This window comes from Thermoanaerobacterium thermosaccharolyticum DSM 571, from assembly GCF_000145615.1.
Taxonomy (GTDB): domain Bacteria; phylum Bacillota; class Thermoanaerobacteria; order Thermoanaerobacterales; family Thermoanaerobacteraceae; genus Thermoanaerobacterium; species Thermoanaerobacterium thermosaccharolyticum.
The window spans coordinates 2229559-2287229 of the sequence record NC_014410.1; the positions used below are offsets into that span (position 1 = coordinate 2229559).

Consider the following 57671-nt stretch of genomic DNA (forward strand, 5'->3'; position numbering starts at 1 on the left):
TTTGAATTGACTTTTGAATTTTTAAGACTTTGATTCAAAGTATTAATAAGGTTTCTTACTACATCTCCTTGATTCTTGACATTGTCTTCTATCTCTCTTATTTTCTCTATAGCCTTATTCATATCATTCAATAAATTCTCGGAAGACCTTGATAACTCTTCATTTGCCTCAGAGACATTTGTTATCGACAAAGCAACTTCATTAGCATTTTCTGCAATCGTATTTATACTTTCTGTAAGCTGTTCGATGCCATCTCTTGACATCTTGATATTTCCTGTATTTTCCTCAGCCATTTTTCTCAGTTCAATTGATGAATCTAAAACTTTTTCAGAATGCTCCATTGATTTACTTACTTCGCTATTTATAATCCTTGAAAGTTTCCTCAGTTTTCTAACAGTTATAAGCGAGTATATTATGATTACGACAATGCAAATAACACTTATAATAACCGACACCTTGAATGTTCTGTCATTCTGAGCTATCATGTCATTAAACATAGGCAAAAAACCTTGAGAATACTTATTGCTAAAATCTGTCATGTTATTCTGAATCTGCGTCGCATAATAACTAATCTTCAAAGTCTTATCGCTGTCTTGATCAAGATTGTATGTGTCATTTAAACTATCTATTGCAGTACTAATATTTTTTATGCTATCATTTATGCCATCTACATCAGCTTTTAACTGTTTATACAAGCTTGTACCTTTAAAGTCTTCCAATGCATTACCTATGCTATTTATATTTTGTGTGATGTTATTTAAATCAGTCTTTAAGGCACTTTTAGTATTCTGCCCGACAGTGTAATTATTTACATCGTTCAGAAGAACGCTGCTGTACTGTGCCAGCTGCACCTGTGAGTTTGAAATGTAAAGTACCTGATTGATGACAAACTTTTTTAAATTGTTGATATTATTTTTTGTGTTTATCATCCCAAAATTAACAGTAAAAGATAATACCAAAAGCAAAATACCGATTACTACAAAAGCTCTTATGAGTTCGCCCCTTAATGTTTTTGTCATTTACACCCCTCCATAGATAAAACGTTTTGTTAACTATATCGGCTTTTATTTGAAAATGTTAAATGATTGCAAAAAAAAATTCCTCCAAGAGGAATTTTTGCATATATCATATATAATTTTTACATATATATCAATTGTGGCCTTTCGACGTATTCGTCTGTAATTATTATAAACTTTTTTATTTCATTTAAAGCCCATTCTAGCTTATCTCTATCATTTGCATATATTGTTGCTATAGGATCACCCTTCCTTACAATATCTCCGATTTTACCGCCTAACATTATACCTACTGATAAATCGATAGAGTCTTCTTTTGTAGACCTTCCAGCACCTAATTTCATAGCAATAAGTCCTAAATCTAAAGCATATAAATCTTTTATATACAAGTCTTCCTCAGCACACCATGATTCAACAAATTTAGCCTGAGGAAGCAGTGATATGTCATCTACTATCCTGGCATCTCCACCTTGCGCACTAATGAACTCTTTGAATTTATCCAGTGCTTTACCGCTTGTCAAAGCCTCTTTCAACATCTCTTTTGCTTCATCCGTATCTTTTGCAACCCCAGCGATTGTAAGCATATCAGCACCTAAGACCATACAAACATCCAGAAGATCCTTTGAACCATTTCCTTTTAATACGTCGATGGCTTCTACTACTTCCAATGAATTACCTATAGCAAGCCCCAGCGGCTCATCCATGTTTGTTACATGGGCAACTGTCTTCCGTCCTACAGAATTACCTATTTCAACCATGAGATTTGCAAGCTTTTTGGCGCTTTCAATATCTTTCATAAATGCACCACGTCCAACTTTTACATCCAAAACTATCCCGTCGGCACCTGATGCAATCTTTTTGCTCATTATCGAGCTTGCTATAAGTGGTATTGAATCAACTGTTGCAGTAACATCTCTCAATGCATACAGCTTCTTATCTGCAGGTGTCAAATTGCTTGACTGTCCTACAACAGCAATGCCGTGCTTATTTACATTGTCTATGAATTCTCTTTCACTTAGCTCTACTCTCATGCCTGGAATAGATTCAAGTTTGTCTATTGTACCACCTGTATGTCCCAGACCTCTTCCTGACATCTTTGCAACAGGCGCACCACAAGCTGCAACAAGAGGTGCTAATACTAACGTGGTGGTATCTGCAACACCTCCAGTGGAATGTTTATCAACCTTAATACCTTTTATTTCAGATAAATCCAATACATCTCCAGAATGTGCCATGGCCATTGTTAGATTTGCAGTCTCTTCATTTGTCATGCCATTAAAGTATATGGCCATCAAAAGAGCGCTCATCTGATAATCAGGTATATAATCTTTTGTATATGATGATATAATAAAATCTATCTCGTCTTTTGTAAAAGTGCCTCCATCTCTTTTCTTCATTATAAGATCGTACATTCGCATATCAAACCCTCCTAACTAAAATGGCAGTTCATCAAGGAATGATGTCCCATGACCTGTACCTTTAACGTTGAACACTTCAGCAATAGTAGCAGCAATATCAGAAAATGTTTGTCTCACTCCCAAGTTTGCGCCATGTTTAAATTTTGGACTGTACACTATAAGTGGTACATATTCTCTAGAATGATCTGTGCTGGCTGTAGTAGGATCATTGCCGTGATCCGCAGTTATAATCATCAAATCATCATCATCAAGTTTTGCCAATATTTCTGGAAGATGATTATCAAAATATTTTAAAGCATCAGCATAGCCTTCAGGATTGTTTCTGTGTCCATAAAGCATATCAAAATCCACTAAATTTGTAAAAATCAAACCACTTTTAATTTTGTCTAAAGCTTTCAAAGTCGCAATTATACCGTCTTTATTGTTTGTGGTATGATCCTTACCTGTTATGCCACACCCTGCAAATATGTCCTCTATCTTACCTATAGCGAATACTTCATAGCCAACCTCTTTAAGGTTATCCAATATAGTTGGGCTTAAAGGCTTTAATGAAAAATCTCTTCTATTTTCTGTCCTGACAAAATTGCCGGGCTTTCCTACGAATGGTCTTGCTATGACTCTTCCTACAGCAAACTCGCCATTTAACATTTCTCTTGCAATTTCACACATTCTATAAAGCTCGTTAAGCGGTATTACATCTTCATGAGCAGCAATTTGAAATACGCTGTCTGCCGACGTATAGACAATAGGACAACCTGTTTTCACATGTTCTTCTCCGAGCTCTTCAATTATCTCCGTTCCTGATGCAGGTTTATTCCCTATCACTTTTCTGCCTATTTTCTCTTCAAATGGCTTTATTACTTCGTCTGGAAATCCATTAGGAAATGTTGGAAAAGCTTTGTCTATCCAAAGTCCTGCTATTTCCCAATGTCCAGTCGTCGTATCCTTGCCAGCAGAATGTTCTTGCATTTTTCCATATGCACCTATAGCACTTTCATCAGCTTCCACGCTTTTAAGCGGCAGTATATTTCCCAGCCCTAATCTACCTAAATTCGGAAGCTTAACACCTGTCACATCGCATATGTGTCCAAGCGTATTTGAACCATTATCACCATATTTATATGCATCAGGAGCCTCACCTACACCAACGCTGTCTAAAACTATCAACAAAACTCTCTTAATCATTTAATCACCTCTATTAAAATATGTTTCACAAATTTAAATATTATTTTCATCGGATAAAGAAAATGCATATGGAAGCAGATCTTTAGCTTTTTTTACCACATAGTCGCCTTTCATATTTCCTAAAATGACCGTCAAATCTTCACCGCCTAATTCGTACATCACCTGTCTACATGAACCGCACGGTGATACAGGTCCATCAGTATCGGCTACTACAGCAATCGCTTTTATCTTTCTATCTCCATTGGAATATGCATTAAATAACGCTGTTCTCTCTGCACAATTCGTAAGTCCGTATGAAGAATTTTCTATGTTACATCCTTTATAAGTATTCCCATTACCTGTAATGACACATGCACCAACTTTAAAATGGGAGTAAGGCACATACGCCTTCTCCCTTGCCTCTTTTGCCATTTCCAATAATTTCTGATAATCCATCGGCTCAACCTCCTAATCAATCACGCTTTCTGATGATATAAAAATCAAACTTATCTGCATTGAAATAGTTAGAAGAAAAAAGTATTGGCATATTGTTTTCATCATAATGAATCTGTTCAAGCAAAAGCACAGAGCCATTCTTTCCTATATTAAGCTTCTTTTCTATCGTAAAATCATGTTTAACAACTTTAATACTTGAGACTGCATAGGTTATCTTTATATTGTATTCATTTTCTAAAAATGCAAACATAGATTCCTCAAAACCGCTGAACTTATCTCCTACTATTTTACGAGGTAGTCTATCAACACAGTACACAACAGGTATGTCATCTGCCGTTCTAACTCTTTCGACTTTATATATTTCATCACCGGGATTAAGTTTTAATTTTTCAGCTTCATTTTCCAGCGCCGGCAATTTATAAAATGTAAAGTCTTTTGTACCAGGCTTCATTCCCTGCAGTTTAATAAGCGCTGTAACGCTAAACAATTCCTCAAGCCCGCTTCGTATAATTGGTTTTCTGCGAACAAAAGTACCTACACCTTGCTGCTTAGCTATCAGACCCTCATCTTCCATTATTCTCATCGCTTCTCTAAGTGTAGCCCTGCTAATGCCAAATTCTTTTGAGAGAGAAGCCTCAGAAGGAAGTTTCATTCCTTCCTTCCATACCCCTGTCTTTATAAGCTCCTCCATCTTATTTAAAGCCAACTCATAAAGTGGCTTTTTATCAGGTACTAACATATTAAGCCTCACTTTTTAGGCGTATATGGCACACCATCTGCAGCAGGAGATACACTTTTGCCGCCAACCCCAACCAGAGCCAAAACGGTGAGAATATATGGAAGCATCATAATTATATTCTTTGATATTGCACTATTTTGTAGCTGCATGCTTAAAGCCGTCGCAAATCCAAAAAGCAGCGCTGCTCCAAAAGAACCAAATGGCGTCCATTTGCCGAATATCATAGCTGCCAATGCTATATATCCTCTTCCACTGGACATATCAGTGCTAAAACTGTTTAAAAGACCTATCGATAGATATGCACCACCTATTGCTGAAAACAAGCCACTTAAAGCGACACCAAGGTACCTTAACTTTATTACGTTAATTCCTGCAGTTTCGGCTGCCTCAGGATTTTCTCCAACAGCCCTTATTCTTAATCCTAGATTTGTATGAAACAAGAAATAATTTGATGCAAATATCAAAATTATCATAAGATATACTATAACGCTATTGCCACTTAAAATTTGTCCTATAAATGGTATATTTTTAATAACAGGAATATTTATATTGGGAAGCATTGGCGTATCTGTCGGCGTACCGCTGAAACCAAAGATTGTGTTTAAAAGATATGCAGTAAATCCTGATGCAAATATATTTATTGCCATACCAAGAATAACTTGATCAGCAGTAAGTGTCACAGCAGCCCATGCAAAAATAACAGCTACTATCATACCCACCACAATTGCACCTAATAGTCCCAGCCAAGCACTTCCTGTTAAATGTGCAAACAGTACGGCAAAAAAAGCAGCAATAAGCATTATACCCTCCATCGCAATATTGACAACACCTGATCTCTCAGAAAAAGTTCCTCCAAGTGCTGGCAGTGCTAGTGGTGTTGCCATAGCAAGCGTAGCCGACCACAACTGAGGATTTAATAAAATCTCTTTCATGACGCTAACTCCTCCTTTTTTTGCTTCTTAAACTTGCTTTTCAATACTTCAATAATTTTGTCAGCAGCGACAAAGAATATTATTAATCCTGTTATGACATCCGTAAGCTGACCAGGCACTTGCGCATTTAACTGCATATACTGTGACCCTGTTCCAAGTGCCGCAAACAGCAGCGCTGAAAATATGACTCCAATCGGATTATTCTTTGCCAGCAGCGCAACTACTATGGCTGTGTAACCATAACCGGATGTAAAACTATCGTAAAGCCTATGCTGCACACCTAAAATTTGAACAGCACCTGCAAGACCCGCAAATATACCACTCAAGCTTAACGAAAGTACAATATTAAATGGAACATTCATACCAGCATATTTCGATGCTCTTTGGTTGAATCCAACAGCTCTCATCTCGTATCCCCAAACTGTCTTATACATAAACCAATATACAAACAATGCTGCTGCTATCGCAATCAATATTCCATATGATAGCTGTGTACCTTTTAATATGGTAGGGATAACAGCAGAATCCTTAATAAGTGGAGACTGCGGAACAGATCCTTTTTCCATCATGGGACCAAATTCTAGAAGATAATGGCTGAAATATATTGCAACATAGCTCATCATCATAGTTGTAATGACTTCATGTGCACCTGTATATGCCTTTGCAAATCCTGGAACTATTCCACCCCAAAGTCCTCCGGCAATCATTGCTGCAATTAAAGCAAATGGTATGTGAATATACCATGGTAGTCCTTTGAAAGAATAGCCTATCCATGTAGCAACTATCGCACCAATCCAGTACTGTCCTTCTGCACCGATATTGAAAAGCCCTGCGTTAAATGCTATTGCAACGCCAAGACCGGTTATAATCAGAGGCACAGCATTAGCGAGTGTATTCGCTATATTGGGCAATGTGCCAAATGCACCCATAAACAACGATACATAAGCAGATACCGGATTAAAGCCCGTCACTAACATTATAATAGAACCTATAATAATAGCGATTATTACTGCAAATATAGGCATGTAAATGCTTTTTAATAATTTTTTCATAATCACACCTCAACTTCCTTAGTGTCTATTTGCGAACCTGCCATGAGCAATCCAATTTTCTCTCTCGTAGCAGACTTGCCATCAAGTATATCCATAATCACACCATTATGAATAACCCCAATCCTGTCTGATAGGGACATTATCTCCTCAAGCTCTAAAGAAACAAGAAGTATAGCAGAACCTTCATCTCTCAACTGAAGCAATCTCTTATGAATATACTCGATAGCTCCTACATCCATTCCCCTCGTCGGCTGGACAGCTATCAAAAGCTTTGGATTTGAGCCGACTTCTCTAGCAAGAATTATCTTCTGCTGGTTGCCACCTGAAAGATTACCTGCCAGAAGATTATAATCAGTTGGTCTTATATCAAATTCCTCAACTTTCTTAGAAGCATTTTCAAATACTCTTTTGTACTGAATAACACCATTTTTCGAATACTGACTGTTTTTATACTCCTTTAAAATTAAATTATCAGCCACGCTGAATTTCATAATAAGTCCTTCTTGTTGCCTGTCTTGCGGAATATATGATATACCAAGCTTATACCTTTCACGAGTTGGCAACTTTTCAATGTTATTATTATTATACTTAATAATACCTGATTTTATTGACCTTAACCCCATCAATGCCTCAATAAGCTCTGTTTGACCATTGCCATCTATACCAGCCAATCCAAAAATTTCTCCACTTCTTATATCAAAGCTAACATTTTTAACTCTTTCTATATTCTGTTCATCTGATACAGTTAAGTCTTTTACTGAAAGAACGACATCGCCAGGTTTGTATTCTGTTTTTTCTACTCTTAGTACAACCTCTCTTCCAACCATAAGATTCGCTAATTCCTGCTCAGATGTATCTTTTGTATTTAAAGTCCCTACTGTTTTGCCTCTTCTCATTACAGTCACTTTATCAGATATCTCTTTTACTTCGTCTAATTTATGGCTTATGAATATGATAGATATTCCTTGTTTTTTCAAGTTTCTCATTATTCCAAATAGCTCTTCTGTCTCCTGAGGTGTAAGCATAGCCGTAGGTTCGTCCAAAATGAGAAGTTTTGCATGCCTATAAAATGCTTTAAGAATTTCTACCCTCTGCTGCAGTCCCACAGATAAATCTTTAACTTTAGCGTCAGGATCGATTTCAAGATGATAATTTCTTGATATCTCTCTTATCAATTCGTTTGCTTTCTTTTTATTGTAAGAAATACCACCCGGTTCAGCACCAAGGACTATATTTTCTGCAACAGTAAGAACTGGAATCAGCATAAAATGCTGATGCACCATTCCAATACCTTTTTCTATTGCTTCATGTGGTCCATTAAGGTTTAAAACTTCTCCATTAAATTTTAATTCACCTGAATCTGGTCTATAAAGTCCATATATGACATTCATTAAAGTAGATTTTCCGGCACCGTTTTCACCAAGTATTGCATGAATTTCTCCTTTTTCAACTATGAGATTTACTCCGTCATTTGCCCTGACTTTCGGAAATATTTTTGTAATGTTATTCACTTCTAATAAAGCGCTCATCAATACACCTCCTAAAAAAGGGCTGATCACCGTCAGCCCCAAAGTTAGCCTTTATTTTTGTACTTGATCTGAAACTTTTATAGTGCCATCCTTAATCTGTTTTGCATAATCATTTACTTTGTCGATTATTGATTGTGGTACATCTTTTATAGGCTTTGCATATCCTACCCCGTTATTAGCCAAATCAAAGTACACTAGTCCACTTTTGAAATTATTATTAAGTGCGCTCTTTATAACATCAAATGTTGCAACATCAACTTTCTTAAGTGCTGATGTCATAACAGTATCAGGAGCCATATAATTCTGATCTGCGTCAACACCGATAGCATATATATTCTTTTCCTTTGCAGCATTTATAACGCCATCACCAGTCTGACCAGCATCACCAAATACTATATCAGCACCTTGGCTTATTTGTGTCAAAGCCATCTGTTTTCCAGATGCTGGGTCGTTAAAGTTTCCTGTATAGCTTACAAGGACTTTTGCATCAGGATTTACAGCTTTAACACCTTGCTGGAAACCTGCAATGTAGCTATCAACAGGTGGTATCTGCATTCCACCAACAACGCCGACGACGTTTTGGTCATTTAACTTTGCGTTCTTTTCTTTTTCCATAAGGCCAGCCATTACACCAACTAAATATCCGCACTGCTCTGTTTTAAATGTAGCAGATGCAACATTTGGCCTATCTGTTATATCTGAGTCGATTATTAAAAACTTTGTGTCTGGGAATTCCTTCGATACCTGCTCAACAGCATCTTTCATAAGAAATCCAACTGCAATTACTACGTTGTATTTCTGTTGAGCAAATTGTGTAAGATTTGTCACATAGTCTGTTTGCTGTTTTGACTGAATAAAGTTAACTGTAACACCAAGCTCATTCTTCGCTCTCTCTAAGCCTTGATAAGCCAGTTGGTTGAAGCTGTGGTCATTTATACCACCAACATCTGTGACAAGGCCTACTTTAAAGTTTTTGTTTTTCGCTGCTTGGCCTGTGCTATTCGGCTGTGATGATTGCTGTTTTGTCTTTGAAGTACAACCTGATAAAAGTGATAAAGTCAGCACAAATGCTAACATCAACGAAAGAACTACACGTAATTTTTTCATTACTTCATCCTCCTATTTTTATTATCGTTTTCAACTATTTAGCCTTCTGAAATTTTAGTCGTTGTCTGACATCTAACAACATTATAGTTCTAATAAGCGATGTTGTACAACTTTTTCTATGGCTGGTATTTGCAGTTTATATCATATTTACTATGTATTTCTTTATTTTTCTCGCTTTTAAATATACTTATACTCTAGTAAAAATATCATAGATCTTTCATAGATATATTCAAAATCTCATCTCTTATAGGTCCATATCTTTTTATTAAATCATCACATTCGCTAAGGACACTATCAACAAAAGATTTGTCTTTTATGTATTTCGCATTTACTTTCACATTTATCATGGCACTTTGAAGCCCAGCATAGAGAAGCAAAGCTCCAACTGCAGCATCAGAGACTGCATTTGGGTTTCCATACTGTGCTATAAGCAAAGTCGGAGCAAATCCTTCACTGCATAGACGTGCTAACTTAAGTGGTACATTTATAGCTTTCATATAGGCTTTCTCAAGTTTTTCACTTCTTATGGCTTTATTTTCATCAGTATCTTTAGGCATTTTAATTGCACTTATGACTTCTTCATATGCGTTTTTATCCTCATCCACCAATTCCATAAACTCAGAAAGAAGCCTTCTGCAAATTTTGAGTCCACTTTCTATCTCGTCTTTGATGTCATCATCATACTCATTGTAAAATTGCCTGCCAATTGTAAGATTGTACACCATTGATGATAAAGCTATACCAAGACTTGCTACCAAAGAAGAAACGCTGCCACCGCCCGGAGCAGGCTTTGACGATGCAACTTCATTTACATAATCATTCAATGTACGGTTTATAAGCATGAAATCATCTCCTTTTATTACTATTTATTTAATTATATCTTATTTCCACTTTATTGAGCAATTACTCGTACAATCTATATTCTATAACTTTATCGTAACTGAAATTTTCCATCATAAGATAATACTCTGCTGTATCATACAATGCTTTAGCAGGAATCAATCCTATAAGCTCACTGCCAACAACATTTACACCATATCTAGCTGCTTCTCTTTTAATCACCTCGAATACCCTGAATACAGGCGTTTTTTCGTAATTTGTAAAATTCATTGAAACTTGTACAATATTTCTCTGTTTTAAATCTACTCCCATCGCTTTTAAATATCTAAACCCACCACTGGAAAATCTCACAGCCTTCGCTATCTTGTTTGCAATGTCTATATTGTTTGTCCCTAAATTCACGTTATAAGCAATAAGATAGTGTCTTGCTCCAATAACAGTAACGCCACTTTTTTCATTCATCTCATGAGGTCCAAAGTCAGGAACCCATTCAGGCATTTTAATCTTTTCAAAAAAATGTTCATACTCACCCCTCCTTATGTCTTCAAGATTTTTTCTCTTTGGATTTGGTTGAGCTTCCTCGTATAGATACACCGGTATATTAAGTTCATCTCCGATTCGCTTTCCTACTTCTCTTGCTATTTCTATACATTCCTCCATAGTAGCGTTTTTAACAGGCACAAAAGGCATAACATCCAAAGCTCCAATCCTTGGATGCTGACCTTTATGATAGCGCATGTCGATAATTTCTGAAGCCTTTCTAGCAATATTAAAGGCAGCCTCTTTTATTCCCTCCACGTCACCGCAAAATGTTATTACAGACCTGTTATGGTCACTATCCATAGAGTAATCCAAAAGCTTTACACCTTTTACTGATACTACCTCAGATACAAGCTCAGCTATTTTATTTGCGTCTTTACCTTCACTAAAATTCGGTACACATTCTATTATCTTATTCATAAGTATCCCTCCACTTTAGTTTCATCAGCGATTTATAATAAAAATACGGACCTTTAAGATCCGTATTTATAAGAGATTTATATAATCGTCAAGCGTTCCGTCATCAAGGCAGCACTCTATTATCTTCTTTCCAAGCTGTGACAGATCTGGTGTAAGATATTTTTTAAGCTCCTGTTTGAAGAAATCAGTTAATATCTTTGCACCTCTCTGGAATGCCTCTTCACCTACCTCAGGCTGTAAATAAACCTGCAGGAAGTGCTTTGGCATAAATTCTCCATCTATCTTCAATGATTCTAATGAATATCCCAAAAGAGGGCATTTAGACTTTGTCAATTGATCCGGTCTGAATTTCGCACCGCCGCGCCTCGATAAATATTCTCTAGCAATCCACTGTGGCATAAATCCAACTTTATACGCTCCAATATGCTGATTTGGTATTAACACATATCTTGTAGCAGGTGTATTTTGAATCTGATCTAATATTAGATTGGCATGCCGAACCATCTTTCCAGTAGCAAATGGCCAATATGAGCCAACACCTTCACTGCTTAAGCCTTCTGTATCTATTATGCTTGGATTTGCATACCCTCTTGGCGCTACAAGTCTCCAAAGCCAAGCAATAGATGGTGGAAGTACGTGCAGTAATCCCAATATGCCATATGATGGATTTTCCTTAGTACATGGCGGTGTTCTCACCCCAAAACTCCTTATATCAACTTCAACAGCTTCATCAACAGTATTTGATATGAATCCTCTTGGCATTATAACTCTCGGATTTGTACATGGCTTTCCCGGACTATCTTCTATGTGCTCCCAAATAAGGCATGTAGAGTTAGGAACACCATCGATATTTAAAAATAGCAATGGCTCTTTAGGATGTATACATAATTTCTCAAGATCTGGGCTTGACCCGTACTCTGTAACATGATCCAGTCGTATAAACCAACCATTTTCTGCATCTTTAACCACCAATTTCTTGTTTGTATCTTGATAAATTGGATGGCAAAGGGCCATATCGTCTGTAACAGGCTGTAATTCGCTGTTCTCCTTTAGCTCCATGTAAAATTTCTCTTTCGTTACGATATTAGTACCAAAATGAATCCTTCCATCTAATTCCCTTGGAAGTTGCTCAGTCATCTCACTCTTTCCACCGCCACTGGCACCTTCATGCATAATAGTCATTATATTGTCATATGGTGTTATTACTCTTACCGTAGAAGCATGTGCTGTTATCCATCCTTCCCTTTCGCCTATATCTAAGAGAACACTGTAAACACCTTTTTTTGCACTTGGACCTGGGTACAAATTATATGAGAAAAGTTCTTGCATATTTTCAAGTCTGTTGTGAACAACAACCTGCTTGCCACCAAAGTGTGTATGTCTAAAAGGAGGTGCCACAAATATTATAGAAAGAGGTTTAAATTCTTTATTTATTTTGTCCTTCGGTATAAATCCCTGTATATCCGCAAGCGCAAGGACAAAAAAACCAGCATTTTTTGGTGCAATAACCAATGAAGCATATCCCAAGCTTTCATCGCCAGCCATAAATGGCATCACAATTAAGTCTTGCTCTTTCAGCCATTGAAATGTCTTTACCCTTAAAGGCTCAAAATCTTCACCAAATCTGTCTTTATATCTAACCTTATCAGTGTCTTTATCATCGGCTATCACCATGCAGTTTGGTTCCCGGCGCCTCATATAAGGTTCAGGATAATTTATAGCAAAACCATTTTTGCATCTTGCTACAGTCGCTTCAACAACTTTTCCTCGTCCAGGCACATCGTATGATACCTCAAATGTATCGTTCTCGCCGCCACCCATAGTCAAGTTTAACAGTTCTTCTCTGCTTTCAGGAATAATTATCTCTTTCCCACTTTTTAAAATTTCTAGGACATCATCAGGCAATATGAAATAATCTAAAATATCATTTTCCATCTCTTATATTCTCATTCCTTTCACTATGCATCCCGCAGAATTTTTTGAAATATTAGATATGATATAATGCAAAATTTAATATTTTTAATATTTTATAAAAGCCACTATCTATCTATTGCTCTAGATAAATACTGGCTAAACAACGATGATATTTAGTAGATATTCATAGAAACCCCCTATTTGATTTCCTTCAATATAGAAAAAATTCATGTAATTTATTCTATCATTTTCAAGCATTAAAGTCAATCCTAATTTAACAAAATACACAATCAGCCGATATTTTTGGTGATAATAAATATTATTTTAATAATATTATAGCACATAATATGACCTGATCATAATGCTTTTTATAATTTTTTTGCTGAAAATGAATAAATTTTTGACAAAAAATATTTTTATATTTTGATTATCTGTGATATAATTATCATGGAACTGTTATATAAAGTCTAAAGGTATATATATAAGCATTTTCAAAAAACTGTTATATAATCGCTTAACTGCTGTTGTATAACAGTACATGTTTGTTCACGCTGTATTATAATAGTTTGCTTATATATCCTTAGATTTAATATAAATTATAAAAGAGAGGGGAAATACGATGTCGAAGGTTATGAAAACCATGGATGGCAATACAGCCGCTGCACATGTGGCATATGCTTTCACAGAAGTAGCTGCCATCTATCCGATAACTCCATCATCACCTATGGCAGAACATGTTGATGAGTGGAGTGCCCATGGTAGAAAGAATTTATTTGGGCAAGAAGTAAAAGTTATAGAGATGCAGTCAGAAGCAGGTGCTGCTGGTGCAGTTCATGGATCTCTTGCTGCTGGTGCATTAACAACAACATTCACAGCATCGCAAGGCTTATTATTAATGATTCCTAATATGTATAAAATTGCTGGTGAGCTTTTGCCAGGCGTATTCCATGTTAGTGCTCGTGCACTTGCATCACACGCACTGTCTATTTTTGGAGACCATCAGGATGTTATGGCTTGTAGGCAAACAGGATTTGCTCTACTTGCATCTGGCAGTGTTCAAGAAGTAATGGATTTAGGCTCCATTGCACATTTATCAGCTATAAAAGGTAGAGTGCCATTTTTGCATTTCTTTGACGGATTTAGGACATCCCATGAGTATCAGAAAATTGAAGTAATGGATTATGAGGATTTAAGAAAGCTTCTAGATATGGATGCTGTAAGAGCATTCAAAAAAAGAGCATTAAATCCAGAGCATCCCGTAACGAGAGGAACAGCTCAAAACCCTGATATCTACTTCCAAGAAAGAGAAGCATCAAATAGGTACTATAATGCTATTCCTGAAATAGTAGAATACTACATGAATGAAATAAGCAAGATAACTGGCAGAGAGTACAAATTGTTCAACTACTATGGCGCACCAGATGCTGAACGCATTATAGTAGCGATGGGATCCGTAACAGAGACAATTGAAGAGACAATCGATTATTTGATGAAGAAGGGCGAAAAAGTAGGTGTTGTAAAAGTACATCTGTACAGGCCATTCTCATTCAAGCATTTCTTAAATGCAATACCAAAGACAGTAAAGAAAATTGCTGTATTGGATAGGACAAAAGAAGCAGGTGCTTTTGGCGAACCTCTTTACGAAGACGTAAGAGCAGCTTTCTACGATAGTGAGTTAAGACCTGTAATTGTAGGCGGACGTTATGGACTTGGTTCAAAAGACACGACACCAGCTCAGATATTGGCTGTATTTGACAACTTAAAATCTGACGCACCGAAAAACAACTTCACAATAGGTATAGTTGACGATGTTACACATACATCACTTCCTGTCGGTGAAGAAATTGAAACAACACCAGAAGGTACGATAAGCTGCAAATTCTGGGGATTTGGCTCAGACGGAACAGTCGGTGCAAACAAGAGCGCTATACAGATTATCGGCGACAACACTGATATGTATGCGCAAGCTTATTTTGCATATGACTCAAAGAAATCAGGCGGTGTAACAATATCACACCTGCGTTTTGGTAAGAAGCCAATAAGATCAACATACCTTATAAACAATGCTGACTTTGTAGCATGCCATAAACAAGCATATGTATATAATTATGATGTTCTTGCTGGACTTAAGAAAGGCGGTACTTTCTTATTAAACTGCACATGGAAGCCAGAAGAACTTGATGAAAAATTACCTGCGTCCATGAAGAGATACATCGCTAAAAATAACATCAAATTCTACATCATAAATGCTGTTGACATAGCTAAAGAATTAGGTCTTGGAGCTAGAATAAACATGATAATGCAATCCGCATTCTTCAAGCTTGCAAATATCATCCCTATAGAAGACGCAGTAAAACACTTAAAAGAGGCTATTGTTAAATCATACGGTCATAAAGGCGAAAAGATAGTAAACATGAACTATGCGGCTGTTGATCGTGGAATAGATGCACTTGTAAAAGTTGATGTTCCAGCGTCATGGGCGGATGCTCAAGATGAAGTCAAAGAAACAAGAAATGTACCAGACTTTATCAAAAATATAGCAGATGTAATGAATAGACAAGAAGGAGATAAACTGCCTGTAAGTGCATTCGTCGGCATGGAAGATGGTACATTCCCGATGGGTACAGCAGCTTATGAAAAACGCGGCATCGCAGTAGATGTACCTGAATGGCAGATAGACAACTGCATACAGTGCAATCAATGTGCATATGTATGTCCACACGCAGCAATAAGACCATTCCTTCTAAATGAAGAAGAAGTAAAAAATGCACCTGAAGGATTTACTTCAAAGAAAGCAATAGGAAAAGGGTTAGAAGGTCTGAACTTCAGAATTCAGGTAAGTGTGCTTGACTGTACAGGGTGCGGCGTCTGCGCAAATACATGTCCTTCAAAAGAAAAGGCACTTGTTATGAAGCCACTTGAGACACAATTAGATCAAGCAAAGAATTGGGAATACGCTATGTCTCTCTCACATAAAGAAAATCCACTGGGTACAGACACCGTAAAAGGAAGCCAGTTTGAACAGCCATTACTGGAGTTCTCAGGTGCTTGTGCAGGATGCGGTGAAACGCCATATGCAAGACTTGTAACACAGCTATTTGGCGATAGGATGCTCATTGCAAATGCTACAGGTTGCTCATCAATATGGGGTGGCAGTGCTCCATCTACACCATACACCGTAAACAAAGACGGTCATGGTCCGGCATGGGCAAACTCTCTCTTTGAAGATAATGCCGAATTCGGTTTTGGTATGGCGTTAGCTGTAAAGCAGCAAAGAGAAAAACTTGCTGATATAGTAAAAGAAGCATTAGAATTAGATTTAACACAAGACTTAAAGAATGCCCTTAAGTTATGGCTCGACAATTTCAATAGCTCAGAAATAACAAAGAAAACAGCAAATATAATAGTTTCTTTAATACAGGACTACAGCACAAATGATACAAAGATTAAAGAAGTATTAAATGAAATACTTGATAGAAAAGAATACTTGGTTAAGAAGTCACAATGGATATTTGGCGGTGACGGTTGGGCATATGATATAGGTTTCGGTGGACTTGACCATGTACTTGCATCTGGTGAAGATGTAAATGTGCTTGTATTTGATACAGAAGTATATTCAAATACTGGTGGACAGTCATCAAAAGCAACACCTGTAGGTGCTGTTGCACAATTTGCTGCAGCTGGTAAAGCAATCGGTAAGAAGGATCTAGGACGTATTGCTATGAGCTACGGATATGTTTATGTTGCACAAGTTGCTATGGGTGCAAATCAGGCACAGCTCATAAAGGCATTAAAAGAAGCTGAAAGCTATCCTGGTCCATCACTTATAATAGCTTATGCACCATGTATAAACCATGGTATTAAGTCTGGCATGGGCTGCAGTCAAATTGAAGAAAAGAAAGCTGTAGAGGCTGGTTACTGGCATCTATATAGGTACAATCCTCTACTTAAAGCTGAAGGCAAGAATCCATTCATTCTTGACTCAAAAGCTCCAACAGCATCATACAAAGAATTTATCATGGGTGAAGTTCGTTATTCATCGCTTGCTAAGACATTCCCTGACAGAGCAGAAGCCCTCTTTGAAAAAGCTGAAGAACTTGCAAAAGAAAAATACGAGACATACGAAAAACTTGCAAAACAAGACTAATAATAGATACTTATTAATGAGCGAAGTCATCTTCGCTCATTAATTTTATATAATCAAAAAAGCCTTCTTCAAATTTTTCTCTTGTTTATCTGTTTATTGTTTTATATAATTAATGTTATAAACTACAATTGAGGAGCGAATGGTATGAGGGAAAAAATAAAAATGACAAATCCCATTGTGGAGCTAGATGGCGACGAGATGACCAGAATTATCTGGCAGATGATCAAACAAATGCTGATAGAGCCTTTTGTTGACCTGAACACTGAATACTACGACCTTGGTCTAAAAAATAGAGATCTAACAGATGATCAGGTAACTATTGATGCTGCATATGCAATAAAAAAGCATAAAGTCGGTGTTAAATGCGCAACAATAACACCAAATGCTCAGCGAGTAGAAGAATATAAATTAAAAAAGATGTGGAAAAGCCCTAACGGGACCATAAGAGCCATACTAGACGGAACTGTTTTTAGAACTCCTATACTTGTAAAAGGAATAAAACCTCTGGTTAAAAGTTGGACAAAGCCTATAACAATTGCCCGTCATGCTTACGGAGATGTATACAAAGACGTAGAATACAGGCTTGAAAAGGCTGCAAAAGCTGAACTCGTTGTAACTTACAAAGATGGTGACGTAGAAAGGCAGACTATTCACGAATTCGATGGTCCGGGCATTCTAATTGGAATGCACAACCTAGATAAATCAATAAAAAGTTTTGCAAAAGCATGTTTTAACTATGCATTAAGCCAAAAACAGGACTTATGGTTTGCAACTAAAGATACCATATCAAAGATATACGACCATACATTTAAGGACATATTCAATGATATGTATGAAAATGAATATAAAGATAAATTTAATGAAGCAGGTATTGAATATTTTTACACACTTATAGATGACGCAGTTGCACGCGTAATAAGATCTGAAGGCGGAATGATATGGGCCTTAAAGAACTACGACGGCGATGTAATGTCCGACATGGTGGCAACAGCCTTTGGAAGCCTAGCTATGATGACTTCAGTATTAGTATCTCCTGAGGGAGATTTTGAATATGAAGCCGCTCACGGCACAGTGACACGTCATTACTATAAATATCTAAAAGGCGAGGAAACATCTACTAATCCAATTGCTACTATATTTGCTTGGACAGGCGCCTTGAAAAAACGCGGAGAATTAGACAATAATAGGCACCTTGTGAAATTTGCCGAAAAATTAGAAGAAGCATCATTAAAAACTATAGAAGGCGGCATAATGACAAAAGACCTAGTTGCAATTTCTGATCTCCCAAATAAAAAATCGGTAAACACAAAAGAATTTTTGAACGAAATTAAAAACAATCTGGAAAAACTAATATAAATCACCGAAAGATGCTCTTTAGCTCTTAAAGAGCATTTCTGACTTTTATTTTTATATGTATTATTATAAATGTATAACTTTTTCTGGGGGAATAACATTGGTTTTCTTAAAGGGTATTGAAAGTATTTTGCCTATAGTCTTTATAATTATAATCGGATACGTACTTGCAATGAAAAAATGGTTTGACGAAGACGCATCTGAATTATTTTCGAAACTTGTAGTAAAAATTTCGCTCCCTGCTCTAATGTTTTATACAGTGGTTGAAAACCTCCAAAAGAATCAACTATTACATATGATATTAGGTTTAATTGCTGCCTTTGTAAGCATTTTTGCATCATATACTATTGCGTATTTCTTAGTCATATTTCTTAAATTAGACAGAAAAAAAATCGGTTTATTTTCTGCAATATTTGCTTTTTCTAATACGATATTCGTTGGACTTCCTATAAATCAGGCTCTCTTTGGAAATAAAGCAGTACCATATGTGCTTCTATACTACGTTGCAAACACCACACTATTTTGGACGATGGGGCTTTACAACATAAGAAAGGATGTAGAAAGTTCTCAAGGAAATTTCTCTCTATATCAGGCTTTTAAGAAAATCTTCTCTCCTCCCCTTTTAGGTTACCTGATGGGGATATTTTTCATTCTAATAGGATTCAAGACACCACAATTCATTGCAGATACAGCTAAATACATCGGACAACTGACGACACCCCTTTCAATGATCTTCATCGGCATATCAATATACCTTACAGACTTAAAAGATTTTAAATTCGACAACACTGTTGTATTCTTGCTTTTAGGAAGGTCTATAATAACACCGTTAATCACAATACTGGTACTTCACTTTTTTAAGCTTAACGTATTGATGGAAAAAGTATTTGTAATTCAAAGTGCGCTTCCTGTAATGACGCAAATTGCAATTGTAGCACATGCCTACAATAGCGATCAAAAGTATCCATCGATTATGATAGCCGCAACAAATCTATTAAGCTTATTTGTAGTCCCACTTTACATGTACATAACAAGTGAGTTGTTTTAGGATAAAGGGCAGATTAAACTGCCCTTTATTTTTATGAATTCGACTGAGTTGTAGTGCTTGATGTACTTCCCGATTTGTCTTTATTGCCTTTAAAATAATTCAATATATCTTGCTTTTGGCTTTCCGTTATCTTATTGTCTTTCACTGCTTTATCAAGAGCATTTTCAAATCTCTTGTAAGCACCTCCATTGAAATTTTTAAAGCCCATGAACATGCCTTTCATTCCCGGTGGGAAACCTGTTCCATCCCATTTATTTACCTTATCTGTGTAATTTTTAATAAGCTCATTCGCTTTATCCTGTGTTATCTTCCCATTTTGCACTTTCTTATTTACAGCAGCAGTATAATCAGTTATAAGTTTCTGCCTTTTTTGATCAAGTGTCAACTTAGTGAACCTACTCCATCCTATAGAGGATGAAGCTTCCTACTTCATAGACCGTTGCCTACTGTTATTCACAGCAGGTCTTACACAATCTCCATAGGCGTAATTTCGGGAGGAACCTTCCCTACAAAAATATTACTCTTAGGCTGTTATGCCTAATTGTCTTTACTTTTTACTCCTGATAATATTATAGCATATAATGTTATGGAAAACAATAGAAATTCATCTCCCACCTATAGAGGATGGGAGACTTCTTTCAAGCCTTCGTTAAAATCGTTTATTTGTTGCTCCATATTATTTATTTTTGCAATTATGCTGTCATACTTGTTCTTGCTTATTTTACCTTCATTGTATTTTTGAGTAACCTTTGCTTTAATGCTTTCTAATCTCTGTATAGGATCGACTTTGTTTGGTGCTGTCTGTAATGTAGTATTGCTGCTACTCTGTTGTGGTGAAGCAACTTCATCAGCAAAAGCTACAGTCGAAATCAGCATTGCGCTCATCAAAGTTACAGCCAAAATTTTCTTTCCTTTTGTCATCGACCATTACCTCTTTTTTCATATAAAGTGTAATTAGATTTTTCAATATTTGTACTTAACTTTGCACCTCCTTTTAACTTTGTACTACTTAGCTTTTTGTAAAACCCCAAAATTATTGATTTTAAAGGGTTTTATTTTATATATCAGCAGGATTTTCCTCCACTTTTGCCGAATTATATATTATACCAAATATTCAAAATCAAACCAAAGTGAAAGGAGATCCTGCATGATAAAGCAACTTCATTTTTCTGATTTTATTGATGATTTTCATAAATTTGTTGTTGTTCAAAAACCTCAGTTGCTTGAGCTTCTTGACCAGTATATTAATATTTGTGAGTTAATCCCTGTAAATTGGTATTTTCACTATAATAAAGCTACTGGTCGCCCTCATGATAATTCTCTCGATTCAATTGTTTCAACCTTACTGTTGCAAAAGTTACTTTCTATACCAACTATTGATTTACTTATTACTTTTTTGTCATTTTCAAAAGAACTCCGTGATTTTTGTGGGCTTAATACTGTTCCTGATGCTTCTTTTTACTCAAGGTTCAAACAGGATTACTGTGATGACATTGAAGCCTTCTTTCATAAGTTAGTCGATATTACTGAACCTATTTGTCAGGAAATTGGCCAAGCCCTTGAAAAAGAATTAGGCATCAATCCTGCTGAAGTTTATATTATGGATACTACTGGTATTGAATGCTATGTTAAGGAAAACAACCCCAAATTCTTTAATGCTCTTGTTAAAAAGCTTCAATACTTTAACAAGGACAAGTCAAAAGAAGACATCTATAAAATGGCCTATAATCAAATGCCTAAAACTGCTTCTGTTGACCCTAATATTAAATTGCAATATATCAATGGTACTTTCTGTTATGCCCACAAAACTATAGTTGTGTCTAATGCCCTCGGCATTTTAAGACATATGGACTTTTGCGATTACCAGCCGGATTTTAATGATTATACTGATAGCTCTGAGCCCGCATCCCCTGAAGAAGTTAAACTTACATGGGATGGAAAACTGCTTATACCTGCTATGGAGAATTTTTTTGAGCGTCATCGTAACTTTAATATTTATGCTATGACTGCTGATTCTGGCTTCGATGATGTCCCAAACTATAAATATCTCTTTGAGAATCATGGCATTCTGCCTGTCATTGCTCTTAATCCTAGAAATACCAGAAAAAATTTCGGCAAGCCAGGAATTAATGAAGATGGTATTCCTACATGCCCAAAGGACCCATCTCTTCCAATGAAATGGGATGGCTCTTGTAAAGGTAAAAACCGTTCCTTTAGGAACAAGTTTATTTGCCCTAAAACTGAAAAGTTACCTGGTGGCAAATATGTTTGTTCCTGCGAGGATAAATGTACAACTTCCGATTGTGGCAGAATGTTTTATACATATCCCAAAGATAATTATAGAGTTCATACCCCTATTCCTAGAGATACAGAGCAATGGAATCAAATAGCTGATTTTCGACATATCATTGAGCAGGTTATCTCTAGGCTCAAACTTCCCCTGCAGCTTGGTAATCTCCAGGCTAGAGACCGCAAAACCATCAAGGCAGATTTCTTCATGGCTGGTGCTGCGCATCTTATTACTGTTTTACTAGCATACCGTATGGGAGCTATAGATAAAATTCGTTCTGTTAAGTCTATAGCTGCTTAATTCAACAGCCAGCTAAACTTAAGCATCTACCTCATTTGCATAAATCATTGGGGTCTATTTGTCATGCCTGTTTTTTTCTGTTTTCAATGTTCATCAATAAAATTCAGACCTTTCTTGATTAAATGTACTCTCTGGTATACTGTATCTTTCCTATATCTTCCTCTATTGATTGCTAGCTGTAAATTTTCGTCTCATAGTTTCACAATCACCTAACTTTGTACTACTATTATATCCATAAGTTGTGTCAAAATTTTGTTAGATCGATTAACAAATTGTAAAAGTTATATATCCATTATTTTAAAATCATTGAATAATATTAATACCTTGTAGAAAAATAATAAAGAAAAAAAGATACTAGGAGGAATAGAATGAAAACATCAAAAAAAATACTATCAATCATTTTAATATTAATTTTTGTATTAAGTCTCGTATCTTGTAAGACTACGACAAAATCTTCAACGCAAAAGCCTAAACCTCAAACGACACCTAAAACATCGTACAAAGATGGTACATATACTGGAGCCGGGCCAAAATGGTCTAAAGGTAGCGAAAATGCAACAGTAGTTATAAAGGGCGGCAAAATAACAAGCATAACTTTAAGAAGACTAGATAATAGCGGAAAAGAAATCAACTATGATAAGTGGACCGGCAAAAAAGACCCACAAACTGGTAAAGTCTATCCAAATTTAAAAAAATTCAGAGTAGATATGGCAAATGAAATGATTAAAAAACAAACCTACAATGTAGATACTATAGCAGGCGCGACAGAAACGACTACAAACTGGAAAATAGCTGTTAAAAATGCCCTTGAAAAAGCCAAAAAGTAATACTTAAAAGCATATAATATAAAGGATATTATCAAGCGTAGTTAATCATTCACTTATGATAATATCCTTCCTTATTATAATTCGCTGAAGCCTCTATTAATTTAGAAAAATATTATTAACGCTCACAAATTCCGCTTATCAAATATATCATCGATTCTCTTCACTTGTTTGGCTAAAGCCGTCTATGCGTTGTTTGGCTTAGCTTCCGCTCATACGCCAAACTGTGTTACGTTCATCGTGATATATTACGAAATCTCCATTAATAGTTCGCTTATAATAATATTTTTCAGATTTAGAGGCTTCTTCTTGTATATTTATACCACATATTATAAAATAAGATTTAAGGGAGTGAGTAGAAATGGGCGCACTAGATAAAGCAAAAAAATTTTACTACGATGAATTTGAAGCAAAACAGCTTTATTCTTACTTGGCAAAAGTAGAATCTAAAAAAGAAATACGCGAAATATTTGAGGAACTTGCAAAAATTGAAGCAAAGCATACAAAATTTTGGTACACATTTTTAAGCGATAGAGGTGTAAAAGTCAGCTCTAGAATACACAACCGCAGTTTGTGGTTTTATAAAGTATTAAGGACATTGCTGGGAAGCAAACTTTTTATAATTCTTTTAGAGATGAAAGAATCAAACAGCACTGATGAATACTATAGCTATTACAAAGATCCTATATTAACCGAAAAAGAACGCCAGATGCTTTCCCAAATAATAGAAGATGAATTTGAGCATGAAAAAAATCTAGGAAAACAAAATAAAGAAGTCAACTTTTCAAATATACGGGATTTCATACTGGGCATGAATGATGGACTTGTAGAAATACTGGGAACTGTAACAGGGCTTTCTGCCGTATATCAAAATAAGCCGCTGGTTGTTGGCACATCAGGTCTTGTTGTAGGAATAGCAGGTGCTTTATCTATGGCTATTGGAGCATACACATCCGTCAGGTCACAGAGGCAAGTCAATGAAGGCATAAAAAACAAAATGGAGCTTTTATTTAATGTATCAAAAGACAGAGCAAAAGAAGAGCTTCTAAACAAGTTAAATGATTCAGGCATACCCGATGACGTAAGCAGAGAGGTTGTTGAAAAGCTTAGCGACAACGAAAATACAATGGCAAACTTGCTTGTGGAAGAAGTAAAAGAAAATGAAATAAAATCGGCTTTATACACAGGACTTGCGTACTTGGCAGGACTTATATTCCCTGTTATACCTTACTTCTTTATCACGTCGTCATCGCTTATAGCTTTAGTATTTTCCGTAGTGTTTGCAGCTATTGCTCTATCAATTGTAGGTGCAGTTGTCTCAATTGCTTCAGAGAGTTTATCCATTAAGAGTAAAATGATGGAAATGGTATTGTCAGGAATCGGTGCTGCTGTGCTGTCGTATCTATTTGGAACAATTGTACAGCTTGTATTTGGCATTAATGCATAACATAATTTCATTAATGCCTTTTTACATTTCTGTAGTAAAATGATATGAAGACAGTATATACATAATCATATACCAAAAATGATATTTGCAATAATATAAAAAATGCAATAAACGGGAAACCAGTTACAAATATCTTCATCATAAAAATCCTGTCAAATATGATGTAAACTGTAAATAATGATATATTAAACACTATAAGTTTAAGCGCTAATTCCATATACCTTCTAATGTGCTTTTTCTCTATGTAAGACTTTATGATGCCGTAAAACCCAAAAAAACATATGTAATAGATTGATATCATTTTATTAGGAATCAATATAAGTGATAAAGCAGACGTGGCCAAATAAAATACAAATCCTCCCATACTACCTGTTTCTATGACCATTATTGAAATTGCAAATGATGATACAACGAGAAAAAAGAGCCTGCTGGTAGGCATAATCGATGCAATAAAAAGTATAACTATATTTAAAGCTGCAATCACGCCACCCAATGACAGTGATTTTGCATTTAACATAAAATCAGCTCCTTAAAAACATCTAAACATGTCTCCACCCATGCATTCGCAGCAGGTATCACATGCCCATATAGTAAAGAGGGTCTGACAGCAATCATCATTCATGGTCCTCCTGTAGACATCCCCTTGATACACACCTCTTTGCATTTCCATGTTGTTTAAAGCTTCACGGTACTCCATATTATTTGGGTCCATGTTGACAGCCATCCTAAAGCAGTTGTACGCTTCTCCAAATCTTCCCCTTCTGTAATTTATATGACCATACAAATAATACCACTGTGCACTTCTGTCTCTCATAGTATTTAATATGTTCTCTGCTGCATATAAATCATTTCTATTGAGGGCATTTATCACTTCATAGTACATGGATTCATTATCACTGTATGTCGTATTTCCACTGTTATAACTTCTGTCATGGTTGTAATTATTAGAACCAGCATATCCATCCATTATCGCTTTATATGCATCATTTATTTCTCTCAATTTTTCTTCTGCAAGGTCTTTTAACGGGTTATCAGCATACTGATCAGGATGATACTTCTTCACAAGTTCCCTATAAGCCCTTTTAACTTCCTCTATTGAAGCCCCTTCTTTTAATCCTAAAACTTCGTATGGGTTCTGCATGATTTTTCTCCTTCCATAATTCTCATAAATTCCATGTACAGTCCTATTCTAAAAATATTATCAATAATGCCTATATTTTTCTTGAATTTCAATTGCTCATACAATTTCACAATTGTAGAAAGAGTGAAAGTCAGATTAAATTTTGTCCACTCATTAATCTCTTTCAATGTGTTATTAAGCTCTATCTCGCCATTTTTGTCGGTAAGATTATACTGATATATAAAAGGATTGTAGTTTCCATTTTTTATATCGCCTTTTAAATCATTATACGCATCTAAAATGTATATATATCTTCCTAAATGATATGCAATCTCTTCAACCTTTTTATAATCTTTTTCATCTATATCCAAATTTTCATAAAGAAAAACCTCACGCAAAATATTCGCAAATGGCTCTGCAGATTCATCCACAGAAGAACATTTCCCCTTCTCAAGATTCTGCAAAGTTTCTAGGTGTTTTCTTATATTTTGTGCCTTTTCCGTATGCAGCTTATATGATTTTTTAAATTGCTTTCTAAATAAAACCTCCAAAAAAGAACTGGCAGTGGCTTTCCCATCTGCTTTGTCGTCTATAAATTTATAATAGACTAGTATTGCATTCATATCAGCAGAATACTTTACAAATGGGTTTTCTTTTATGATTGGCTTCTTCTTAAGCGGATTTGCAATACAGCTTTCGAGCTTAATGTCGATCTCCTCATCCGATAGACCTGATAAAAAGATTGCCAGATAAGTAAGCTCATAGTTTAACGTTAAGCGGCTTGTCTCGCCATATCTTCTGCCTATTTCCTTGCAAAGTCCGCAGTAGTATGCTTTAAAAACATCGTAATCCTTTATCTTCATCTCAGGTTTATACGGCTTTACATATCCAAACATAGCATCTTCCTCAAAAAAATAATCCTGATACTATTTTATCAGGATGTAAGCTGTAATTCAAAGTGAACCTACTCCATCCTATAGAGGATGAAGCTTCCTACTTCATAGACCGTTGCCTACTGTTATTCACAGCAGGTCTTACACAATCTCCATAGGCGTAATTTCGGGAGGAACCTTCCCTACAAAAATATTACTCTTAGGCTGTTATGCCTAATTGTCTTTACTTTTTACTCCTGATAATATTATAGCATATAATGTTATGGAAAACAATAAAAATTCATCTCCCACCTATAGAGGATGGGAGACTTCTTTCAAGCCTTCGTTAAATAAATATTAATCTAACCAAGCATTTCTTTTATTTTCTCATTTTTATCTATATACAAAAGAAGAGGTAATCCCAATACATAACATGCAACCATCTCACCTAATCCTACCCACAACATTGACGCCACAAGTGGCAATTTAAAAACGACATTCAATTCTATGCCGATTATGACTGCGTTTATTACAACAGGCGGTAGAGGCGCCAAATATCGCTTATATTTAAGATTGGATTTGCCAATATAGTACGTGATTACAGCGCTAATTAAAGTTGCCAGTGAGCCAAAGACAATATCAAATACTCCATTGCCGCCAACCATATTCGCAATTATACATCCTACAAAAAGTCCTAAAATGGAATATGATGAAAAGAAAGGCAAAACCGTAAGTGCTTCAGCTACTCTAACTTGGATCTGTCCGTAGCTTATTGGTGCAAGTGCTATTGTCATAACTGCGTACAAAGCAGCGATCAATGCACCATAGACTATCTTCTTTGTTTTTTTGTTCAATTTTATCTCCTCCGTAGTTTTGTTTATAGACAGGATTTTGCGAACTGTCTTAACTCCATTATACAGTTAAATGGTCATAGGGTCAAACAATTTAACGCCGTCTATCATTTTAAAATGTTGATCAAATGAAAATATCATCATGTTATTTTTAAGCGATGTAGCAGCAATTAGCACATCTGATAAGGGAATAATCTTGCCATCTTTCCTTAATTTAAAAGAAAGCCTTCCAGCCTCTATCCAATCTTTGTCATCACATGGTACTGTCGGAATCGAATCAATATACCTTTCAAGCATTTCCAACTCTTTTTTTGTCTTTACTCCTTGAAGAAGTTCAGCAATTATAAGACCCATAATATAAACTCTATCTTGCATCAGCATATCGTCGATAATCTCAGCAATTCCTTGTTTGTTTCTAAAATATTCTATCCATACAGATGTATCAACAAGTATTTTATCTTTCATCTATTTCCATGCTCCTTAATTTTTCAATGTCTGAAGAATCTATTGCAAAGTTTATCTTTCCCTTAAGTTCCATCAAATGCTGCAATTTTTTTATCCTTATGGCATCCTTCAAAGCTTCTTCAACAGCTTTTGACCTATTGTTTGTCTCATACAGCATTTCAGCTTCTTTGAGAATATCCTCAGATACATTTATCGTTGTGCGCATACGATCATCTCCTTCATACTTATGATACATCAAATTGTTATGATAATCAATATTATAAATTTAGACTCAAAATCATACACAATTAATTCATAACCGATTGGCTACTTGATCAGGCCCTAAGCATAAAACGCTTATGTAAGGAATTTTTGGATGCTCATTAAATACATCAAAGTAGCAATTACAAGCTCTGTAAATTCATTTACTGCACCTAATGTATCTCCAGTCATCCCGCCTATTCTCAATGAAATGTACTTTGTGATCGTGTACGCGATAATAGATGAAACAGCTAGAAGTTTCAAAAATACTGTGAATTGGACGAATAAAAAGCCAACAATCGATGTAAATAAAAAGCCCAGCAAAAGCTCTACAGTAGATATCTTGCCGATGATAAGGCCTCCAAGCCCTTCTCCGCCTCTTGCTGATTTTGATACGTACGCTGCTAAAATTATCGAAAAACGTCCAAAGAGAGGCATCAATATTAATGTTGAATATATAAGATTATCTTTGATGTGGGACAAAAACAGTATTTTTAAAATTACTAAAAATACTAAAGCAAGAACTCCATTTGTACCAAGCCTTGAATCCCTCATTATTTCAAGCATTCTATCTTTGCCTTTATTGCTGAAAAGACCATCAAATGTGTCTGCAAACCCGTCTATGTGCATTGCACCTGTTAAAATATACAATGACACCATGGCCATTGTAACGGCTATTTCCCGGGGAAATATATTTTTCACAGCATAAAACATGAGGCTTGCAATAGCGCCAACAACTCCACCTACAAAAGGAAAATATTTGACCATCTTGTGGAAGTCATTTCTGTCTACATTAATTTGAATATTAATAGGTATCCTTGTCATAAATTGAAATGATAATATCAAAACCTTTATTTCTTCCATCATGCTCACCACATTAAAATAAACGGTTATTTTTGTTCTTTATTTCTAAAGGTATGCCTGAAACCATAAAATAAACATAATCAGCATTTTCCGCAATTTTTTTGTTCATCCTGCCTGATATGTCTCTAAATATTCTTCCCAATTTATACTCAGGAACAAGACCCATGCCAACTTCGTTTGTGACTATTATGACATCTTTATCGTTCTCTTTAGAGGCAGTAATCAAACCATCAACTTCGGCGCTTATTTTTTCTTCGGCTCTGTCTACATCTTCTAAATTCTTCTCTTCCCACGTCATATCAATTTCTAAAAGTAGATTCGACACCATGACAGTCAGGCAGTCCAAAAGCACAGCTTTTTTGTCTATGCTTCTTATAATATCACGAATGCCATTATAAGCCTCTACTGTATCCCACTCTTTTGGCCTTCTTTCTTTATGCCTTCTAACTCTTTCTTTCATCTCGTCATCAAACGGTATAGATGTAGCGATGTAAAGGACGCTGTAACCACCGTATTTCATTGCAAGGCTTTCTGCAAACTGGCTTTTGCCAGACCTTGCGCCGCCTGTCACCATAATCAAAGCCAATAAAAACACCTTCTTTCAGAAAAATCACTTTAAAACTTCTTTTATAGCTTCTATCAGTTTTACATTATCATCATGGCTTTTTACAGCTACTCTAAAAAACCTGTCATCCAAATACCTGAAATTTGATGCATCTCTAATCAGTATCCCTCTTTTTAATAATTCTTCTTTTAGATCTCCCACATGCATATGTTTAAGCTTTAGCAACATAAAGTTAGTCAATGTATCAAACACGACTAATTCATCTATCTTTTTCATCTCACTTGTCAAATAAGTTATTTCTTCTCTTATATATTTTCTCGTCTTTTCCATAAATTCAACATCTTCAAAAATCCTTCTGCTTACAGCATCAGCAAAAGCATTTACCGTCCATGGTTCTTTGTAAGCTTCCAATCTCTTTATCAAATTTTCACTTCCAAAACCGTATCCAAGGCGTAACCCAGGAAGTCCAAAAAACTTAGTGGCAGCTCTTACAACAAAAAGATTATCGTAATCTTTTATGAAATCTAAAGACTGATATTCTTTATAATCGTATATAAATTCTACGAATGCTTCATCTATCATCATCGGCAAATTAAGCTTTTTTGCTTCCTTCACTATGTATTCCACATCTTTCCGCTTTATTCCCTTTCCTGTAGGATTGTTAGGATTTCCTATGATGACAGAATCTACTTCTAAAAGGCGATTTACTATTTCATCTGCATCAATCACGTATCCATCTTTTTCTGGAATCTCGTAGTACAAAGGATTTCCTCCTGATAATATAACTGCCCTTTCGTATTCTAAAAAAGCAGGAGATGGAATAAGGGGCCTCTTTAACGAAAATGCCCGCACAAATAGGTAGATGAGTTCGGACGCGCCATTGCCGACTATTATGTTCTCATCTTTTAAATTTACATATCTTGAGATAGACCTCTTTAACTGGGCGTAGTTTACATCAGGGTACTTAGTCAAAACCGCAACATCCATAGAGTCTTTTATACATTCTGGAAAGCCAAGAGGGTTTATGTTTGAGCTAAAGTCTATTACATCTTCTTTGTAAACATAAATATTGCCGCCATGCTCATATTTATCCACTTATTTCACCTTCCATCTATGAGTCTACCTAAACGTACAAACGGTTTGTCTAAGAGATTCTCAATTTTTCGCCTATCACCCTCTTTGTAAACTACAATGCAGCACGTTGACGGACCGCCTGACTTTGTATCATCTAAATCAGATTTGTATTCTTTCAAAAACTCCAAACCAGATGACAATTTAAGCACATCAAGCTCATGTTTTATTCCCTTTGACCCTACAGGAATTGCTTCCACAATTTCGCCGCATCTAAATATTTTTACATAGTCTTTCAGCGAAAGAATATCATGACAGCACAATACCTCTTGTCCAACACGGGGGTAACCAAAAAGCCCTACCTCCATGCCTGCCATAGCCTTTCGTACTTTTAAAGCCTCTTTCTCTGCCTTTCCAATGGCAGTAACGCCCACACCAGTCATTGTTGATGGAAAATTTTCCTCTGTGCTACCAGTTAAAGCAACATCATATATCTCGTTGTCATTTAGCTCTTTTTTTATGCCACCTATGATTTTAATTCCAGTTGGGTTCATCTCATTTGACAGCGTATCCGATATGATGATTGGCCAAGCTCCAATGCACAAAAGCTCAGACACTGCGACCTTTGTCACGGTCCTTCCCACTATCTCTTCATCTACCTTCAATATGTCGCCTTCTTTATTTCCAATTGCACCGATGCTATCGCAAGCTATTGCATATACAGTATCACTTTCATATATTATTAAGACATCTCTATATCTCTCTACCATATCTCATCCTCATTACCTTTTTATCTTAGTTGAGATGGCTTTAAAGATGACTGCCGCTAGAAAAACATTAGCAAACGATGCAATAGTAAGCGGAAATACCATCTGAACGAAAAAGCCCCAACCATATTGAGGAACAAAAATAAGTGTTGCAACAGGTCCATTTAATATAGTACCAACAGCAACTGCTACATAGCTATTAAACTTTTTATACGCAATTGAATAAAAATATGCACATACAGCCATCGATACTGCAATGATGATGTGATTTGGTATTCCAAGTGGAAAACCAGATGTAAGCGCAGTAAAAATATGGCCTAAAGAAATAACGATTGCTCCTATGTAGCTTCCAAAATAAAGGGATGCAAAATACCCAGGCAATGAATCAAACGCAACCGTATTGTAGATTTTAATCATGGCACCAACAGCACTCATGGCTATAAGCATAGCCACAAGCGTCAAAGTTTTTACATTTTTAATCGTTGTTGTTTTTGTATTCATCTATATATACCTCCTGTTAATATTGTTTTAAAAGCAAAGAATAAAATAAGTCCCAGAAAAGATGTCATATACATTATCCTTACAGTATCTTTGATGTGGTCTAATTTAAGTGTTTCTTTGCCATCTCCCAGTTTCGGCTTTAGTTCAGGCTTTCCAAAATAGTAGTTAAGTCCACCTAATTTTACACCTAGAGCACCTGCAATTGCAGCTTCCCCATGTGCACTATTTGGGCTTTCGTGCTTTAATCTATCCCTTTTTAAAATATAGAAGCTGTTTTTATAGTCGTATCCCAACAAAAATGATGACGCTACTATCAGCAGTCCGGTTATCCTTGATGGTATAAAGTTTAATACATCGTCAAGTTTAGCAGACGCATATCCTATGTCTTCGTATTTTTCATTTCTATAGCCAACCATTGAGTCGAGGGTGCTGGAAGCCTTATATGCTAATGCCAACGGTACACCGCCTATAAAAGCATAGAATAAAGGTGCTATTATCCCATCTGATATATTTTCTGCCACCGTCTCAACAGTGCCTCTTATGATATCTCCTAAGTCTAAATTTTCCGTATCACGGCTTACGATGAAAGACAGCATCTTGCGGGCCTCAACTAAGTCATTTCTTTTAAGCGGTTCATAAACCTTATTTGCCGATTTTGCCAAATCGTTAGTAGCAAGACATGTGTAAATTAGAAGTACTTCTGAAATCTTTCCTAAATACACATTCACTTCTTTCAGCATGTAAATGATAAAGTATCCACTTATATAGCTTGTAAAAACAACTATGGCACACAAGAAATAACCCGCAATTCTTTCTTGTCTACCAGTTTTTGTAATTTTTCTCAAATTTCTCTCAATAAAGCTTATCAATTTCCCAATCAGTCTAACCGGATGTGGATATCCTTGCGGATCGCCTATGATGAGATCTAAAATATATGCAGCTACAACGTTCATACTCATTTACAGCCTTTCATTATCTCATATATTCTCCCAATGTCCAAGCTATTTCTGACCACATCCGCAAGCCTGTCGTATTCCCTTTCTTTGAATTTCCTGTAGTCCTCAATATAGTTTATCTCAGATAATCCCTTTGATCTCCTTACTGCATTTATAAATCCTTTTACAAAGTCGCTGTTTTCAAAGATTCCATGGATATACGTTCCAAATACCTTTCCATCGCTGCTGACGCTGCCATCATTCAAATAAGCACTTTTACCATTTCTTAATACAATGCGTGAGAAACTCTTCTCACCTGCATCAGTCAATCCCATGTGTATCTCATATCCATTTACAGCTAGGCCCTTTATAGGAGCCAGTAAATCCGGCAAATCACCAGAAATTTGAGCCTCCACTTGCGTCGTAACCTTTTTCTCTGAAATGACAGTTTCTATGTCTAATAATCCCAGCCCATCTATCTCACTAATAGGTCCTTCAATCAAATGTGGGTCGTATATTTTTTTGCCCATCATCTGGTATCCTCCACATATGCCGACTATGAATTTGCCACATCTCCTTAAGTTTAGTATTTCTTCTGAAATTCCGCTGCTTTTTAATGCATTAAGGTCACCTATCGTATTTTTTGAGCCAGGTATTATCAGTACATCACAATCTCCTATTCTCTCTCCTTTATTGACATACCTAAGGTTTACGTCAGGCAGCTTTTTTAGAGGTTCAAAATCCGTAAAATTGGATATGTGAGGCAAATTTATAACCGCAATGTCTATTAATCCACCGACACCTTTTTTGTAATACACATCTGTAGCTCCATCTTCCTCATCAACATAAACATCTGTATAAGGAACAACACCGATGACATCTTTATCAATTATGTCTTCCAGCATCTTTATTCCCGGTTTTAATATTTCTAAGTCACCTCTAAATTTGTTTATTATGACGCCCTTTACCCTATCCCTTTCACCATCATTTAAAAGCAATAATGTACCTGCAATAGAGGCAAATACACCACCTTTGTCTATATCGCCTACGATAAGAACCGGTGAATTGACTAATTCAGCTAACCCCATATTGACAATATCCTTATCGCGAAGGTTAATCTCCGCAGGGCTTCCGGCTCCTTCTATGACGATTATGTCATATGATTCACTTAGTCTGTCAAAATCCTCTTTTATCATATTTAAAAGTTTGGGCTTAAATTTTTGATACTCAGAGGCATCCATGCTGTCATAAACTCTGCCTCTTAATATAACTTGGCAGTTTTTATCTGAGCTTGGCTTTAACAAAACTGGATTCATCAATACAGACGGTTTTATGCCTGCTGCCTCAGCTTGTACAACTTGTGCTCTCCCCATCTCAAGCCCCTCATCTGTGATAAAGGAATTAAGAGCCATGTTTTGCGACTTAAATGGCGCAACCGAATATCCGTCCTGTTTAAATATCCTGCAAAGTGCAGCAGTCAATAAACTTTTCCCAACGGATGAAGCTGTGCCTTGCAGCATTATCTTAAGTGACATACTTATACATCTCCTGCAGCATAATTTTTGCACTTACCAATAAACCTATTAACAGCATTGGGATATGAAAACAAATTAACATGGACGTATGTTGCTAAACAATTTTTGTATACATATCCACATAACCAATTTTCTTTAGAATTGGGCTTATGAACATCATACGCAAAATTATTAAACTCCCCTGAAACTTTCGAATTATGAAAGACGTGACCCATCGCTACATCCCCTTTTTTAAATAAAACATTATCTTGCAATACATCTGCTTCAACATATCCAAAATTAATTAATCTTTTCGTCATGATTGCATCTAAATCAAATACTCCTATCATTTTGTGCTCATTCCCGTCTAAATCTATTATCCTTTTTGTGAGATACATAAGTCCACCGCATTCGGCGTATACAGGCATTCCAATATCAATATTGTGTTTTAATAAAGATAACATGCGGACATTTTGACTAAGTTTATCTGCAAATACCTCTGGAAAACCGCCACCTATGTAAATCCCTGATATATCTTTTGGAAGAGCTTCATCGTGTAAAGGACTAAAAGGCAGCAATTCCGCTCCTGCTTCTTTTAGTGCATCAAAGCTATCTTGATAATAAAAATTAAATGCTTCATCGTATGCAATAGCAATCTTGACAGTTTCTCTTGTCTTTGCTGTCACTTTTTCTTCAATTAGATCATCTTTTTTGAAATTCACATCGCATACATCGAGAATGCCCTCTACGTCTATAAATTCTCCTATGCTATCGTACAAAATGCTAAAATTGTGATTTTCCTTTATCTCAAATATAGGCATAAGTCCAAGATGCCTTTCAGGCAAACTAATCCTATCATCATGCGGAAGATAGCCAAATGCCTTTATGCCTAAATCTCTTTCGATACATTCTTTTAAAAGCTTGTAGTGCTTTTCACCGCCAACTCTGTTGAAAATTACGCCTGCAATCTTTACATCTCTATCGTATTCTATATATCCTTTTATTAAAGCAGAAACACTTGCAGCCATTCCGGATGCATCAACAACAAGTACAACAGGTAAATTTAAAAGTTTTGCCACATGTGCACTGCTGCCGTAGCTTGTATTATTGATTCCATCGTACATCCCCATGACGCCTTCTACTAAAGCCACATCTCCAGATAAAGCGTGCTTTAAAAAGGACTTTTTCACATAGTCATCTCCAAGCATGTAGACATCCAAATTGTAGGCAGAATTTCCAGATGCAAACCTGTGGTATGCCGCATCTATGTAATCAGGGCCTATTTTAAACGGAATGACTTTTTGCTTTTTAGAAAGATATCCTATTATGCCAATAGTAATTGTAGTTTTTCCTACACCAGAATGGGTTCCGGCTATCATAAATGCTTTGCACAATTTTCAAATCATCCCCTTGTCTTTTTGAAATAACAATAAGCGGTGTATCTGTAATGGGATTTCTTATTACATCTGCATCCACAGAAAAAACCATCTTTATATTTTCTGCAGTTATAACTTCATTTGGCGTCCCTATAGATGCGATCTCTCCATCCTTCATAAGCAAAATAAGGTCACAAAATTGAGATGATAAATTGATGTCATGGAGGACGGCAAAAACGATTATGCCCTTTGCAGTCAATTGTTTAAGTATTGAAAGCAATTCTATCTGATATTTTACATCCAAATGTGAAATCGGCTCATCCAATAGCAAAATCTTAGGCTCTTGAGCCAATGCCCTTGCGATGTAGACCCTTTGCCTTTGCCCACCGCTTAATTCATTTATATATCTATCCCTCAAATTCCACGTATCAGTGAGCATCATTGACTCTCTGACAATGCGAAGATCATTCTCCGTCTCCTTTTGAAATCTCCTTAAATAAGGTATCCTACCCATCATCACTATATCAATGCAACTAAATTCGAAATCAGAGTACATATCCTGTGGCACATAACCTATTAATCTTGCTTTCTCTCTTGAATTCATGCTGCTTACATTTTTCCCTGCTATGTAGACATTTCCCCTATACGGTTTTAAATACCCCGATATATTCTTCAAAAGCGTAGTCTTGCCGCACCCATTGGCTCCAATAATGCCAACCATTTTAAAGCCATCTATGTCAAAATTTATACCTCTCAAAACTTCAATTTTGCCATAACTAAAATGCAGATCTTCAACTTTTACGATGGACATGGCTATTTTACCTCTCTATTTTTATTTTTTATAAGAAGGTAGAGAAAGAAGGGCCCTCCAAAAGCTGCCGTTATGATTCCAACCGGTATCTCTACCGGTGCCATTGCTATCCTGGCTAATGTGTCAGCAAGCACTAAAAATGAAGCACCTAATATGCCACTAAAAGGCACTAAAGTCCTGTTATCAGATCCTATAATTAGCCTTGATATGTGTGGCACTATAAGCCCTACAAAGCCGATGATTCCTCCTACTGAAACAGAAGATGCCGTTATCATAGAACCTACAATCAATATGATTTTTTTTACTCTTTCTGTATCAACCCCTAGGTGTTCAGCTATCTCTTCTCCTGTCATAATAACATTCAAATCTCTCGAAAATGTGTATAAAGCAATACATCCTATAATTATTATTGGCATTGTATAAAAAACCTGACTCCAGGTGATCAAGTTAAATCCACCCATGGTCCAAAAAACTATCTGGGACATCTCATTATGATTTAAAAGCATCATGAGAGAAATAATGGAAGACATAAAAGCGCTTATGGCAATCCCCGCAAGAAGCATCGTCTGCATAGATACGTTTGGGCCTTTTTTAGATAGCATATAAACCACGTAAATCGTTACAAGCGCTGATGCAAATGCCATAAATTGAAGTCCAAAAAGTCCTAATCCTAATACAATTGCAATCGATGCGCCAAAAGCAGCACCTGATGATATACCCAAAACATAAGGATCTGCCATTGGATTTCTTAATAACCCTTGAAAAAACGTACCTGTGACAGAAAGTCCCATTCCTACAACGGCAGTCTCAATTATCCTTGGAAATCTAAGCTTAAACAATATCATACTGTTTGTCTCGCTACCACTGCCAAAAATGATTTCAATAATGCCTTTTAATGGTATCCTAACTGCACCCACTGATGCAGAAAACACCAGTGACGCAATCAAAATTAAAAATGATATAAAGAAATATATGTTTCTCTTGATTTTCAATTTATTTAAATGCCTCCGGGTGCAAATCTTTTGCAATTTCTTCTAATCCTAAGACGATTCTGTTTGATGGCTTAGTGACAATGTCATCGTTGGAGATTATAAATATTTTGCCATCCTTTGCTGCCTTTGTATCCTTATAACCCGGCATATTTTTAATGTTATTAGCATTTGTGGCATGTTGTGATGTAATTATCACGTCAGGATTCTTCTGCATCAATTTTTCCATGCTGTACTGTGCCCATCCGTTTGCATCACTTGCTACATTATTTCCTCCAGCCAATGTAATAAGCTCATCAATAAACGTGCCTTTGCCAGCCGTCCAGTTTCCATTTGTATCAACAACATAAAACACATTTACTTTCGGTAAATCTTTGACTTTATAATTGATTTCTTTGATCTTATCTTTCATCTTATTTATGATCTCATTACCCTTTTCTACATTACCTATGATTTCGCCTAATATCTTTATTGAGTCATATATCTGGTTTATGTTTTGAGCTTCTAGTACAACGACCGGTATACCTGATTTCTGGAGGGTCTCCATTTGATCTTTTCCAGAAAGATTTGACGCAAAAACTATATCAGGCTTTTGTGCCAATATAGCTTCAATATTAGGCCCTTCATATCCTCCAACTTTTGCAACGCTTTTTACCTCTGGGGGATAATTATCGTAATTGGTAACGCCGACAACATCCTTGCCTGCACCTATTGCATAAATTAATTCTGTTGTAGATGGGGATAACGACACGATTCTTTTAGGCTCTTTTTTTATCGTTACTTGTCTACCCATGAAATCAGTAATCTTTAATGGAAATGTGACTTTAACTTCAGTTTTCGTCGTATTTTCATTTGTTGCTGTTTTTTCTTGAGTTTTTTGAGAGCATGAGACAAGACTTAATGAAAGCACTGCTATCATGATAAAAACTACAATATTTTTAATCCACTTTTTCACTTAGATCATCTCCTTAGTGCATTTACATCTCTCAATTTATTCCCCCAAAACTATTTTTTACAACTGTATTCTAATCAGCACAATTTGTCGCTACAATAAATTAAGGCATACCGAGAAGGTATGCCCCATATTTTTCAAAGCAAATATGTACCACATTACCAACCTCCCCTCCGAAGGTGTTTTTCACATCTTAAGGCAGGTCTCCTGGCTTGCGATTCATCTTTAGCTCAACCTTCCCGGTTTCACCAGTGGTATTTTGAGCCTCATCATCGCTTACAGTAGCGGGGGCTGCAGCGGCTTCTCACCGCTTTCCCTATTAACCTTTCGGACCTTAAGACTATATTTAGTTTAACTATATTATATCTTTATTACAAAATTGCGTCAACGTAAATTTTTAACCTTTATTTGCACTAATTTGTCATGAATCTATCATCTCATCCTGTATAAATTTTTACTACTGTAATATCCAATATCACAAACATGATGAATACCGCTAAAATAATTGAAATCAAAATAAATGCCTGCAAGATAAACTCCCTGTATCTTTTCATCCTAACTCTGCCTCCAATTTTAATAAAGCAAACTATATTTCATTCCTCTCCACATATATAGACAAATTTCTTCTCGTTTTGTTACAGTTTCTTTAAAAAAAATTTTTATGTATAAAAAAATAGCCCAAAGGGCTACTTATCAAATGAAGCGTGTAGTATCAAAAGCATACTGTTTTAATGAGCTTCAAAACGCAAATCCGATGTAATCTCGAAACTATCATAGTAAAAGTACAATACTCCTGATTTAGTATCCAAGAAAAACAGCTCATTAGTCATATAGTTAGTTCTAAAAGAAGTCGAACCTTTTTGCTTAGTATTTGTATATAAATAATAGTATCCATTCTCTTTTACTTTTGGAAATGGGTATTTTACCACAAGCGTTAAATTAGATTGTGGCAGTGATTTTGCTAATGAGTACGGTATCACTGTGCCAAACTTCCATCCTTTTCCCTCAGCAGCTTTTATGAAATCATCCATTTGGGACTTATTGAACTTCATAACGATATAATGTAGCTCTTGGTCCCTATCACCTGTATAGTTATTCTCCAGCACATTAACTGATCTTGGAATGTAGATGCCAGTTTGGGAAGCAACAAAATATTGAGGCCCAGAAAATATTTTCGAAAAAATCAGTATGCACAATCCCAAAGTAAAAAGAATGCCAACTGTTATCCCCCACCATTTTATGAGATTTCTATTTCCAGATCGTCTCCATTTATAAACTGAAAAACCAAGCCAAACAATCATCAATACAGCTATATTAATAAGAAATAGTTCATATATGTAGACCATGCGATTGCCTAAATCTCCTAAGTATAATTGCGTATGTAAATTCATTATCATCACCTCACATCATATAGCGAATGTAGTAGCTGTTAAATAATGATACATCATCTGACAGCGAACCTTGCTTTGATCTTTGAGCTTGAATAAATTTTTTAAAGTTATTGACATCTTTAAGAAATCTGTCATACTCAATAGCACTCTTTTGCTCTGCATCAATTGATGAAATCTTTGGTAACATATTGCTGGTAGGAACCGCAAAAGCAGAACTAAAACTTGAAATTGTAAAAAGCACAACAATTAGAAGCAGTGAAACTAGTTTTTTTAACATACTTTACATCTCCTTTTTGTAGTCAATATGCTTCTCGGTACCAAAAAGCATATTAACTACGATTTTATCTGCAGAAAATGGCGCCAATTTCTGTTAATGTTATTATAAACCAATTATCCTCATCTGGGAAGGTGCTAAATTAGGTCAATTTTTCTGTCATACTTTGTCAATCCTTGTAATATATTGTCGAAACTGTGACCGTTTTTCGGTCATAAATTAACTTTATAAAAAAAGGCAGGCATTTAGCCTGCTTATTATCCTAATTTATCAATTTTTTATCTCCTCTTTTGATAATTCTGTAATCTCTGCTATTCTGTCGATGTCCATACCTTCTTTTAACAACTTTTTTGCAATTTTTATGCTTTTCTCTTTTTCGCCTTTTTCAATACCTTTTTCAATTCCTTTTTCAATACCTTTTTCAATTCCTTTCTCAATGCCTTTTTCTATTATCATTTTGTATGTTTCTGATTCTTCAATCCTAAACATCCTCATCACCTCCGAAAAAACTTTCTCAATAACTTCTCTTTTAAAAATTATACCTGACAATAATTCAGCCTTAAATGCTATGTCTTTCTTCTTGTTTATGTCTAATGGAATATCTTTTATAGCCTCAACACATCTTTCCAAATATTTTTCTCCTTCTTCTTTCCTTCTATTTTGATCCATCAGCGGAAGAAGCGAATACAAGTCATAATAGTCTGTCTTTAAAACATCAGTATATTTTATGTCACCAACATTTATTATCCTGTATTTATAGTCTAATGTGTTTTGTTCTCCAAAGTCATAGCTTAAGCTATTTTTCATTTTCATATTGTCTTTTCCTATATAAATTACTATCTGATATGGTAAGAGACTATGCTTTTCCATTATCTCCAGGGAATATCTTAGCATCCTGTAAGGCATTTTTTCGTCATTTTCCGATTGAAATTCTATGTGCACAGCCACATTTCCTTTGTCTGTTGTGCATTTAAATATCATATCGCTGTCTCTGCGTTCTACTCTTGCAAATTCTATATTAAGTTCATCGATTTTCGTGTATTGTAGTCCCAAAAAATAGCTCATTATGTCATCAGCCATATCTGAAAAAATATTTTTCATAGTTATATCGTATTTCTGGCTCATATTTCTTCCTTCCGTTTCTCTTCATCTTACATTTATTATATCATACGAATATTAAAAATACAGATTATTGCTCTAACATTTTTATATCAAAATTTTGCAACAATAAGTCTTCTTGCTATTATGCAATTTATATTGTAAAATCTTATTAAATTAAAATAAAGAAAGGAAAGCGGTACATGAAAATTGCAAAATATGATAGTGAAGGAATTAGAAAAAAATTACTGGACGTAATTGACAAATACAAAATCACATTAAACACTTTAAGTAAAGTAACAGGTATTGATATTAATTGGCTTTCAGATTATATAGATGGGAAAAGACAAATAGACAACCTATCAGATAATTTAAAAAGCTTCTTTTTTACCGATTTAATCTTTCTTCTGTCAGATGGAATGGAAATTGATAAAGATGAAAGAATAAAAGGAGTTATTGATGTACTAGTACAAATATTCGACCTCAAATATGAAACTATATCACTTTATGCAGGATTAGAAAAACAAGATATCGAAAACTTTATGAATGACACTAACTCAATTAACTATGAAAAAAAGTATAAGTTAGCAGCTGCTTGTATGATGCTTCATTATATATTCAAACAGCCAATAATATATAAATAATCGACCATCTAAAAATATTTTACCCTAAAGCAACGATTTTTTATTGCGCTTTGTCACTTTGTGTAATATATTGTCGAAACCGCGATCGTCTTTCGGTCATAGATAAATTTTATAATAAGTTCCCATAAGTATCTATTATTCTATTATTTATTGCTTTCATCACAATCCCCAAATCGTTATTTACGTTAAATAGTTCATAAAGTTTCTCTATGTGTCTACGCAATGTCCTCTCTGAAATCCCTATTTCTTTCAACACAATTTTTCTTTCATATTTGCATGCCATTTTAGATAATATCAATCTGTCAATATAATCAAGCTTTGAACTCAACAAATCATCTTTTTCATGCATAAGCCACAGACATTTTTCAATATAATCTGCAATCTTCCAAAGTATCACGCTGTCTTGTTTTAAACAATCAATGTTCATCACTGACATATCGAGATATGCAATTATTTCTTTTTCATGATAATCTACAATTGGTGTTGCAGTGCAGTACCAATTTTTAAATAGATGACAATAATGTTCTGTTCCACATATCTCTATTTGCCTTTTTGTCTTCATTGCAATATTTATTGCATTTGTGCCGCAATCTTCAACCCTTAGGCTGACACCTTCTACAAAATGCAATCTACTAAAATAGTCCTTTAGTTTTTGGTCGTATATCAGCTTTATTACATATCCCTCTTTATCACACAGTACAAAAAAATATCCTTGTTTTAAGAGATTGGCAAATACACCTTTAGAATTGAAAATGATGTCAAGTATGTAAATTATGCTTTTATAATCTTCTTTTCGCCTATTCAACTCTCTTTTATCAAGTATTTTATTAAAACTATTTTTATTTGGGTCAACACCTGAAAGTTTTGATTCTCCAATCGACATAATCAATTCCTCATTAATATTATTCATAATCGTACCACCCCCAAAACTTTTCTCGCCGAATTACCTCTCCATAATATGAAACAAATTTCGCAGGAATTTGTTACAGTTTTTAAAAAAATTTTTAAGTATAAAAAAATAGCCCTATTAAGAGCCATCAATACATTTTTATATCAAAATTTTGTAGTAATAAGTCTTCTTTCCCGCCGTCCCATTTTATTATCAATTTTATAGGCTTTTTGATTGAATCTAATATTTTCTGCCTTTCATCTGCATCTATTTGAGAGAGATTGGGTAGCCAAGATGAAGCACCAACATATATAATATTATCTTTCATCTTATAATTCGGATAATTTAAATCTATTTTCTGTTGAATTGGTGTTCCAAAATATAACAATCCCGAAAATATATAAGGTTCAAGGCTTTTATCTAAAAAAGCTATTATTTTAACATTTTTTAATACCTTATCACTTATATTTTCTATCTTTATAGAATAACGTAATGAAGTATATTTATTTGAATCTTGCATATCTTTTAAATTTTTTGTGATCGTAGAATTATTATTTGATATTTGTAGCTTTTTCCCAATCTCAATCGTTGTATTGATTTTAAAATGTTTGCTTTTCGTCGTATAATTCAAATTAGGTGCATCGTTTGTTTGATACAGATAAACCTGAAAATGACTTTTCTTATAGCTGTAGTAATCATAATATACAAAAAGACTCAATACAACTACTGCTATTAAACATAAGATTATTATGCGCTTAATTTTTATAAAATCACCTCCAGCCATATTCTTCAGTTATTCTATCCCCCATATGATAGTTATACTCGGCTTGTTGCGTGATCCAATTCTCATCATAGTAATGTGTTGCAGCATCAATATGAATGATGAATATACATTTCACAATATACAACTTATTTTGTCTTTATCATTTTCATTGACCTGTATATATTTTCACAATTATCATATCAAATATTACTATTATAGTAAATATAACTATAATTGCAAGTAAAATTATGGCCAATGCCAAAAGTACATATGAAATAAATTTTTTATATTTTCTCATTTAGCATCATCTCCTTTCACTTTATAATATCATTATTTTGCAAAAATGCTTATAATACAAATATTAGTAAAATCGTAATCATCAATAAAATATTGATTGATTAAATTTTACTAATATTAAAAGATGAAGATGATAACAACCTTAAGAATAAACAATAATGTCTATAATTTTTTTATCCAACCATCTGCTCGATTATTTATATCGCCCCATACTCCTATTTCGCTAGCACCTAATGTAACTGACCCTTGATACAAGACACTAAATGTTATATCTGCACTCGCATAAGCTCTAGTTCCACCTATCCCCCAACTGTGCAAGCCGCTCCACGAAAGACTCAATACTGGAATAAAATTGCGTGTTGTGACTGCATCACATCCTTGAATTCCAAGAATACTGTTTCCATCGTGTGAATAATCTACCCAAACAACATTTTCAAGTATAGCAATACCGAATATTTCAATATATTTTGTATAAGTTGCTCTTCTATATTGAATTGCTAGGTTAGATTTAATTAGAGGATTAAATTTAATGTTTTGATTAGTCTCATTCAACATTATAGATATGTCTCCATTTTCCAAATATTTCGTTTCTCCGGGCTCTAATTTTTCCGTCAACGCTTTAGCCATTAGATCTGCATTATTCAGATATGAAATAAACTTTTCTTGTTTGTCTAGTGGAAGTGATTTGATTTGTTCAACAAATTTAGATGCTTCTTCTTTATTTGTATTTTCTTTTATCCAAGTCATATAACTACTAATGTTTGTAATTTTGTCTTTGGACACATCGTTAGCAAAAGCAAAGCTAAAACTTGAAATTGAAAGAAGCACAGCTACTAGAAGCAGTGAAACTAGTTTTTTTAACATACTTTACATCTCCTTTTTTTGTAGTCACTACGCTTCTCGGTACCCAAAAACATATTGACTACGATTTTATCTGCAGGAAATGGCGCCAATTTCTGTTAATGTTATTATAAACCAATTATCCTCATCTGGGAAGGTGCTAAATTAGGTCAATTTTTCTGTCATACTTTGTCAATCTGTGTAATATATTGTCGAAACCGCGACCGTTTTTCGGTCATCAATAAACTTTACAAAAAAAAGACAGGCATTAAGCCTGCTTATTATCTTAATTCATCAATTTTTTTATCTCCTCTTTTGATAATTCTGTAATTTCTGCTATTCTGTCGATGTCCATACCTTCTTTTAACAACTTTTTTGCAATTTTTATGCTTTTCTCTTTTTCACCTTTTTCAATACCTTTTTCTATTATCATCTTATACGCCTCAGATTCTTCAATTCTAAACATCCTCATCACCTTGTATATGCTAATATAAAAGTGAGCCAAAAAGTGGCTCTGTGCTAACGAAAAAGTGATCCACTTTTCATAAAAAACCTGTAAAATTTATTATACAAGATAAATTTTACAGGAGGTTGGAAGGTGTGATTATCGACGTGAATTTATACCAAAAGATTAGAGAAATGTATACAGTACATCAAATGTCTCAAAGGGCTATAGCAAGGGAATTAAAAATTTCAAGGAATACTGTAAGAAAATACTGCAAAGGTGACAATGTTCCTTGGGAGAGAAAAGAATATTCCCGTGAGCCTGATGTCTTAACTCCTGATGTTATGGACTTTATCAGACAGTGCATTAAAGAAGATGAAGCAGAAGGAATAAAAAAACAACGACATACAGCCAGAAGAATATATCATCGTCTAGTAGAAGAAAAAGGGTTTAAAGGTGGAGAATCCACAGTAAGATTGGCTGTACAACAACTTAAAGATGAGATGCCAAAAGCATTCATCCTACTTCAATTCGACCCTGGAGAAGCAGCACAAGTAGATTGGGGTGAAGCTACTGTGTACCTTGACAACAAAAAAGTTTCTATAAATCTTTTCTGTATGCGACTCTGCTATAGTTGTGATATTTTTGTAATGGCATTTTATCGCCAAAATGAAGAATCATTTTTAGAAGGTAATATAAAAGCATTTGAACATTTTGGTGGTGTACCCCACAAACTAATTTTTGATAATGCAAGAGTTGCAGTAAAGGAAGGTTTCGGGACTCATGCCAGGCCTCAAGCCCGTTATCAAGCATTGAGTGCACATTACGCATTTAAAATGGAATTCTGTAATCCAAGTAAAGGAAATGAGAAAGGACTGGTTGAAAATCTGGTAGGCTGGGTAAGACGCAATATTTTAGTTCCTGTCCCAAGAGTAAATGATATTGATGAGTTAAACCAAATTCTTATGACAAACTGCTTGAAATACCGTTCCCATCAGATACGCGGCCATGAACAGACAGTCGGCCAAATGTATGAAATAGACAAATCATTATTATACTCACTTCCTAAATATGTATTTGATTCGAGCAAAAGCATATCAGTCAGTGTAGACGAGTATTCAACAGTGCGCTTTGATAGAAACAATTATTCAGTACCAGTAAAATATGTAGGCAAAAATGTCAGTATCAAAGCATATGGGAATATATTAACCATCTTTTATCGTGGACAGGAAATTGCTAAACATAACAGAAGCTATGGTTCCAACAAAACAACTTACAAACTAGAACATTACATAGATCTATTAGAACGAAAACCCAGAGCTGTATTCAATGCGAAGCCCGTAAAGGACCATGTCAAACAAGAACTATTAGAGTGGGGACAAACACTTCCGGGTGGAGCAAAAGACATGGTAAAAGTTCTGAGACTTTGTGTAGACTACGGTTCAGACAAGCTTCTAGAGATAAAAAAGCAAATTCCAGCAGGTGTTACACCTACTGTTGATTTAATCCGCAGTTATCTAATAAAGCACAGCATACCAGAAAAAAGTACACAAAAAATTATAGACACAGTAAATGTAGAAGAAGTTGATTTAAGTATATACGATAGACAATACGGGGTGGCACAATGAGTGAAATAAATGTAGCTAAAGAAACAATAAAACTTTATGCCAAACAGCTGAAACTGCCTACTTTTGCACAATACACAAGTATTATTAAACGCATGGATAGCAATATGGGATATGAGGAATTTCTCATAGAATTAATGAAAAAAGAAGTAGCTTCCAGGCAAGAAAATCAGCAAAAGCGTCGCATACACAAAGCGGGATTTCCTTACCTGAAAACCCTTGACGAATTTGATTATACCAGACTCAAATACATCGAACAAGCCTTTATATGGGAACTTGCCACATGTGAATTTATATCCAAGCGTCAAAATGTCATTATGATAGGAAACACTGGCACAGGCAAAACTCATATTTCAATAGGCTTAGGGCTAAAGGCTTGTAAAGAGGGGCATAACGTAAAATTCTATACCGTTGCAAATCTTGTAACAGAACTTACAGAAGCACAAGAGTACAAAAAGCTTCTAAAACTTGAAAAACAGCTAGAAAAAGTGGACCTGTTAATTCTAGATGAACTATCATATCTATGTTTTAATAGGAACCAAGCTGATTTATTATTCAGGATAATTTCGGATCGTAGTGAAAAAGGAAGTGTAATAGTATCTACGAACCTTGAATTTTCAAGATGGACAGAAATGTTTGAGAATACTACTATGGTTGCAGCATTAGTAGATCGTCTAACCTTCCGTTCACATGTATTAAATATGAATGGAGAATCTTTCAGGCGTGATAATTCGCAAATAGAGTAGATTATTATCCGCTCAGATGGTCACTTTGCAAATACCGATTTTAGTAATTATTTTTAAAAGAACACGTATCAACCATGGGAAAAGTCCTTTAGTAATGGCTCAAAAATTCATTAGCACATGGATCACTTTTTCAATAGCAAAAGTGGTTCAAAAATTCATTAGCATGTGGCTCAAATTTCTATTGACATTCACATCCACCTCCGAAAAAACTTTCTCAATAGCTTCTTTTTTAAAAATTACACCCCAATATGAATAATGAAAATAATGTGTTCAAAATCAGAATTTATAAAACTTTGACTAATGTACTATTATCAAATTCAAATACTTCATCACATAGTAATCTAATGTCTTCACTTATATGACTTGCAATTAATATTGTTGTACCATTTTTCTTGAGATTAAAAAGCAAATTTCTTATATTGATAACACCATTTTTATCCAGACCATTAAATGGTTCATCCAATATTAAAATTTTTGGATTTTCCATTATTGCTTGCGCTATTGCCAGCCTCTGTCTCATTCCAAGTGAATATTTCTTTACTTTCTTATTGCTATCATTTTCTAAACCAACTAATTTTAATACATCTTTTATCTCTTTTTCACCTATAATATTCCTTATTGATGCTAAATATTTCAAATTATAATATCCGGAATAGTCATCTAAAAATCCCGGACTTTCTATAATAACTCCTAAATCAGGCGGAAAATCTATATCTTTTCCTAATTTTTTATTGTGTATAAAGACATCGCCGTCAGTAGGTAACATTAGACCAGACAGAATCTTAAAAAGGACCGATTTACCACATCCATTATAGCCTGTAAATCCGTAAATTTTCCCTTTTGTCAATTCAAAATTTACATTCTCGAATATAACTTTATCTTTGAATCTTTTGCTCAGATTTGAAACTTTTATAACTATTTCATCCATTTTATCAACTCCTTAATCAATATCGATAATTGTTTCTTTATTTTTGATTGTCAAAAGGATAAACAAAATACTAAATATAATATTAAAAGCGAAAAATAAATATAATGGCAAATGGTTATAATTGTTAGAAAGAACATTCAATTTTGTTATTAAAATATGCTCGCCTAAGTAAAAATTCAATTTCGGCAGCGAAAAATTTAATATGTAAATAACGAAGACAACAACAAATCCTATATAAAGTTTTCTTGTAATTCTTGTAATATATAATTGCACCATAGAAATAGTAAATGTACCTATAATTTGTGCAAAATACATATTAAACAATATCCTATATATAGAGTACAAATTTTTGTTGTATTTTGTATAATCATAAAATACATTGCTTATCCATGTGCCACTAAATATTAAACTTGATATTCCGTATAAAACCACATCATATATGAAAAAAAACATCACTATGACTATTAACATCGAAATAATATTCGATGTATAAAATAATTTATTGTTCATTATCCTTGGCAAAGTAAATATAGCATTTTTCCCCATCATATTATCCATATACATTTCTATTACCATGGCTATCATAATATAAGGAAAAAATGCCAGCATCGTCTGTATTATGTTTATATTTTCTATATTATAGCCACCAAAAGATAATACAACCGAATCAAGTATCGTTATATTTTGAAAATAGGAATTATAAACAACATTAAATATTGATAATGCTAAGGATAAGAAAGCAAAGATAAATAGCTTTTTATATATATATCTTAGGTTATAATTGAAAACTAACAATCCCAACTTATTCATTTCTATTTCAAAACAATCTCCTTTAAATTATATTTTAACAAAATATGTATGGCCACAATCATAATTAATAGGTGAAAGTTGTTAGCCACAATAAACTCTATTAGATTATAATTTGAATTAAACGAAAAAATATATATATTTCCAATATCGAGTAAATTAATAACGGGTATGTTTCTTAGATTCAATACTACAGTACTTATAAACACTATAATTATGCTTATAGCTAAACTTAAACCATAATTAACTGAAGTAAATCCTATAGCTAAAGCCATCTCCAACATGCCCAGCACAATTAAAGACAAGTTAAACCTTATATAATAAATAATAATGCTGCTAAAAGGTGTTAAATTTTTTGCAAACAAGGTGTACAAATCATCACCATTAATTGCGCTGCTGCTCCAATTGGGGCTATAGCCAAGATTTAGATATACGCCAATATAAACGCTGAAAATAATTAAAACCAAATAGATAATGCTTGTAACAAATATCAATATATTTTTTGATATAAGCCAATTTATTTTATTATCTAATCTTGTATGAACAAATGGTGTTATATTGCTATCATTACATACATTGTAAATTAATAATAAAAATGTTGTCAAGAAGAAAATTCCATATATATAACGGCTTCCTAATAAGTAAAACACTCCATTCCAAAAATTATCTTCTCTACTAAATACATTTGTCTTTATAGCCAAATACGGAAATATCATCATGTATAAAAAAATAATATATATACTTTTTTGCTTAACAACTCTTTTTAATGTAAAGTTTACATAACCTTTTATAATACGTTTATCCATTCTTTAGCACCACTTTATAGTTTATATAGTATGTTATTATTCCTATTGCCAATAATCCTAAATTAAGAATGATAAAATGCAATATGTCATAGCTTTTATTGTAAAAAAAATTGTAGGCATTTGTCATTGAATAATTTTGATTAATATTAAATATAGCTATTTCATAAATTATAAAAAATATATATGGCAAAGTGTAAATAATGTATTTTTTATTAAAAAAACTTGTAATACCAGCAGAAAACCCCGCAAAAGAAAATCCTAAAATAAAATGCATTATAAATACAATAAATATGTATTTATTTGGATCTTTAAAAAATATACTACTATATAGTCCATCTGGTGCGCCTCTTGAACGCAATATTGATACTGGTAAAATCTCATTTCTTGCAACCAATAACAAAATTATATAATAAATTAATTCGGGCAAAACCAATGCTATTCCACCCATGATACCATTCACAATAAATTTGATATGATGATATTTTTTTAAACCTATTCTGGATATACTGAAATAATTAAATTTTTTATTCCTCTCGTATATATATGAATAAGTAAAAGGTAAAATTATCATAAACACAAAAAAAGTCTTAATAAGATAATAACTCTGACTCCAAATTAAATACGCATTCTGTCCAGGTCTTATTACATTTTCATAATACAACTTTTTATCTGATATATCTGGTGAATTTATATTGGCAAATGCAGCCGGTTTTAATATGGATTGATACGCAGACAAAAATAATAATAAAAGCGAAACTAATACTACGAATAATAATTTTTTATCAAATAAGGCTCTTTTAAATTCCTCTCTCAACATATTTACCACTCCAGATTTTTTATTATGTAAAATAACTCACAAAGAATTTGCTCATATCATGAAAAAGATTTTTGAAAATTAGCATTTAATATGCGGATCTATTTATATTTTCTTAATACTTCGTTTTTTATGCTTTCATACCTATTTGCAACATCACTATCTGACGTTATTATATCCAAATCTTTAACATCACCATATTTTAACCCTTGATTTATTTTTTTCTCATCTACTGCAATAACTTCGCCTATATCTTTTAACTTGTACTTGCCATAAGGCACCGAAGTAAACAAAAAACTAATGCCTTCATTGTTTTTATAATGATATCCCTGTGGAGCCTTTATCTTCCTTAAAAAAACGATATATTCATCGTTGTTGTGCATAAAATTGTAACCCCATTGAGAATAAAATGTTTTGTTATATACATCAAAAAAACAAGGTTCATAAATATATACATAATTTTTGCCTTTTAAATCATTTCCTTTGTATATCTTAACAACATTTACTTTTGTATACAATGTATTATTTAATGTTTTCCTATCATCTTCTGCCCTCACTTTTAAAATATAATCAGATTTAAGTTCAAGATCTGATAGGCTTTTTATATTTTCCACATAAAAACTTTTATAAAATGCCCTATCGGAATCAACATCTCCCACAACTATTTTATAATCATCTATATCATTTGAAATTCTAGAAAAAGAAACATTGTCTTTGTATGAAAACTTCGTAAAAATTCCTACCACAGCACCGATTACAACCAAAGATACGACAATCGAGAGCAAAACCTTATCTAATTTTTTCATTCAACACACCTCTTTTTATGATTGTATTACCGAACCATCGTCAACTTTGTATTTAACATCTGATAATATATCTATGTCATCTTTGTTGTGGCTTGCAATAAGTATAAGCGCCCCCCTCTTCTTTTCTTCTATCAATATTTCTCTTACAAGCTGTACGCCATTTTCATCAAGTGAATTTGTAGGCTCATCTAGAATTATGATATCAGGTCGTTCCATAATAGCTTGAGCAATTGCAAGACGTTGTTTCATTCCTAAAGAATATTTTTTATATATTCTTCTGTCATCTGGATCTAGACCGACTCTTTTTATAGATTTTCTAATATCTTCATCACCTATTATGTTTTTTATTGATGATAGAACTTTTAAATTCTCAAAACCTGTATAATGATCCCAAAACCCTGGTGATTCAATTATTACGCCTATACTCTCTGGAAAAGATATATCTCTATGCAGAACTTTATTATTTATTGTTATCGTACCAGACGTCGGCTTGATCAAGCCACATAACGCTCTAAAAAGCATTGTCTTTCCAGACCCATTTCTGCCAAAAAAGCCGTATATTGTACCCTTTTCAAGATTTAGATTAATACTTTTTAATATCTCATTTTGTCCTATATTTTTGCTAAGGTTTGTTACTTCTAAATATCCCATTCTACATTGCCTCCTTATATTATATCTTTATGTTGAAACACATATATTCCATAAATCACAATGATAAAACATGATAAAATTAAATATGAAATTGAATCAATTATTGAAAAATTCTTTATGCTAAATTCAAACATGTACAAATTATTATACATGCTATTCATACTGTGCCATGCCAAAATTCCATGGCTAACTGGAAGTAGCTTTAACAAATAAATTTTCATTTTGAAATATTCATAAATGAATGAAGACAGCAATAGTGAAAATATATCTACAAATAAAGCTATCAGAAAGCTGTATATTACATCTATTTTTAACGATAAAATATTTATTATCAATATATATTCATAATTTAACAGTACCGTTAATATAAACATAGTCAGTATTAACTCGATTCCTTTGTAAATATATAACATTTTATATCCAACAACAGTACCAATTATGTACGTTATTAAAAACATTATAAAGTAAAATAAAATGACAAATTTAAATAAATCGTAAGTCTTGCCAATAACCCATTTGCCTCTTCTATTAGTACGAGTAAAAATATAAACACCATTCTTGTCTAATTCACCAGCAACAAATTCCTTTAAAATCCACATCAATGTCATTTGAGGTAAAACCCATTTTAAAAATGGCGTTACATATTTAATAGTCCTAATATCTACAAAACCGTATACTGCAAAAAATAAGCCTTCCAACGAATTAATTCCATATAAATTTGTTAAATAAACATTGTATAAACCAAGCAAAATAGCAATTACTAAACCGTATATTATTATTTTTTTATTCATTTCGTTTTCTAATAATTTCCTCATATTATTCACTCCAATATATATCCATACGCTTACATACATAATATCCATAAATATATAGAATTACGTAAATCAATAAAAACCATAATACATAAATCAAATCCATATAATTGAATGCGAATCTATTTGTATTGAATTTGTATACAAGAACCATATAATATTCTACTGATCTTATCTTCAAAGAAAAAATCTGCTGAAATGAAAACTGCTGGATTACGTATACTAACAATATAATGCCATACGTTAAAACATATCCAATCCACGTTTTTTTTATGATTAGTGTAAATATTTCATAAAGCAGTGAAAAAATTAAGAAGCCAAGTAATTGTAACAAAAAACCTGTAAATAAAAATATAAAAAATCTTGAATCTAATTTTTCACCGTTGCCGCTAAAAATTACATTTACAATCATCACTAAATTAATTATTGTTACATATATAAATGAATACAAAAACATTCCAAAATTTTTATCTCTCCACCATCTTTTTATGTCATTGTACTTGAGTATTACTTTATACCTATCAAAAATATCAATATTAAATTCTAAAATTGATAAAAACAACGGAATGATAACCAAAAGCACAATGTTTACCTTAAAAAAGTCATTGTACATATAATATAAAAAGTCTTTATTTTGCACTCTATTTACTTGGTTCATAAAATCTCCGCTGTACTTTAAGGCATTGTATATGCCTAAAACTATCAGTATAGATATTATCAAATACAATCTCTTACTTTTTAACAACATCTTTATCATCAAACTGTGTATTATTTTCATTATACCTGCTCCCATCGCTATTTAACTATATCTATTTCATACTTAAACCCCTTTAAAATAATTATCGAAAGACTTACTGATAGCAATAATACTATCCATAGCACTAACACTATATATGAGCCTTTGGATAAACTGTATAAATACTGCTCTATGGAATATTCGTAATAACCTGCAACCGAAAGTACAAAATTTAAAATTTGAAGCACTATAAACATTCCTGCTATGACAAAAACTCTGCTCTTATTAAATACAAAAAATAGAGAATAGCCAAATAGTGCAAATAATGACGCAAATAGACTATCTAAAGCCATATATATAAAATCATATAATAGTGGCCATTGGATTCTCACAAAATCAAATAAATACTCCTTTTGATAACCTAAATCAAATGGAGGTAATGCTGAATTGTTATCAAATCCGACTAGTGGAAAAGCAATAAAAGTCAGCAATTGATTTATCAGCAATGGTATAAAAAATGTAAAAAAAGTCACCAAAAATATTACTATACATTGCGATAATATGTAAATTTTTTTATCCGTTCTTGTTAAGATGTTTTTATAGGTACCAAGTCTAGCATTTGTATAAAATGAATCAGAATATATTATTGTAGCAAATACCGGCAGCAATATGATTTCAATATTTAGCAACAAACTGGAATAATTGCCTCTGACAATGCCTGATTCATATGCTGATCTAACAAAGCTTAACGGATGGCCGTAAAAAATATAACATGTCAACAAAAATGCACTTATAGATATTAAAAACAATGCCATAAAAACAATTTTAAATTCTTTTCTATTAATACAATTTTTTAGCTCAAATAAAATCATATTTCTCAAAATATCACATCCTTTTTTTTAGCATAATTTGCAATTTATCAATTCCAAATTTATAAAAATTTTATAAAAAATGAAAAGTATACCTTTTGATAGTGATATTATCTAAAATCTACTTTTCCAGAAACAAACGCATATCCCGTGCTTAGACGAGCATTTTGCATGCCCATTTTTATTTGATCGCCTTTGTATTTATGAATGGTTGGTCTGAAATTTATAGTAATAGGATAATTTGTCACTTTTTGATTGTAATTATCTGATATCCTGGTACCATCTTGTGTAACAACCCAGAAATCGGCACTATCTGTATTATCTAAAGCAGTTACTTGATTTTTTATATAATTATCATTTGTTTGTTTATCATGTACATTCGTATAGTTGTCGCCTTTAAGCCTTGGTAAAGAATATGCTACATATGATTCATAATCTGCAAAAACAAAATTAGGTATTATTATTGTCAAAGAAAGCAAGATCGCCAATATTATCTTCCCTAAATATCTTTTCATTAACAAACCGCCTCCGTTTGTTGTTTATCAAAAGGTATACTTAAATTGAAGATAATCATAATATCTTAAGGTATTACCGGTAATTACCTTATCTTTAAGATAAGACACTTATGCAAACTTGTCTACTGTCCAAAAGTATCAATTTTATCTAAACTTGAACCTATTTTTGTACTAAAGTACAAATCAAGAACAAATTTTGTACTTTTGGATAGTTATATGACTCCAATTTTTGTGGCTTTATATATGCAATCTCTTATAGATTATGCATTAAATATTTTTCTTAATTTATTCTTGTGATATTTTACATTGCTTATTGAAACATGTATTCTTTTTGATATCTGGCTATCTGTATACCCATATGCCAATAAATTTAATATCTCAATGTCAATCACATCTAATCCATTTAATATTTCTTTTGCGCTTAATTCATAATAATCTGATTCTATGGTCTTTTTTAAAAAGAGTAATAAAACTTTATGTACATCATTTATATCATTACAAGTCGTTATATCTATTACTCCTAAAATATTTGAATCTTTATCAAATATAGGAGCAGCTATGCATGACAAATCTTTAAAACATTCTATATAATGCTCTTTTTTTCTTACGATTGATATCTTGCCAGTATTTAATACCATTGAAATGGCGTTTGTGCCAGCGTTCAATTCATCTAAAGCCATCCCACTTTTCATTAAATAGTTTACCTCTGCAGATTTATCAAATGATTTTGTCTCTAAAACAATACCATTTTTATCTGTTATAATAAGCATGCTGTCAGTTAATGCTATTGTTCCATCTAATTTACCTACTATATTTTTAAATGCATCAGCCAAAAGATTATCTTCTAATTGAACAGGATTAATATTAGGTGTTATTGATTTATTAAGTCCGCTTTTTAAACACCTTCCCCAAGATCTTTCAAATATATCTCTATCTTTATCAGCGCTTACGATTTCAATCATCTCTCCTCACCTATAATATCTTTATTCTAATGCCCATAAAATCAAATTTATTTTTCTTATATATTTGATGAACATATCCACTCCCAAAATATATAACAAATTTATTGATTATTTCGTTACAGTTTTTATAAAAATTTTCGTTAAATATCTTACAGAAAAAGTTTTATGATATAATCTTTTTGACATGTTTTAAATTTTGTTCATAAGCAATGGACGAGGGAGGGAAGAAATTTGCTCATCTTATTTGACACAATTACAGACGAAGGTCAAAGAAAAAAAATCGAAGATATGTATGTAAAGTACAGCAGAGATATGTTTAAAGTTGCATACAACATTTTAAATGACTATCAATTGGCACAAGATGCTGTCCAATCCGCTTTCATAAATATTATCAATTACATTGAAAAAATTTCTGATTATGACTGTAACAAAATAAGGGCATTAGTTGTTATTATAGTTAGAAACATCTCAATAAATATGTACAATAAAATAAAGAGGCAAAAAAATTTATTTATTGAAGATGCGGATGAATTTTTCCATGATGACTCAGAGCCGTTTGACGAGAAGATAATAAACAGTGACATTTTTAGAAGAGTATCTGAAAAAGTAAAGGAGCTAAAGACAGAGTACGCAGACATTATTTCTTTAAAATACTATTACGGATACTCAAATAAAGACATCGCAAATCTTTTAAACATCACGGAAGACAATGTAAGAGTAAGACTGTATCGTGCGCGGCAAAGCCTTAAGAATGCTTTATACGAGTATAAAGGAGATGTTGAAATATGAAAGACCTTTACAATGAAAAGCTAAAATCTGAAAGCAAAATATTTGAGGCATTACTGGAATATGCAGGGGCTTGCCATGTAAACAACATAATTAATGAACTGGAAGAAGCCAATAGTGAAGAAATACCTTATCCTAAAGAACTAGACATTAAAATTAGAAAGATGTTAAGACATCACAAAAGAAAAGAAGCAGTCAAAAAATTCTTCATCTCAGCAAAAAAAGCTTTCCCAAAAGTAGCTGTATTCTTCTTTGTGGCTTTTATAGGTTTTACTGTGGCAATAACAACTGTTTCTGCATTTAGGACTCTCGTCTTTAACCTCATAATAGAAATCAAAAAAGATTATACAGACATAAAATTAAAAGAAAACAATGAACCCAGTACGTCTTCTTCCACATCCATGATTCCATCCAACTGGGATAATGAATATTATCTTTCATACGTGCCACATGGGTTCAAGATAAGCAAGGTAGAGTCACAGGAGATAACAAAAATCATTCAATATACAAATGACAAAGGCGATTTCATAATTTTCAGCCAAAGCTCTAACGAAAACACTGACATGATGGTTGACACAGAAAATGCTATCACACAAAAGATTGATATAAACGGCTATGAGGGCATTTTAATCCAAAAAAACGGATTAAACACCGTCGTTTGGAGAAAAGATAATAATTTATTTTCCTTAATGTCTAAAATCGATAAGAATGAACTTGTAAAAGCTGCTGAAAGTATAA

Annotated in this window: 60 protein-coding genes, 1 pseudogene and 1 riboswitch (2 of these 62 only partly in view); of the genes and pseudogenes, 11 read left to right on the plus strand and 50 right to left on the minus strand. The window is 33.9% G+C overall.

Annotation, left to right across the window (positions count from 1 at the left end; translation table 11 throughout):
- The 12 genes from TTHE_RS11135 to TTHE_RS11190 form a co-directional block, all read right to left on the minus strand.
- Positions 1-1019, minus strand: partial view of a methyl-accepting chemotaxis protein gene (locus tag TTHE_RS11135; RefSeq protein ID WP_013298671.1) — the 5' portion only. Its footprint begins 628 nt before the window's first position; only the first 1019 of its 1647 coding nucleotides appear in the window; its start codon is at positions 1017-1019; its stop codon lies off the left edge, out of view.
- Positions 1020-1138: 119 nt separating this feature from the next.
- Positions 1139-2434: a pyrimidine-nucleoside phosphorylase gene (locus tag TTHE_RS11140; RefSeq protein ID WP_013298672.1), complete on the minus strand. Its 1296-nt coding sequence runs from the start codon at positions 2432-2434 to the stop codon at positions 1139-1141.
- A gap of 15 nt (positions 2435-2449) precedes the next feature.
- Positions 2450-3619, minus strand: a complete 1170-nt coding sequence (locus tag TTHE_RS11145) for a phosphopentomutase (RefSeq protein ID WP_013298673.1) — start codon at positions 3617-3619, stop codon at positions 2450-2452.
- A gap of 33 nt (positions 3620-3652) precedes the next feature.
- Complete coding sequence (locus TTHE_RS11150) at positions 3653-4054, minus strand: cytidine deaminase (protein ID WP_013298674.1); 402 nt, start codon at positions 4052-4054, stop codon at positions 3653-3655.
- A 16-nt stretch (positions 4055-4070) separates the two neighbouring features.
- Positions 4071-4793, minus strand: a complete 723-nt coding sequence (locus TTHE_RS11155; RefSeq protein ID WP_013298675.1) for a GntR family transcriptional regulator — start codon at positions 4791-4793, stop codon at positions 4071-4073.
- 8 nt (positions 4794-4801) lie between these two features.
- Positions 4802-5725 (minus strand): ABC transporter permease, encoded by a 924-nt coding sequence (locus TTHE_RS11160; RefSeq protein WP_013298676.1) that lies wholly within the window; start codon positions 5723-5725, stop codon positions 4802-4804.
- Positions 5722-6777 carry an ABC transporter permease gene (locus TTHE_RS11165; RefSeq protein ID WP_013298677.1) on the minus strand — a complete coding sequence of 352 codons (1056 nt, stop codon included), beginning with the start codon at positions 6775-6777 and terminating at the stop codon, positions 5722-5724. The genes TTHE_RS11160 and TTHE_RS11165 overlap by 4 nt, the downstream gene beginning before the upstream one ends.
- Positions 6778-6779: 2 nt before the next feature.
- Positions 6780-8306, minus strand: a complete 1527-nt coding sequence (locus TTHE_RS11170) for an ABC transporter ATP-binding protein (protein WP_013298678.1) — start codon at positions 8304-8306, stop codon at positions 6780-6782.
- A 51-nt stretch (positions 8307-8357) separates the two neighbouring features.
- The gene (locus TTHE_RS11175) at positions 8358-9413 is read right to left on the minus strand and encodes a BMP family lipoprotein (RefSeq protein ID WP_013298679.1); all 1056 of its coding nucleotides are present in this window, start codon (positions 9411-9413) and stop codon (positions 8358-8360) included.
- Positions 9414-9619: 206 nt separating this feature from the next.
- Positions 9620-10255: a cyclodeaminase/cyclohydrolase family protein gene (locus TTHE_RS11180; RefSeq protein ID WP_013298680.1), complete on the minus strand. Its 636-nt coding sequence runs from the start codon at positions 10253-10255 to the stop codon at positions 9620-9622.
- Positions 10256-10316: 61 nt separating this feature from the next.
- Complete coding sequence (gene ftcD / locus TTHE_RS11185) at positions 10317-11213, minus strand: glutamate formimidoyltransferase (RefSeq protein ID WP_013298681.1); 897 nt, start codon at positions 11211-11213, stop codon at positions 10317-10319.
- Between the two features lie 66 nt (positions 11214-11279).
- Positions 11280-13148 (minus strand): DUF4914 family protein, encoded by a 1869-nt coding sequence (locus TTHE_RS11190; RefSeq protein ID WP_013298682.1) that lies wholly within the window; start codon positions 13146-13148, stop codon positions 11280-11282.
- 598 nt (positions 13149-13746) lie between these two features.
- Here TTHE_RS11190 and nifJ point away from each other — a divergent pair.
- The 3 genes from nifJ (at position 13747) to TTHE_RS11205 (ending at position 19675) form a co-directional block, all read left to right on the plus strand.
- Positions 13747-17274 (plus strand): pyruvate:ferredoxin (flavodoxin) oxidoreductase, encoded by a 3528-nt coding sequence (gene nifJ, locus TTHE_RS11195; protein WP_013298683.1) that lies wholly within the window; start codon positions 13747-13749, stop codon positions 17272-17274.
- 144 nt (positions 17275-17418) lie between these two features.
- Positions 17419-18630, plus strand: coding sequence for an NADP-dependent isocitrate dehydrogenase (locus TTHE_RS11200; protein ID WP_013298684.1), 1212 nt, complete (start codon positions 17419-17421; stop codon positions 18628-18630).
- Between the two features lie 97 nt (positions 18631-18727).
- Positions 18728-19675, plus strand: coding sequence for an AEC family transporter (locus TTHE_RS11205; protein ID WP_013298685.1), 948 nt, complete (start codon positions 18728-18730; stop codon positions 19673-19675).
- 31 nt (positions 19676-19706) lie between these two features.
- On the opposite strand, the gene TTHE_RS11210 is transcribed toward TTHE_RS11205, so the two are convergent.
- Both TTHE_RS11210 and TTHE_RS11215 read right to left on the minus strand, forming a co-directional pair.
- Entirely contained in the window at positions 19707-20060 is a 354-nt protein-coding gene (locus TTHE_RS11210; protein ID WP_231292649.1) for a hypothetical protein, read from the minus strand.
- 230 nt (positions 20061-20290) lie between these two features.
- Complete coding sequence (locus TTHE_RS11215; RefSeq protein ID WP_192402284.1) at positions 20291-20596, minus strand: hypothetical protein; 306 nt, start codon at positions 20594-20596, stop codon at positions 20291-20293.
- Positions 20597-20822: 226 nt separating this feature from the next.
- Here TTHE_RS11215 and TTHE_RS11220 point away from each other — a divergent pair, with 226 nt between their 5' ends.
- The 3 genes from TTHE_RS11220 (at position 20823) to TTHE_RS11230 (ending at position 24536) form a co-directional block, all read left to right on the plus strand.
- Entirely contained in the window at positions 20823-22265 is a 1443-nt protein-coding gene (locus TTHE_RS11220) for a transposase (protein ID WP_013297336.1), read from the plus strand.
- Between the two features lie 368 nt (positions 22266-22633).
- Entirely contained in the window at positions 22634-23092 is a 459-nt protein-coding gene (locus TTHE_RS11225) for an FMN-binding protein (protein ID WP_013298686.1), read from the plus strand.
- Between the two features lie 358 nt (positions 23093-23450).
- On the plus strand, positions 23451-24536 hold the full coding sequence (locus TTHE_RS11230) for a VIT1/CCC1 transporter family protein (RefSeq protein WP_013298687.1): 1086 nt from the start codon (positions 23451-23453) through the stop codon (positions 24534-24536).
- A gap of 10 nt (positions 24537-24546) precedes the next feature.
- Here the strand turns inward: TTHE_RS11230 and TTHE_RS11235 are convergent, their stop codons facing one another.
- From TTHE_RS11235 to TTHE_RS11330, 20 genes are all read right to left on the minus strand, one after another.
- Positions 24547-25053, minus strand: coding sequence for a hypothetical protein (locus TTHE_RS11235; protein WP_013298688.1), 507 nt, complete (start codon positions 25051-25053; stop codon positions 24547-24549).
- A 12-nt stretch (positions 25054-25065) separates the two neighbouring features.
- Positions 25066-25677 (minus strand): J domain-containing protein, encoded by a 612-nt coding sequence (locus TTHE_RS11240; RefSeq protein ID WP_013298689.1) that lies wholly within the window; start codon positions 25675-25677, stop codon positions 25066-25068.
- Positions 25653-26552 (minus strand): DUF5685 family protein, encoded by a 900-nt coding sequence (locus tag TTHE_RS11245; protein ID WP_013298690.1) that lies wholly within the window; start codon positions 26550-26552, stop codon positions 25653-25655. Before TTHE_RS11245 ends, TTHE_RS11240 begins: the two co-directional genes overlap by 25 nt.
- A gap of 338 nt (positions 26553-26890) precedes the next feature.
- The gene (locus TTHE_RS11250; protein ID WP_013298691.1) at positions 26891-27382 is read right to left on the minus strand and encodes a QueT transporter family protein; all 492 of its coding nucleotides are present in this window, start codon (positions 27380-27382) and stop codon (positions 26891-26893) included.
- A gap of 66 nt (positions 27383-27448) precedes the next feature.
- Entirely contained in the window at positions 27449-27844 is a 396-nt protein-coding gene (gene vapC, locus TTHE_RS11255; RefSeq protein WP_013298692.1) for a type II toxin-antitoxin system VapC family toxin, read from the minus strand.
- On the minus strand, positions 27834-28049 hold the full coding sequence (locus tag TTHE_RS11260) for a type II toxin-antitoxin system VapB family antitoxin (RefSeq protein ID WP_013298693.1): 216 nt from the start codon (positions 28047-28049) through the stop codon (positions 27834-27836). Before TTHE_RS11260 ends, vapC begins: the two co-directional genes overlap by 11 nt.
- 131 nt (positions 28050-28180) lie before the next feature.
- Positions 28181-28948 (minus strand): adenosylcobinamide-GDP ribazoletransferase, encoded by a 768-nt coding sequence (cobS, locus tag TTHE_RS11265; protein WP_013298694.1) that lies wholly within the window; start codon positions 28946-28948, stop codon positions 28181-28183.
- A 13-nt stretch (positions 28949-28961) separates the two neighbouring features.
- A complete protein-coding gene (gene cobU / locus TTHE_RS11270; RefSeq protein ID WP_013298695.1) occupies positions 28962-29534 on the minus strand; it encodes a bifunctional adenosylcobinamide kinase/adenosylcobinamide-phosphate guanylyltransferase in 573 nt (190 codons plus the stop codon).
- Positions 29535-29558: 24 nt separating this feature from the next.
- Positions 29559-30608 carry a threonine-phosphate decarboxylase CobD gene (gene cobD, locus TTHE_RS11275; protein WP_013298696.1) on the minus strand — a complete coding sequence of 350 codons (1050 nt, stop codon included), beginning with the start codon at positions 30606-30608 and terminating at the stop codon, positions 29559-29561.
- A gap of 5 nt (positions 30609-30613) precedes the next feature.
- On the minus strand, positions 30614-31354 hold the full coding sequence (locus TTHE_RS11280; RefSeq protein WP_013298697.1) for a hypothetical protein: 741 nt from the start codon (positions 31352-31354) through the stop codon (positions 30614-30616).
- A gap of 12 nt (positions 31355-31366) precedes the next feature.
- Positions 31367-31852: an ECF transporter S component gene (locus TTHE_RS11285; protein WP_013298698.1), complete on the minus strand. Its 486-nt coding sequence runs from the start codon at positions 31850-31852 to the stop codon at positions 31367-31369.
- On the minus strand, positions 31849-32805 hold the full coding sequence (gene cbiB, locus TTHE_RS11290) for an adenosylcobinamide-phosphate synthase CbiB (protein ID WP_041587477.1): 957 nt from the start codon (positions 32803-32805) through the stop codon (positions 31849-31851). The genes TTHE_RS11285 and cbiB overlap by 4 nt, the downstream gene beginning before the upstream one ends.
- Before the next feature lie 2 nt (positions 32806-32807).
- Positions 32808-34322: a cobyric acid synthase gene (locus TTHE_RS11295; RefSeq protein ID WP_013298700.1), complete on the minus strand. Its 1515-nt coding sequence runs from the start codon at positions 34320-34322 to the stop codon at positions 32808-32810.
- Between the two features lie 2 nt (positions 34323-34324).
- The gene (locus TTHE_RS11300; protein ID WP_013298701.1) at positions 34325-35695 is read right to left on the minus strand and encodes a cobyrinic acid a,c-diamide synthase CobB; all 1371 of its coding nucleotides are present in this window, start codon (positions 35693-35695) and stop codon (positions 34325-34327) included.
- The gene (locus tag TTHE_RS11305; protein ID WP_013298702.1) at positions 35610-36488 is read right to left on the minus strand and encodes an ABC transporter ATP-binding protein; all 879 of its coding nucleotides are present in this window, start codon (positions 36486-36488) and stop codon (positions 35610-35612) included. The genes TTHE_RS11300 and TTHE_RS11305 overlap by 86 nt, the downstream gene beginning before the upstream one ends.
- A 2-nt stretch (positions 36489-36490) precedes the next feature.
- Entirely contained in the window at positions 36491-37480 is a 990-nt protein-coding gene (locus TTHE_RS11310; protein ID WP_013298703.1) for a FecCD family ABC transporter permease, read from the minus strand.
- Between the two features lies 1 nt (position 37481).
- Positions 37482-38396 carry an ABC transporter substrate-binding protein gene (locus tag TTHE_RS11315; RefSeq protein ID WP_196793682.1) on the minus strand — a complete coding sequence of 305 codons (915 nt, stop codon included), beginning with the start codon at positions 38394-38396 and terminating at the stop codon, positions 37482-37484.
- A 213-nt stretch (positions 38397-38609) separates the two neighbouring features.
- A riboswitch (cobalamin riboswitch) is annotated at positions 38610-38781 on the minus strand.
- 376 nt (positions 38782-39157) lie between these two features.
- Entirely contained in the window at positions 39158-39820 is a 663-nt protein-coding gene (locus tag TTHE_RS11320) for a hypothetical protein (protein WP_013298706.1), read from the minus strand.
- 10 nt (positions 39821-39830) lie between these two features.
- On the minus strand, positions 39831-40097 hold the full coding sequence (locus tag TTHE_RS11325) for a hypothetical protein (RefSeq protein ID WP_013298707.1): 267 nt from the start codon (positions 40095-40097) through the stop codon (positions 39831-39833).
- Between the two features lie 267 nt (positions 40098-40364).
- On the minus strand, positions 40365-41219 hold the full coding sequence (locus TTHE_RS11330; protein ID WP_013298708.1) for an Rpn family recombination-promoting nuclease/putative transposase: 855 nt from the start codon (positions 41217-41219) through the stop codon (positions 40365-40367).
- Between the two features lie 176 nt (positions 41220-41395).
- Here TTHE_RS11330 and TTHE_RS11335 point away from each other — a divergent pair, with 176 nt between their 5' ends.
- Positions 41396-41836 carry an HTH domain-containing protein gene (locus TTHE_RS11335; protein WP_013298709.1) on the plus strand — a complete coding sequence of 147 codons (441 nt, stop codon included), beginning with the start codon at positions 41396-41398 and terminating at the stop codon, positions 41834-41836.
- 109 nt (positions 41837-41945) lie between these two features.
- On the opposite strand, the gene TTHE_RS11340 is transcribed toward TTHE_RS11335, so the two are convergent.
- From TTHE_RS11340 to TTHE_RS11355, 5 genes and pseudogenes are all read right to left on the minus strand, one after another.
- Positions 41946-42746: a sigma-54-dependent transcriptional regulator family protein gene (locus tag TTHE_RS11340; RefSeq protein ID WP_013298710.1), complete on the minus strand. Its 801-nt coding sequence runs from the start codon at positions 42744-42746 to the stop codon at positions 41946-41948.
- A gap of 127 nt (positions 42747-42873) precedes the next feature.
- Complete coding sequence (locus tag TTHE_RS11345) at positions 42874-43509, minus strand: hypothetical protein (RefSeq protein WP_013298711.1); 636 nt, start codon at positions 43507-43509, stop codon at positions 42874-42876.
- Positions 43510-43654: 145 nt separating this feature from the next.
- Positions 43655-43786 (minus strand): hypothetical protein, encoded by a 132-nt coding sequence (locus tag TTHE_RS14855; RefSeq protein ID WP_013298712.1) that lies wholly within the window; start codon positions 43784-43786, stop codon positions 43655-43657.
- Between the two features lie 161 nt (positions 43787-43947).
- Positions 43948-44649, minus strand: coding sequence for a hypothetical protein (locus TTHE_RS11350; protein WP_013298713.1), 702 nt, complete (start codon positions 44647-44649; stop codon positions 43948-43950).
- Positions 44650-44911: 262 nt separating this feature from the next.
- A pseudogene (locus TTHE_RS11355) lies at positions 44912-45103 on the minus strand (hypothetical protein); the annotation flags it as partial.
- A gap of 122 nt (positions 45104-45225) precedes the next feature.
- Here TTHE_RS11355 and istA point away from each other — a divergent pair.
- Both istA and istB read left to right on the plus strand, forming a co-directional pair.
- Positions 45226-46698 carry an IS21 family transposase gene (gene istA, locus TTHE_RS11360; protein ID WP_013298514.1) on the plus strand — a complete coding sequence of 491 codons (1473 nt, stop codon included), beginning with the start codon at positions 45226-45228 and terminating at the stop codon, positions 46696-46698.
- Positions 46695-47441, plus strand: coding sequence for an IS21-like element helper ATPase IstB (istB, locus tag TTHE_RS11365; RefSeq protein WP_013298715.1), 747 nt, complete (start codon positions 46695-46697; stop codon positions 47439-47441). Before istA ends, istB begins: the two co-directional genes overlap by 4 nt.
- A gap of 283 nt (positions 47442-47724) precedes the next feature.
- On the opposite strand, the gene TTHE_RS11370 is transcribed toward istB, so the two are convergent.
- The 11 genes from TTHE_RS11370 to TTHE_RS11420 form a co-directional block, all read right to left on the minus strand.
- Positions 47725-48369, minus strand: coding sequence for an ABC transporter ATP-binding protein (locus TTHE_RS11370; RefSeq protein ID WP_013298716.1), 645 nt, complete (start codon positions 48367-48369; stop codon positions 47725-47727).
- A 12-nt stretch (positions 48370-48381) separates the two neighbouring features.
- Positions 48382-49164 (minus strand): hypothetical protein, encoded by a 783-nt coding sequence (locus tag TTHE_RS11375; protein ID WP_231292650.1) that lies wholly within the window; start codon positions 49162-49164, stop codon positions 48382-48384.
- 17 nt (positions 49165-49181) lie between these two features.
- Positions 49182-49982 carry a hypothetical protein gene (locus tag TTHE_RS11380; protein WP_013298718.1) on the minus strand — a complete coding sequence of 267 codons (801 nt, stop codon included), beginning with the start codon at positions 49980-49982 and terminating at the stop codon, positions 49182-49184.
- Complete coding sequence (locus TTHE_RS11385; RefSeq protein ID WP_013298719.1) at positions 49975-50799, minus strand: hypothetical protein; 825 nt, start codon at positions 50797-50799, stop codon at positions 49975-49977. Before TTHE_RS11385 ends, TTHE_RS11380 begins: the two co-directional genes overlap by 8 nt.
- 98 nt (positions 50800-50897) lie before the next feature.
- Positions 50898-51602: a hypothetical protein gene (locus TTHE_RS11390; protein ID WP_013298720.1), complete on the minus strand. Its 705-nt coding sequence runs from the start codon at positions 51600-51602 to the stop codon at positions 50898-50900.
- A 15-nt stretch (positions 51603-51617) separates the two neighbouring features.
- Positions 51618-52253, minus strand: coding sequence for an ATP-binding cassette domain-containing protein (locus TTHE_RS11395; RefSeq protein ID WP_013298721.1), 636 nt, complete (start codon positions 52251-52253; stop codon positions 51618-51620).
- A gap of 14 nt (positions 52254-52267) precedes the next feature.
- The gene (locus TTHE_RS11400) at positions 52268-53068 is read right to left on the minus strand and encodes a hypothetical protein (protein WP_013298722.1); all 801 of its coding nucleotides are present in this window, start codon (positions 53066-53068) and stop codon (positions 52268-52270) included.
- A 1-nt stretch (position 53069) separates the two neighbouring features.
- On the minus strand, positions 53070-53858 hold the full coding sequence (locus TTHE_RS11405; protein WP_231292651.1) for a hypothetical protein: 789 nt from the start codon (positions 53856-53858) through the stop codon (positions 53070-53072).
- 2 nt (positions 53859-53860) lie between these two features.
- The gene (locus TTHE_RS11410; RefSeq protein ID WP_223814635.1) at positions 53861-54673 is read right to left on the minus strand and encodes a hypothetical protein; all 813 of its coding nucleotides are present in this window, start codon (positions 54671-54673) and stop codon (positions 53861-53863) included.
- A gap of 107 nt (positions 54674-54780) precedes the next feature.
- Entirely contained in the window at positions 54781-55185 is a 405-nt protein-coding gene (locus TTHE_RS11415; RefSeq protein WP_013298725.1) for a hypothetical protein, read from the minus strand.
- A gap of 260 nt (positions 55186-55445) precedes the next feature.
- Positions 55446-56147: a GAF domain-containing protein gene (locus tag TTHE_RS11420; RefSeq protein ID WP_013298726.1), complete on the minus strand. Its 702-nt coding sequence runs from the start codon at positions 56145-56147 to the stop codon at positions 55446-55448.
- A gap of 231 nt (positions 56148-56378) precedes the next feature.
- On the opposite strand from TTHE_RS11420, the gene TTHE_RS11425 reads away from it, so the two are divergent.
- Together TTHE_RS11425 and TTHE_RS11430 are read left to right on the plus strand one after the other, a co-directional pair.
- Positions 56379-56936, plus strand: a complete 558-nt coding sequence (locus TTHE_RS11425; RefSeq protein WP_013298727.1) for an RNA polymerase sigma factor — start codon at positions 56379-56381, stop codon at positions 56934-56936.
- A protein-coding gene (locus TTHE_RS11430; protein WP_013298728.1) for a DUF4367 domain-containing protein crosses the window boundary here: on the plus strand, positions 56933-57671 show its 5' portion. The gene runs 14 nt beyond the window's last position; the window shows 739 of its 753 coding nt (coding positions 1-739); its start codon is at positions 56933-56935; the stop codon falls past the right edge of the window. Before TTHE_RS11425 ends, TTHE_RS11430 begins: the two co-directional genes overlap by 4 nt.

Excerpts from the sequence above, each read along its gene's own strand:
- TTHE_RS11140 (WP_013298672.1), bottom strand. The coding sequence starts at position 2,434 with ATGCGAATGTACGATCTTATAATGAAGAAAAGAGATGGAGGCACTTTT.
- TTHE_RS11145 (WP_013298673.1), bottom strand. The coding sequence starts at position 3,619 with ATGATTAAGAGAGTTTTGTTGATAGTTTTAGACAGCGTTGGTGTAGGT.
- TTHE_RS11150 (WP_013298674.1), bottom strand. The coding sequence starts at position 4,054 with ATGGATTATCAGAAATTATTGGAAATGGCAAAAGAGGCAAGGGAGAAG.
- TTHE_RS11155 (WP_013298675.1), bottom strand. The coding sequence starts at position 4,793 with ATGTTAGTACCTGATAAAAAGCCACTTTATGAGTTGGCTTTAAATAAG.
- TTHE_RS11160 (WP_013298676.1), bottom strand. The coding sequence starts at position 5,725 with ATGAAAGAGATTTTATTAAATCCTCAGTTGTGGTCGGCTACGCTTGCT.
- TTHE_RS11165 (WP_013298677.1), bottom strand. The coding sequence starts at position 6,777 with ATGAAAAAATTATTAAAAAGCATTTACATGCCTATATTTGCAGTAATA.
- TTHE_RS11170 (WP_013298678.1), bottom strand. The coding sequence starts at position 8,306 with ATGAGCGCTTTATTAGAAGTGAATAACATTACAAAAATATTTCCGAAA.
- TTHE_RS11175 (WP_013298679.1), bottom strand. The coding sequence starts at position 9,413 with ATGAAAAAATTACGTGTAGTTCTTTCGTTGATGTTAGCATTTGTGCTG.
- TTHE_RS11180 (WP_013298680.1), bottom strand. The coding sequence starts at position 10,255 with ATGCTTATAAACCGTACATTGAATGATTATGTAAATGAAGTTGCATCG.
- ftcD (WP_013298681.1), bottom strand. The coding sequence starts at position 11,213 with ATGAATAAGATAATAGAATGTGTACCGAATTTTAGTGAAGGTAAAGAC.
- TTHE_RS11190 (WP_013298682.1), bottom strand. The coding sequence starts at position 13,148 with ATGGAAAATGATATTTTAGATTATTTCATATTGCCTGATGATGTCCTA.
- nifJ (WP_013298683.1), top strand. The coding sequence starts at position 13,747 with ATGTCGAAGGTTATGAAAACCATGGATGGCAATACAGCCGCTGCACAT.
- TTHE_RS11200 (WP_013298684.1), top strand. The coding sequence starts at position 17,419 with ATGAGGGAAAAAATAAAAATGACAAATCCCATTGTGGAGCTAGATGGC.
- TTHE_RS11215 (WP_192402284.1), bottom strand. The coding sequence starts at position 20,596 with ATGACAAAAGGAAAGAAAATTTTGGCTGTAACTTTGATGAGCGCAATG.
- TTHE_RS11220 (WP_013297336.1), top strand. The coding sequence starts at position 20,823 with ATGATAAAGCAACTTCATTTTTCTGATTTTATTGATGATTTTCATAAA.
- TTHE_RS11225 (WP_013298686.1), top strand. The coding sequence starts at position 22,634 with ATGAAAACATCAAAAAAAATACTATCAATCATTTTAATATTAATTTTT.
- TTHE_RS11230 (WP_013298687.1), top strand. The coding sequence starts at position 23,451 with ATGGGCGCACTAGATAAAGCAAAAAAATTTTACTACGATGAATTTGAA.
- TTHE_RS11235 (WP_013298688.1), bottom strand. The coding sequence starts at position 25,053 with ATGTTAAATGCAAAATCACTGTCATTGGGTGGCGTGATTGCAGCTTTA.
- TTHE_RS11240 (WP_013298689.1), bottom strand. The coding sequence starts at position 25,677 with ATGCAGAACCCATACGAAGTTTTAGGATTAAAAGAAGGGGCTTCAATA.
- TTHE_RS11245 (WP_013298690.1), bottom strand. The coding sequence starts at position 26,552 with ATGTTTGGATATGTAAAGCCGTATAAACCTGAGATGAAGATAAAGGAT.
- vapC (WP_013298692.1), bottom strand. The coding sequence starts at position 27,844 with ATGAAAGATAAAATACTTGTTGATACATCTGTATGGATAGAATATTTT.
- TTHE_RS11260 (WP_013298693.1), bottom strand. The coding sequence starts at position 28,049 with ATGCGCACAACGATAAATGTATCTGAGGATATTCTCAAAGAAGCTGAA.
- cobS (WP_013298694.1), bottom strand. The coding sequence starts at position 28,948 with ATGGAAGAAATAAAGGTTTTGATATTATCATTTCAATTTATGACAAGG.
- TTHE_RS11280 (WP_013298697.1), bottom strand. The coding sequence starts at position 31,354 with ATGGTAGAGAGATATAGAGATGTCTTAATAATATATGAAAGTGATACT.
- TTHE_RS11285 (WP_013298698.1), bottom strand. The coding sequence starts at position 31,852 with ATGAATACAAAAACAACAACGATTAAAAATGTAAAAACTTTGACGCTT.
- cbiB (WP_041587477.1), bottom strand. The coding sequence starts at position 32,805 with ATGAACGTTGTAGCTGCATATATTTTAGATCTCATCATAGGCGATCCG.
- TTHE_RS11295 (WP_013298700.1), bottom strand. The coding sequence starts at position 34,322 with ATGTCACTTAAGATAATGCTGCAAGGCACAGCTTCATCCGTTGGGAAA.
- TTHE_RS11305 (WP_013298702.1), bottom strand. The coding sequence starts at position 36,488 with ATGTCCATCGTAAAAGTTGAAGATCTGCATTTTAGTTATGGCAAAATT.
- TTHE_RS11315 (WP_196793682.1), bottom strand. The coding sequence starts at position 38,396 with ATGATAGCAGTGCTTTCATTAAGTCTTGTCTCATGCTCTCAAAAAACT.
- TTHE_RS11320 (WP_013298706.1), bottom strand. The coding sequence starts at position 39,820 with ATGAATTTACATACGCAATTATACTTAGGAGATTTAGGCAATCGCATG.
- TTHE_RS11325 (WP_013298707.1), bottom strand. The coding sequence starts at position 40,097 with ATGTTAAAAAAACTAGTTTCACTGCTTCTAATTGTTGTGCTTTTTACA.
- TTHE_RS11330 (WP_013298708.1), bottom strand. The coding sequence starts at position 41,219 with ATGAGCCAGAAATACGATATAACTATGAAAAATATTTTTTCAGATATG.
- TTHE_RS11335 (WP_013298709.1), top strand. The coding sequence starts at position 41,396 with ATGAAAATTGCAAAATATGATAGTGAAGGAATTAGAAAAAAATTACTG.
- TTHE_RS11340 (WP_013298710.1), bottom strand. The coding sequence starts at position 42,746 with ATGAATAATATTAATGAGGAATTGATTATGTCGATTGGAGAATCAAAA.
- TTHE_RS11345 (WP_013298711.1), bottom strand. The coding sequence starts at position 43,509 with ATGGCTGGAGGTGATTTTATAAAAATTAAGCGCATAATAATCTTATGT.
- TTHE_RS14855 (WP_013298712.1), bottom strand. The coding sequence starts at position 43,786 with ATGAGAAAATATAAAAAATTTATTTCATATGTACTTTTGGCATTGGCC.
- TTHE_RS11350 (WP_013298713.1), bottom strand. The coding sequence starts at position 44,649 with ATGTTAAAAAAACTAGTTTCACTGCTTCTAGTAGCTGTGCTTCTTTCA.
- istB (WP_013298715.1), top strand. The coding sequence starts at position 46,695 with ATGAGTGAAATAAATGTAGCTAAAGAAACAATAAAACTTTATGCCAAA.
- TTHE_RS11370 (WP_013298716.1), bottom strand. The coding sequence starts at position 48,369 with ATGGATGAAATAGTTATAAAAGTTTCAAATCTGAGCAAAAGATTCAAA.
- TTHE_RS11380 (WP_013298718.1), bottom strand. The coding sequence starts at position 49,982 with ATGGATAAACGTATTATAAAAGGTTATGTAAACTTTACATTAAAAAGA.
- TTHE_RS11385 (WP_013298719.1), bottom strand. The coding sequence starts at position 50,799 with ATGTTGAGAGAGGAATTTAAAAGAGCCTTATTTGATAAAAAATTATTA.
- TTHE_RS11390 (WP_013298720.1), bottom strand. The coding sequence starts at position 51,602 with ATGAAAAAATTAGATAAGGTTTTGCTCTCGATTGTCGTATCTTTGGTT.
- TTHE_RS11395 (WP_013298721.1), bottom strand. The coding sequence starts at position 52,253 with ATGGGATATTTAGAAGTAACAAACCTTAGCAAAAATATAGGACAAAAT.
- TTHE_RS11400 (WP_013298722.1), bottom strand. The coding sequence starts at position 53,068 with ATGAGGAAATTATTAGAAAACGAAATGAATAAAAAAATAATAATATAC.
- TTHE_RS11405 (WP_231292651.1), bottom strand. The coding sequence starts at position 53,858 with ATGGGAGCAGGTATAATGAAAATAATACACAGTTTGATGATAAAGATG.
- TTHE_RS11410 (WP_223814635.1), bottom strand. The coding sequence starts at position 54,673 with ATGATTTTATTTGAGCTAAAAAATTGTATTAATAGAAAAGAATTTAAA.
- TTHE_RS11415 (WP_013298725.1), bottom strand. The coding sequence starts at position 55,185 with ATGAAAAGATATTTAGGGAAGATAATATTGGCGATCTTGCTTTCTTTG.
- TTHE_RS11420 (WP_013298726.1), bottom strand. The coding sequence starts at position 56,147 with ATGATTGAAATCGTAAGCGCTGATAAAGATAGAGATATATTTGAAAGA.